Here is a 57671-nt window from a genome sequence, read left to right on the forward strand (position 1 = left end):
AACGGCGCACGTCCTGTGCGCCGCCCTCCGGGTCTCCACTTGACCGGCAAAGCGGATCAAAATCACGGCAACGGCAACGGCAACGGCAACGGCAACGCGGTCGCTTTTGGGTAGGAGCGGCGCAAGCCGCGACCGCGCCGTCTCGACCTCGCGGCGTTACCAGCCGCAGCCCTGTAGGAGCGGCGTAAGCAGCGAGCGATGCTGCATCGGGTTTGCGATCCATCCAACCTCAGTGCATGAACCCCCGGCTGCCCGAACCGCCGAGGCATTCGCGCGACTGCCGAATCCCCAAGGAACGGCCAGCCATTGCCCGGGCGGCTGGACCGCTCCGCCGCCATCCTCGCACCGTGCCGCCGGCCTCGGTCCGGGGCCCGATCGACGCATAATGTGTGCTTACTCCGGAGCCCTCCATGCGTCCATCCGCATCCGTCGCCGCCTTGCTGCTCGCCTTGATCGTTCCCGCCGCGGCGCTGGCCCAGGCGGCGCCCTGCGACGGGGGCAGCGTGTTCGAGGACCGCAACGGCAACGGCCGCCGCGATGCGGGCGAGCCGGGGCTACAAGGGCAGCGTGTCTCCGATGGCGAGCGCATCGTCGTCAGCGATGCGCAGGGCCGCTATCGGCTGCCGTTGCGCGACAACCGCAGTCAGTTCCTGATCAAACCGGCCGGTTACCGGCTGGCGAACCGGGCCAGCGGGTTGCCGGATTATTGGCTCAACGTGCGCCTGCAAGCAGGTCCGGCGCTGAAGTACGGCGGCATGCCGGTCGCGACGAGCTGCCGCGATTACGGCCTGATCCCCGAACGTCGCAAGGCAGCCGGCGATCTCGACGTGCTGGTGTTCGCCGACCCGCAGACCAAGACCGCGACCGACGTCGACTACTACCGCCGCGACATCGTCGAGCCCCTGCTCGCCGACCGCCTCGCCGGCCGCCGCGCCGACGCGCGCGTCGCCGACCTCGGCCTGAGCCTGGGCGACATCACCCACGACGACCTGTCCCTGTATCCGAAGCTCAATGCGGTCACCGCGAGCCTCGAGGTGCCGTGGCTGCACGCGCCGGGCAACCACGACCTGGATTTCGACGCGACCCGCGATGAGGATTCGCTGCTGAGTTTCCGCCACGTCTACGGGCCGGATACTTTCGCCTGGGAGGAAGCGCAGGCGAATTTCGTGGTGCTCGACGACGTCGTCTATCAGCCGAGCAGTAAAACCGACTACATCGGCGGCCTGCGCCCGGACCAGTTCGCCTTTCTGGAAAGTTATCTGGCGGGCGTGTCCAGGCAGCGCCTGTTGGTGCTCGCCATGCACATCCCCTTGTTCGATGCCGCGCCGGGCCGCGAGACCTTCCGCCGCGCCGATCGCGAGCGCTTATTCGGGCTGCTGAAGGATTTTCCGAACCTGCTGGTGCTCAGCGGCCACAGCCACACCCAGCGCCACGTCTTCCACGATGCCGCCAGCGGTTGGCAGGGCGCGAAGCCGCTGCACGAATACAACGTCGGCGCCGCCTGCGGCGCGTTCTGGTCCGGCGTCAAGGATGCGCAGGGCATTCCGGACACGACCATGAGCGACGGCACGCCGAACGGTTATGCGCGCTTGTCGGTGCGCGCCGACGCCGGCTATGGCCTGCGTTGGTTCCCGGCGCGCCAGAGCGACAGCGATAAGGTCGCAAACCCCTACCTGCGCTTGTACCTGCCGAAGGTGCTGCGCCGCGGTTCGTATCCGAGCCGTGGCGTGTTCGCCAACGTCTACATGGGCCGCGAGGACAGCCGGGTCGAGTACCGCCTCGACGACGGCGACTGGAAGCCGATGCGCCGGGTCGAACAGCCGGACCCTGCGGTGTTGGCCGAGAACGCGCGCGACGACGAGGCCGAACGCCTGCGCGGCTACGACCGCGCCGCCACCGCGACGCCCTCGGCGCATCTGTGGAACGCGCCGCTGCCGACCGATGCCGCCGCCGGCGAACACAAGGTCGAAGTACGCGTCTTCGATCCTTGGCAGGGCGAGCAGCGTATGTCCGCCTCCTACCGTTTGCTCGACACCGCACAGGACTGAGGCCATGGCCGCACTCGACGATTCGCCGATCATCGTCTTCGACGACGCTGCCGCCTTCGAGCAGTGGCTGCTCGCCCATCCCGAGGCGACCGGCGTCTGGCTGAAGATCGCCAAGAAAGGGCAGAGCGTGGTCACGGTGAACTACGAACAGGCGCTCGACGTGGCCCTGTGCCACGGCTGGATCGACGGACTCAAGCGCAGCTTCGACGCCTGTTTCTTCCTGCAGCGTTTCAGCCCGCGCCGACCCAAGGGCCTGTGGTCGAAGATCAACATCGGCAAGGTCGAGCGGCTGATCGCCGAGGGCCGCATGGCCGCCGGCGGGTTGCGCGAGGTCGAGGCGGCCAAGGCCGACGGGCGCTGGGACGCGGCCTACGATTCGGCCAGCAAGATCGAAGTACCGGAAGACCTGGCCAAGGCGTTGGCCAAGCAGCCCAAGGCGCGCGCGTTCTTCGAGCAACTCGACAAGACCAACCGCTACGCGGTGCTGTGGCGCGTGCAGACGGCGAAGAAGCCGGAGACGCGCGCGAGCCGGATCGAGAAATTCGTGGCGATGCTGGCGCGCGGGGAGAAGATTCACGGGTGAGGGGGGCGCGGTCGTCTTCGCTGCCGATGCCGCGGAACGATCGCCCTTGCCGATGTTTTCGCCGCGATCTTGCAGCGACGCGGTTGCGGCTCGCGCCGCTCCTACCCCTTTGCTGCGCGGCTCTTGGGTAGGAGCGGCGCAAGCCGCGACATCGAGACGCAGACCGCGACGCAAACAGCGTCGTATCAGCGAACTTTCCGGCGAACCGTACGCCGCGAACCCACCACGAATTGACGCCGGTTTTACGCCGCCGCCCGCGCAGCGAATGGCGCCTTTACGCCCGCCGTTCCTACAGTGCTCCGCAGGCGCGCCATTCCGAGTGCGCCGTGAGTACCGACGTGTCGATCCTGATTCTGCGCGGCCCGCAAGGCGGTGTGTCCGAGGTTGATCCGAGGGCTCCGGCCCTGGCCGGCGCGGTGCGCGCGACTTTGGTCGAGCGCGCCGCCATCGCCGGCAAGGCGCTCGCGCTACGCAGTTGCCGCAGCGAAGACGAGTTGGTCGAATGCCTGCAGGCGATGCGCGCGGCGAATACCGAACTGCTGCTGCTCGACCCCGGCGCCTGCGTGCCGGCCAGTGAGGCCTTGCGCGGCGCACTGGCGCGGTTGCCGATGCCCTACATCGAGGTCCACGACGACGACATGAACGCCCTGGAGCCGTCGATCGCGCCGCGATGCGGCCCGCGTCTGCGCCTGGTCCATGGCTACGCCGCGCAAAGCTATACCCTGGCTTTGTCGATCGCCCTGGAGCACCTGGGCTGCGCCGAAAGCGGCAACGACGTCCACGTCGGCACCTGAGCCGCGTTCATGAGCCCAACGTCCGAGCACCATTTCTATTTCGCCGATTACGAGATCCTGGTCGGCGGCCGTTTCTGCATCCGCGGCGAGACCACTTTGGATTACGCGCCGCCGGATGCGGCAGGCTTCGATCCGGCCGAATTGGTCGAGCGCATCCGCAGCCAGGTCGCCAGCGAACGCGGCGTGGAGCGCGATGAAGTGCGGATCCGGCATCTGAGCCGGTTGTAGCGTCGTCGCGAGGGGCTTGTAGGAGCGGCGTAAGCCGCGCCCCCGCTATCGCGTCGCTGCGTTTTCGGAGCGGGCGCGGCGTCCTGAAGGGACAAGCCGCGACCCGCGATTCAAGCGACGGCGAAACCGTCGCCTGCCGTCAAACCTCGACCTGAGCGAACGACACTGCGCGGGTATGGCCGTGGGTGGCTTGGCCTTCGCGCGGTTGCGGATAGTCGTCGAGGCGGTCGATCAGCACCGTGGCCAGGCCTGCCTCGCGCGCGGCGTCGAGTTCTTCGACCACGTCGGACAGGAACAGGATCTCGCCTGCGGGCAGTCCGATCGATTCGGCGATGCGCGCATAGCTGTCGCGTTCGCGCTTGCCGCCGACTTCGGTATCGAACCAGCCCGAGAACAGCTCGGTCAGGTCGCCGGCATCGCTGTGGCCGAACAGCAATCGCTGCGCCGGCACGCTGCCGGAGGAATAGACGTACAGGCGCTGGCCCTGGTCCTTCCATTGGCGCAGCGCCGGTGCGGCGTCGGGGTACATGTGCGAGGTGAAGTCGGCGCTCCTGTAGCCGTCGGCCCAGATCATGCCCTGCAGGGCCTTGAGCGCGGTGTGCTTGCGGTCCTGGTCGATCCAGCCCTGCAGCACCTCGACCACCACCGAGTCCTGGCACACGCCGCCGTTTTCCAGCGCGACCGCATCCAGCCATTTGCGCACCGCCGGCTCGCGCCCGCGTGCGGCGACGAAGCCCGGCAGGGCGCGGCGCGCGTACGGGAACAGCACGTCCTTGACGAAGGAAATGCTGCTGGTGGTGCCTTCGATATCGGTGAGGATGGCGCGGATGGGCATAAGACTAGTCTTGAGCGGAGAGGAGTGAGGAGTGAGCGTTGGGCGTTATGGCGCGGAGTGAGCGCCAGCGGCGGCCGGCAAACGAGCGAGGCGGATCGGGCCCGAGCGCAACCCGCTCACTCCTCACTCCTCTTCGCTCGTTTCCTGGTTCAGCCCGCCTGGCCCTTCTCGTAGCGCGGAAACTGCTGCGCCAGGTCGGTGCCGGTGAAGTAGCCGACCCAGCCGTCCGGCTCGGTGAAGAAGCGGATCGCGACGAAGCTGGGTTCCGGACCCATGTCGAACCAGTGCAGGGTGCTGTCGGGCACCGAGATCAGGTCGCCCTGTTCGCACTTGATCTCGTAGACCTTCGGCTCGACATGCAGGGTGAACAAGCCCGAGCCGGCGACGAAGAAACGCACTTCGTCTTCCTTGTGGTAATGCTCGTCGAGGAACTTGTTGCGCATGGTGTCGCGCTGCGGGTTGTCCGGGGCGATGCTGACCACGTCGACGGTCTTGAAGCCACGCTCGGCGACGATGCGGTCGATGTCGCCGCGGTAGGCGGCCATGATGGTCTCGGGCGAATCGCCCGGCTTGACCGGCTGCGCGGCCTGCCATTGCTCGAAGCCGACGCCGATCCTGGCGAGCTCGCGCGCGATCTCGCCCTGGTCGGAGGTGCTCAGTTGCGGGGTGTCGGGTTGGTCCTCGACGAAAATGCGCAGGCGACTCATCGCTGCAGTCTCCTCAGTTCCAGTTCGCATCCCAGCAGGAATTCGAACGCCTCCAGATGGCGCCGGGCCTCGGCCATGTCGCGGCCCCAGGCGTACAGGCCGTGGCCGTCGATCAGATAGCCCCACATCGGCTGGCTGTCGAGGGTCGCGTCGACCTGGGCGGCCAGGGTCGGCATGTCCTGGGTGTTCGGATACACCGGCAGGTCCAGGGCGGTTTCGTGGGTGGTGGTGCCGGAGAAGGCCTTGAGCAGCTCGTAGCCTTCCAGGTGGACGTGGCCGATGCCGGCGTACAGGCGCGAGGCCACGGTCTGGGTCTGCGAATGCGTGTGCAGGACGCAGCCGACCTGCGGATAGCGCTTGTACAGCTGGGTGTGCAGCAGGGTCTCGGCCGAGGGGCGGTGGCTGGTCGCGACCGGCTGGCCGTCGAGGTCGACCACCATGATGTCGCCTTCGGTCAGGCGGCCCTTGTCGCGGCCGGAGACGGTGATGGCGACGTGCCCGGCGTCGATGCGGCTGGAGAAGTTGCTGCTCGTGGCCGGGGTCCAGCCGCGCAGCGCCAGTTCGCGCACGTTGACGATGATCTCGCCGGCACAGTGCGACAGGCGTTGGGGGTCGTAGGGCAGAGAACTGTTCATGGTCGCAGTTTACAAACAAACGGCGACCGGATCGCTCCGGTCGCCGCGTCATTGCCGGTCCTGGCGGCAACACAGCGTTGCCGCGGGGCCGCGATGGGCTTGGTCCGGCCGATCAAGGGCCGGCCGGGCCGTTCAGCCGTTCTTGCGCATCCGGCTGTGGCGGAAGCTGTAGGCGAAATAGATGGCGAAACCGATGCCGGTCCAGACCCCCATCAGCATCCAGTTGTGCGCGGTCATGGTCGACAGCAGCACCAGGCAGCTGACGATGCCGGCCAGGCAGATGCCCCAGGCGAACGGGATCCGGAACGGGCGCGGCAGGTCCGGCTGGGTGCGGCGCAGGATCAGCACGCCGGCGCAGACAGCGGCGAAGGCGATCAGGGTGCCCATCGAGGTCATGTCGCCGAGGATGTCGAGCGGGAACAGCGCCGCGAGCAGGGCGATGCCGATGCCGGTGATCACCGTGTTGACGTGCGGGGTGCGGTATTTGGGGTGGATCTTGGTGAAGATCGGCGGCAACAGGCCGTCGCGGGCCATGATCATGAAGATGCGCGGCTGGCCGATGATCATCACCAGCACCACCGAAGACAGGCCGACCAAGGCGCCGATCTCGACCACCAGGCGCAGCCAGTTCAGCTCCGGGTGGCCGGCGATGGCGGTGACCACCGGCTCGTCGGTGCCGAGCAGGTTGTACGGCGCCAGGCCGGTCATGACTGCGGCCATGCCGATGTAGAGCACGGTGCAGATCGCCAGCGAGGCCAGCATGCCGATCGGCATGTCCTTCTGCGGCTTGTGCGATTCCTGCGCCGCCACCGACACCGCCTCGAAGCCGATGTAGGCGAAGAACACCATCGAGGCGCCGCGCAGCACGCCTTCCCAGCCGTACTTGCCGGGCCCCTGCGATTCGGGGATGAACGGCTGCCACAGGGTCGGGTCGACGTATTTCCAGCCGACCACGATCACCAGGATGATCAGGCCGGATTTCAGCAACACCATCGCCATGTTCATGGCCGAAGATTTGCGGATGCCCACGTAGCACAGCCAGGTCAGCAGCAGCACGATCGCCGCCGCCGGCAGGTTGGCGATCGCGCCGGTCGGACGCAGCTTGGCGTCGAGCGGCGCCTGCACCAGCGCCGCGGGCAGGGTGATGTCGAAATGTTCCAATAGACTGAGGAAATAGCCGGTCCAACTGACCGCGACCGCCGACGCGGACACGCCGTATTCCAATATCAACATCCAGCCGATGAACCAGGCCGCGAGTTCGCCGAGGGTGGCGTAGGTGTAGGTGTAGGCGCTGCCCGAGACCGGCACCATCGCCGCGAACTCGGCATAGGCCAGGGCGCAGAAGGTGCAGCAGATCGCGGCGAGCACGAACGACAGCATGATCGCCGGGCCGGCGTGTTCGGCCGCGGCCTTGCCGGTGATGACGAAGATGCCGCCGCCGATCACCGCGCCGATGCCGAGCGCGGTCAGGCCCCAGGGCCCGAGCGTGCGGTGCAGGCTCAGCCCTTCGGCGTCGGTGTGGGCGGCATGCGGATGTTTGGTCGCCCAGAGTTGTCCCAGCATGTGTTTCTTCCTGGTGCTGCTTGCGGCTGTGCAGCGACCTTCCGCTCGTCATTCCCGCGAACGCGGGAATCCAGGGCCTTACCTGCGAGAACCTTTGAACTCGCTCGACCCCCGCCTGCGCGGGGATGGCGGTCAAACGCCGCCGGGCCTGGTGACTCGAATCCGATCGCTGGTGCGATGCGTTACGTGAAAAGGAAAAAGGCCGGCGGAAGTTCCGCCGGCCTTGCTGACTGCGTGCCGGTCAGGCGCCGTTGGCGGCCTTGCGCAGCTTGCTGTTGCGGTAGCCGTAGCCGAAGTAGATCAGCATGCCGATCGCGGTCCAGCCGGTCATCAGGTGCCAATGCTCGGAGAACGGCTTCCAGAACAGGTACAGGCAGGCGGCCGCGCCGAGCGGGCAGATCACCACGGCCAGCGGCACGCGGAACGGGCGCGGCAAGTCCGGACGCGTCTTGCGCAGGATCAGCACGCCGATGCAGACGGTCGCGAAGGCCAGCAGGGTGCCCATCGACACCAGCTCGCCGAGCAGGCCGATCGGCAGGAACCCGGCCAGCAGCGCGGCGAAGATGCCGACGATGATGGTGCCGACGTAGGGCGTCTGGAACTTCGGATGCACCTTGGCGAAGAAACCCGGCAGCAGGCCGTCCTTCGACATCGAGTAGAAAATGCGCGGCTGGCCCATCAGCATGACCAGGATCACCGAGCTCAGGCCGGCGATGGCGCCGATTTCGACGGCGATCTTCAGCCAGCTCAGCGCCGGATAGGCTTCCAGCGCGGTCGCGACCGGCTTGGGCGTGCTCAGCATGTGGTAGGGCAGCAGACCGGTCAGCACGCCGGACACGATGATATAGATGATGGTGCAGATGACCAGCGAGCCGAGGATGCCGATCGGCATGTCGCGCTGCGGGTTCTTGGCCTCGCCGGCCGCGGTCGAGACCGCGTCGAAGCCGATGTAGGCGAAGAACACCACCGAGGCGCCGCGGATGATGCCGTCATAACCGTACTTGCCGGGGCCCTGGCTTTCCGGGATGAACGGCACCCAGTTGTCGGGGTTGATGTACTTGGCGGCGAAGGCCACGAACAGGGTGATCACGATCACCTTGATCGCGACGATGATCGTATTGATGAAGGCCGACTGGGTGATGCCGACATAGCACAGGCCGCTGAGCGCGGCGACGATCGCCACCGCCGGCAGATTGATCAGGCCGCCGGTGTAGACGATGCTGCCGTCGACGACGTTGAGCGGCGCGGCCGCCAGCGAGGCCGGCAGGCCCATGCCCCACGTGCTCAGGAAACTGTTGAGGTAGCCCGACCAGCCGACCGCGACGGTCGAGGCCGCGAACAGGTACTCGAGGACCAGGTTCCAGCCGATGAACCAGGCGACGAATTCGCCCAGGGTGGCGTAGGAATACGAATAAGCGCTGCCGGAGACCGGCATCATCGCCGAGAACTCGGCGTAGCACAGGCCGGCGAAGGCACACGTAATGCCCGCGACGATGAAGCTCAGTACGATGGCCGGGCCGGCGTGTTCGGCCGCGGCGTGACCGGAGAGGACGAAGATGCCGGCGCCGATCACGGCGCCGATGCCTAGCATCACCAGTTGGGTGGCGGTCAACGATCGCTTCAGCGTTGCCTCGCCTTCGAGGCTGCCCTCTACGGGCTCGCCGGCATCCACGTGGCCGGACGGCGCCACCGGTTTGGTGATGAACAGGCCTCTCGACATCGAACTCCCCTCTCTCTCGTAAGAAGTGATCTCTACCCGTCGTTCTGGCGACGACGATGACCGCCTCCCTCAGTGGAGCGGCGGGCCACCTTAACCCAGGGTGGAAATGGGCGGCAAGCGCACACCGTCACGGGCTTTGCCCGCATAATCGCGCCCCCGGTCGCGCGCCAGTGTTCACTCCGCATGCCTGCGAAACATTCCGACGTCGTCGAAGTTCTGCGTTCCAATCTCATCGAATATGGCCGACGTTGGCCGCAGGAAGCCGAACATACGCTGGCGTTTCTAGCCTTGCTCGACGAGGCCCAGGGCCGCGGCACCGCCCCGGACGGCGCCCTGGCGCCCGGCGACCCCTTCCTGCGCGAGCGCCTGGCCGGCCATTTCACCGGCGGTGCGTGGCTGATCGACCGGGCCGGGCGCCGGGTCCTGCTGACCCACCACCGCAAACTGGAGCGCTGGCTGCAGCTTGGCGGCCATGCCGACGGCGACCGCGACCTGGCCCAGGTGGCCCTGCGCGAAGCCGAGGAAGAGTCCGGCCTGACCGGGCTCAGCGTCGAGCCCGAGCTGTTCGACCTCGACCGCCACTGGATCCCGGAACGCCGCGACGTCCCCGGCCATTGGCATTACGACCTGCGTTACGTCGTGCGCGCGAGCGACAACGAGGACTACGTGATCAGCGAGGAATCGCTGGACCTGGCCTGGCGCGAGATCGCCGAATTGCTCGAGGACCCGGGCAGCGACGAGTCGATGCGGCGCATGGCGCGCAAGTGGCTGGATCGTGGCTGAGGCGGCGGCCGTGATGAAACCCGTTACGGCCTCCGGCGATACCGAACTGGGTGGCCGCATCCTGAAGGTCAATCATGCCGGCGAGCATGGCGCGGTCCACATCTATGCCGGGCAAATCGCCATGGCGCGGTTCTTCGCGCCGAGGATGTTGAGCGAACTGGCGCATTTCAAGGCCGATGAAGAACGTCATCGGGCTTTGTTCTGGGCCGAGCTGCAACGCCGCGGCCGCCCGCGCTGCCGCAGCTATTGGTTGTGCGGCATCGGCGGCTATGTCTTGGGCCTGGTGACCGGTTTGTTCGGCGAACGCGCGATCGCCGCGACCACGGTCGCTGTCGAACGCGTGGTGTTGCGTCACCTGGTCCATCAACTGCACAGCCTCGATGCCTCCGATCCCGCGGCGAGCAAGGCGATCTCGACCATCGTCGAGGAAGAGCAGCAGCATCACGACGTCTCGGCCGATCACTTGGTTGCCGATCGCTTCTGGTCTCGCCTGTTGTCGCCGGTGGTGTCGGCCTCGACCGAAACGGTGATCTGGCTGGGCATGCGGCTGTAGAAGCGATTGGCGCTGCGCTCCACAGGGTAGGAGCGACGCAAGTCGCGACCGCGCCGTTTCAATCTCGCGGCGCAGCCGGCCGTAACCTCTGTAGGAGCGGCGTGAGCCGCGACTACGCTGCCTCCCGCTGCGGCGTAAAGCCAACAGCAAAGCTTCCGTCCGCTGACGCGGCCGGGTTACTTTCTTTTGCTGGCCCAAAAGTCCGTCTGGATTCCCTTCGGTCAAAGGTAACCAAAGAAAAGGGCTTTCCTTGCAAGGGCACAGGCCACGAGTGCGATGCCCGCGCCGGGATTTTCCGATAAGACGTCCCTGTCTTATCGGGTCATTCCATTCAGGAGCCGGCCGCACGTCCTGTGCGGCGCCCTCCGGGTCTCCAGGTGTTCTCGCAAGGTCGGTATTGCGCCAAGCTCATCACGGCAACGGCAACGGCAACGGCAACGGCAACGGCAACGGCGTTAGCAACGTTCCCTGCGTTTGCTGATCTCGGCTGCGGCTGTCGCGACTTGCGTCGCTCCTACCCCAAAGCGGCGCTGCTTCATTGGGTAGGAGCGGCGCAAGCCGCGACCGTGATGTTCGGGGACGTCGTAACTGCGAGGTCTCGATCGGCGTCAACGCCGCCCTCTAGCGAGAGCGGCGTCGTAGCATGCGGCGCGGGCTCAGACCCCGATCGCCGGATCGCTGACGCTGGCCGTGCCGTTTTCGGCATGGCCGGCGATGCGCCGCAGCCAACCCGCATCCGAATCGGAGGTGATGCTGAAGTCGTACCAGCGCTTGCTCGTGGCAAGCGGCCAGTGGTCGCGCAGGGTCGCGCCCGGCGCCAGGTCGTAATGGCGCGCCGGTGCGTCGCTGTAGCGGTTCGCACGCAGGCTCAGGCGGCAGGCGGCGCGGCCGCGGTTGACGAATTCGAGCACCAGCATCTCGCCGATCGCGTCGTGGCGGACCGAGACTTCCGGGGCCGCACCCTGGGCCGCGGTCGCCTTGAGCAGGTCGCCGCGGAACACGCGCAGGAAACCGTTCGGGCCATAGGCCGAAAGATCGTAGATGCCCTTGGTGTACTGCTTGGCGCTCCAGTAATCCGACAACTGCGTGCCCGGGTCGAGCGTGTAGTACCAGGGACCGTCGCTGCGGTTGCCGGCATACACGTTGAAACAGGCGCCGGCGATGCCGTCGTTGCCGAAATCCAGCCAATAACGCCCGCTGCTCGCTTCGATGCGGCCGTCGACGCGCAGCTCGTACGGCAGCGCGCGCGCCGGCCGCTGGCCGCGTTCCTGGCGCGGCATCCGCGCTTGCGCGGGCGGCTTGGGGGCCGCCAGTTTGCAGCTGGCGTCGGCGCCGGACATGGCGCCGTCGGTGTCGGGCAGGGCCGGCCACTGCGCATTCGGATTGGCGAAATCGAAGGCCGTGCTGAGGTCGCCGGCAACGGTGCGGCGCCAGGCGCTGATGTTCGGCTCGGCGATGCCGAAGCGCGCTTCCAGGAAGCGCAGCACCGAGGTGTGGTCGAACACCTGCGAATTGACCCAGCCGCCCTTGCTCCACGGCGAGATCACGAACATCGGCACGCGCACGCCGAGCCCGACCGGCACGCCGTTGTAGTTCTCGGTCGCGGTATCGACCGTGCTCTTGCCGAGGCTGGAGGTGATCGCCGGCAGCGGCGGCGGCACGTGATCGAAGAAACCGCCGTTCTCGTCGTAGTTGATGATGAAGACGGTCTTGGACCAGACCTCGGGATTGGCGACCAGGGCTTCGAGCAGGCGCGCGGTCAGCGACTCGCCGTAGGCCGGCGTAGCTTCCGGGTGCTCACTCATGATGTAAGGCGGCACGATCCACGACACCGCGGGCAAGGTGCCTTCGCGCACGTCCTTGGCGAAATCGGCGATCAGGTATTCGCCGCGCGAGGCCTTGGCGTTCTCGGCGGTGGAACCCGGCGCCCAGGCGCGGCCGCGCTTGTAGAGTTCGGACTGACGGTCGAGCTTGCGGAAGTTCGCGAAGTAGGGGAGCGAGTTGTCGCCGTAGTTGTCGTGCTCCTGGTACACCCGCCAGGCGATGCCGGCGTTTTGCAGACGCTCGGCATAAGTCGTCCAGCGATGGCCGACGAAGGTCGGCTTGTCCAGCGCCATGTCCGCGGTCCAGTTGCCGTCGTCGGCGTTGTTGACCGCCTGGGGGCCGAAATCGCCGACGGTCATGCCGCTGGTGCCGGCGAACAGGTGCATGCGGTTCGGATTGGTCGGGCCGTGGTGCGAGCAGTAATAGGCGTCGCACACCGTGAACGCGTCGGCCAGCGCGTAGTAGAACGGCAGGTCCTCGCGGGTGAAATGGCCCATGCACATCGGGCCCTTGGTCGCGACCCAGGCGTTGTAGTCCTTCCAGCGCGTGTGCGAGCCCTTCCAGCTGTGGTCGATATCGGCCATGCAATGCGCGGCGGTGCTGCGGGTGTCGAGATGGAACGGCAGCACGGCCTGCGAGTTGGTCGTCGACTTCGGCTGCTGCCAGACCGTCTTGCCGCCCGGCAGCGGAATCGGGCGCGGATCGTCGAAGCCGCGGACCCCGCGCAGCGCGCCGAGGTAATGATCGAAGGAGCGGTTTTCCTGCATCAGGATCACCACGTGCTGCACGTCCTGGATCGTGCCGCTGACGCGTGCGGCCGGCGTGGCGAGCGCAGCGCGGATCGAAGGAGGCAGCAGGCCCAGAGCGGCGGACGCGCCGGCAAGTTTGAGGAAGTCGCGACGGGTGGATGCGGTCAAGGCCTGGCTCCGGTGCTGGGCGCGGCGGCGTAGCGCCGCAGGAAAAGATAAGCCTGAGCGGTACAGATTGCAGGTTTGTGGCAGCGTCGCGCCAGCGGGGCGGGTCACGTTTTCGCAAGCGCGCATGGGCGATCGACAGGGGAAGTTATGTGAGCGTCATCGCGGCGCGCGGATTCGGCGATGCTTTCGTTGCGCTCATGCCGGGATGCATATGCGCAAAATTGCAGCGTTTTGAGGCGTTTTCTCGGGGTGATGCAAGCGGCCGACGCGCCAGGGATAGCAGCGATGCAAGTCGCGATCACCCGATCGAAAGATTCGTGGAGAGCTTGCTTTCGTTTTCGCGGGTCACACCGCTCCTACGCGGCGCTGGCGGTCTTCTGTAGGAGCGACGTGAGTCGCGACCCACGTTGCGCGGAGGGTTTCGTCGTAGCCCGTGATTTCGAGGTCGCGGCTCACGCCGCTCCTACAAGAGCCGATGCACCAGGGGTAGGAGCGACGCAAGTCGCGACCCACGTTGCGCAGAGGGTTTCGTCGTAGCCGTGGTTTCGCGGTCGCGGCTCGCGCCGCTCCTACCCGGAGCGGGACGGACGCTGCTCAATCTCGCAACCACTTGGTCATCAGCCGGCGCGGATGCGCCGTATAGCCCGCGCGTTCGTAAATGCCGCGCGCATGGGCGTTGTCGTCGTTGACCTCGAGCCGCAAGGCCTCCAGGCCCTCGGCCCGGCATAGCGCTTCAATCTCGGCCAACGCCCGCTTGGCGAGGCCGCCGCCGCGATGCGCGGGCAACACGAACAATTCGTCGAGCAGGCCGTAGCGGCCGCCGAATTCCAGGCTGAAACAGAAACCGAGGACGAAATAGCCGGCGATCTCGCCGTCGCGTTCGATCAAACGCAGGCGGCCGGCAGTGGCGTCGGCCACCAACGTCGCGAGTGCGCGACGCAGGGCGGCCTCGTCCCAGGGCAGGTGCTCGACTTCGTAGAACTCGCGCAGCACCGGCAACAGACGCGGAAAGTCCGCGTCGGTCGCCGCTGCGAAACGATAGTCGGAACCTTGCGCCACGATCAGTCGGCGCGGCCGGCGAATTCGCCTGTGGCCGTGTTGACCAGCACGCGCTCGCCGTTGCCGATGTATTCCGGAACCATGATCTCGATACCGGTCTGCAACTTGGCCGGCTTCGGACGCTTGGTCGCGGTGCCGCCCTTGAGTTCCGGCGGGGTCTCGACCACTTCCAGGGCGACGCTGGCCGGCAGCTGCAGCGCCACCGGCTGGTCGTCGATGATCTGCACGTAGCAGCCGCTGAGATCGTCGACGATGTAGCCGGCGTCGTCGCCGACCACATCGGCATCGAGCGTATACGGCGTGTAGTCCTCGTCGTCGAGGAACACGAACGCGTCGCCGTCCTTGTACGAATAGGTGACCTGGCGGCGGGTCAGTTCGACTTCCTTGAGCTCGTCGTCGCCGCCGACGCTCAGGTCGAACTTGGTGCCGCCCGGAACCGAGTACATGGTGAAGCGGAACTTGACGTTGCCGCCGCGACCCTGCGGCGAGCTGCGTTCGATGTCGCGCACCTGGTACACGGTGTTGTTGTGCTCGATTACGTTACCTTTCTTGACGTCGTAGGCTTTCATGGTTTGGGGCCGGGAATGGGGAATGGGGAATGGGGAATAGAGAATCGTGAGAGCAGAAGCCAGCGAACGGGAACTAGAGAGGGAGCCGCTTTGCGATTCCCGATTCTCCATTCCCGATTCCCGGCTTTACTTCGGCGCCAACCGCGTCGCGCCGTCGAGGCGGATGGTCTCGCCGTTGAGGTAACGGTTGCCGAGGATGTAGGCGACCAGGTCGGCGAACTCCTCCGGCCGGCCGAGGCGCGAGGGGAAGGGGATCGAAGCGCTCAGCGACTGCTGCACCGAGTCCGGCATGCCGTCGACCATCGGGGTCCAGAAGATGCCCGGGGCGACCGTCATCACGCGGATGCCGAAGCGCGAAAATTCGCGCGCCATCGGCAGGGTCATGCCGACCACGCCGGCCTTCGAGGCCGAGTACGCGGCCTGGCCGATCTGGCCCTCGTAGGCGGCCACCGAGGCGGTGTTGACGATCACGCCGCGCTCGCCGTCTTCGCCGGCTTCGTTGTGCTGCATCAGGTTGGCCGCGGCCTTGGCGACGTTGAAGCTGCCGACCAGGTTGACCATGACCGTGGTCTGGAACTGCGACAGCGCCATCGGCGCGTCCTTGCCGAGCACGCGGCCGGCGCCGAGGATGCCGGCGCAGTTGATCGTCGCGTTCAAACCGCCGAGGAACTCCTTGGCGGTGCCGAGGTTGGCGGCCACGCCGGCTTCGTCGGTGACGTCGGTGCGGAAATAGCGGGCCTTGTCGGCGCCCAGTTCGGCGACGGCCAGCGCGCCCTTGTCGTCGTTGACGTCGAACAGGGCGACCTTGCCGCCGCGGGCGACCAGGTGCTGGGCCACGGCCAGGCCGAGGCCGGAAACGCCGCCGGTGATCACGGCGCGGACGTTGTCGAGTTGCATGAGCGGTCCTGAAGGCGGAAAGGGCGCCATTCTAAAGGACCCGCCGGGCCGGCGTCGGGGCAGGGTGCTGCAGTCCCTGTGGCCCGGTCGGGCCCGCCACGCCTTGCAAATCTAAACCGAGCGCAGATACCAGGTGTGGCTGCCGGGCAGTTCCCCGTAGCCCATCGGCGCCTCCAGCAGCTGGAAACTGTTGCCCTGCAGCAAGCGCTGGGCCTCGCTCATCCGGTCCAGCATCTCGGCATAGCACTGGCCGAAGCCGTAGCCGCGCGCCGTCAGCAGGCATTTGTCCAGCAGCGCCTGGCCCAGGCCCAGCCCGCGCACCGACGGCAGCAGGTAGAACTTGCGCAGCTCGCAGGTGCCGTCGTCGCCGCCGAGTAAGGGCGCGATGCCGGCGCCGCCGCCGAGCTTGCCGTCGCGTTCGACCACGAAATACGCGCTGCGCGGCCGGCTGTAGAAGCGCTGCATGGCATCCACTTCCGGGTCGCTGACCGAGCCGGCGCCGAATTCCGCCTGCACCTGCCGGGCGATGGCCGCCAGCGCGGCATCGTCGCGGGGCAGGATCGGACGCACTACGACACCGGGCGGCAAGGTCATGCGGGCGGAACTCTTCGAAGGGATCGGGCTACATCCTCGCTCAGGTCGGGGCGCTTGCGAAGATGTTGAGGCTGGCCGAGGGCGCAGGGAACCGCCTGGCGTGCGCCTCCGAACGCCCCGTGTCCGTATTGCCGCTGCGATTGCGTTTATGCGCGCGGCCGCTGGGCCTTGTCTGCTTGGCGAATCATTCTGGTTCTGTCGCAGATACAGGTTGGGTAGGCCGCGGAAATCCTGGTATGGCAGCATGTCGGCTCCGTCCGCCGTGCCGGCCAGGCCATCCGGCTCCCGCCCACAGCAGAGCAGAGGCCTGTTTCATGCAAGAAGGTTTGAGCGTCCTGGTAGCGCTAAGCGTCGCCCGTGCCCCCTATAACGCGCTGACCCCGGCGGTCGTATCCGAGTTCTGCACGCGGTACGGTCTTCCGCCCGAACAGTTTCAGCACCGGTTCGCGCGCTTCGTCGCCTGCGAGTTCGCCATGGGCGAGCTGTCCTATGCCGACGCCGACTGCGCCATCAACGATCTGGCCGCTTACGTCTGGCAGGACATACAAGGTCTGGTGCTCCGGATTTATCACGCTTTCGATAGCTGCGAGTATCGTCGTTCGCACGATGCTGAAGGTACGATTCCCTGGCAAAAATACACCCTGCCGGAAATCATGGCGTTGCTCGACGAGCAAGGCTGGCTCGTTGAATAGCCGCGACGACAGCGTTCGCCCGTATAGCCGTTGGTAACCGATCGCTCACTGCCTCGGATGCTCTGACATATGAAGATAAGGACAGTCGATGGGCGCTTTGGATCATTCATTCGCGACACTGCGCCTGTTCGGTGACGATCTCGTTCCGGACGCTATCAGCGCATTGCTGGGGGCGCAGCCGAGTGCAGCGGTAAGCAAGGGCGAAACGGTTGGAATAGGCGGCGATGGCGCCACCCGGATCGCTAAGACCGGCAGTTGGAGATTGAGAGCGACGAACCGGGAGCCGGAGGATCTGGAAGCGCAGGTGTTCGAAATTCTCGATCAATTGTCCGCCGACCCGAGCATCTGGCAATCGCTGGCGCGCTACGAACCCGATCTTTTCTGCGGCCTTTTCATGCGCAGCGGCAACGACGGTCTGGGCCTGTCCCCGAAGGCGTTGCTAGCGCTGGGCCAGCGAGGCATCGAGCTGATCCTGGACATCTACGACCCCGTCGACGAGGCCGACTCGGTGCAAGGGCCGCCTTGAGCTGAGGGGAGGCCGCGCCTCAACCCCGCATCCGGCCGAGGCAGTAGTCGCGTAGGTCGTTCGGGGCCAGCCCCGGCGCGAACAGGAAGCCTTGGCCGATGGCGACCCCGAGTTCGCGCAGGAAGGCGCGCTGGCGTTCGGTTTCGATGCCTTCGGCGACCAGGCCGAGGCCGAGGCTGCGGGCGATGCCGGTGACGGCCTGGCAGACGGCGACGTCGGACTGGTTGTCGGGCACGCCCTGGACGAACAACTGGCTCAGTTTGAGGCCGTGGATCGGCAGCCGGCGCAGGTAGTTGAGGGCGCTGTAGCCTTCGCCGAAATCGTCGATCGACAGGCTTACGCCGAGTTCGCGCAGGCGGGCGAAGGTGCGCACGGTGTCGGGGGCGTCCTCGATCAACACGCGCTCGGTGAATTCCAGTTCCAGGGCGCTGCCGGACAGGCCGTACTCGGACAAGGCCTCGGTGACGCTGTTGGCGAGGTCGTCGCCGAGGAACTGGCGATAGGACACGTTGACCGCGACCCGCTCGATGCGCAGGCCCTGGTCGCGCCACTCGCGCAACTGCCGGCAGGCCTCGTGCAGGACCCAGCCGCCGATGCCGACGATGTCGCCGGTGGTTTCGGCGTGGCCGATGAAACGGTCCGGGCGCATCTCGCCGAGCGAGCGGTTGCGCCAGCGGATCAGGGCCTCGACTGCGATCACGCTGCCGTCGCTGAGATCGACCTGCGGTTGATAGACCAGGTGCAGTTCGTCGTTGTGCACCGCGCGCCGCAGATGGGTTTCCAGTTGCAGGCGATGCAGTTGCTGTTCGGCCAGTTCGGGCGTGAACGCCTGCCAGCTGTTGCGGCCGCGGCGCTTGCTGTCGTACATGGCGACGTCGGCGCTCTGGATCAGCTGCTGGGCGGTGCGGCCGTCGAGCGGCGACTGGGCGATGCCGATGCTCGCGGTGATGCTGAACTCCTCGCCGTCGACGCGGAAGCTATCGCCGAAGGTTTCCAGAATGGAATCGGCGATGCGTTCGGCGCGCTGCGGCTCGCCGTCGAGCGAGCAGACCACCAGGAATTCGTCGCCGCCGAAGCGGGCGATCTGCGCGCGTTCGCCTACGGCCTGGCGGATGCGCCGCGCCGCCGATGCCAGCAGGCGGTCGCCGGCGGCATGGCCGAGCACGTCGTTGACGACCTTGAAGCGGTCGAGATCGATGTAGAGCACGGCGATGGGCGATTGCGGGAAAGTATCGAGGCGTTGTTCGAGTTCGGCCTGCACGGCGTCGCGGTTGAGCAGGCCGGTCAGCGGATCGCTGCGCGCCTGTACCCGCAGGTGTTCCTCTTCGAGCTTGCGCTCGGTGATGTCCTGCAGGGTGCCGGTGATGACCTGGCCGATCGGCTCGCCGGTGCCGGCGTCGCCGATGACGCGCACCCAGAAGCTGCTGCCGTCCGGGCGCAGGCCTTGCACTTCCAGGTCCAGGCCGCGGCCGTTGCCGAGGCTGCGTTCGAGCCCGTTGCGCAGGCGGTGGCGATCGAGCGGGCGCAGGCAGTTGAGCAGTTCCTCTATCGAAATCAGCGGCGTGTCGTAACCGAGGATATGAGTGGCTTCGTCGGTCAGGTACAGACGGTCGCGGCCTGAGTCCCATTCCCAGCCGCCGATGTGCGCCAGCGCCTGGGCGCGGTCGAACAGGGCGCTGTCGCGCTTGAGCGCGGTGACGTTGGAGAACAGCGCGAATACCTGGTGCGGGCGGTCGCCGCCGGCCGGGAAGCGCGGCACCGCGGTCACCGACAGCCAGATCAGCTCGCGGCGGTCGCGGTGGTACAGACCGAGCACGGTGCTTTCGACGATGCGGCCGGTCGACAGGGCGACCGTGGACGGATACTGGTCCCGGCTGAGTTCGTGGCCGCGCTCGTCGATCACCATCCACTGCCCGGAACGCAGTTCGTCGGCGATGCTTTCGCCGCTGTGCAACGACAGCAGGCGCATCGCCGCGCTGTTGGCATAGACGATGCGCAGGTTGTCGTCCTGCACGATCACGCCGCGATCGATCAGTTCGACCAACTCGCGGAAACGCAGCTCGGCTTCCTGGCGATTGCTGAGGTCGCGGGCGATGGCGATGATGCGGCGCTGGCCCTGATGGAGGAAGCCGGCCGAATGCACTTCGACCGGAAAGCGCGTGCCGTCGCCGCGCTTGTTGGTGACTTCGATGATGTAGCTCTGGCCGCGGTTCAGCGTTTCCCACACCGGGATCAAATGATCGCGCGGCAGTTCCGGATTGAGGATGTGGATCGGCTGGCCGAGGATCTCGTCGCGGATGCGCCGGTGCTCCTGGGTGCCGTGGCGGTTGATCTCGACCACGGTGCCTTCTTCGTCGAGCACGGTGACCAGGTCGGGAATCGCATCGAAGGCGGCACGATACAGGCAGGCGTGATCGGCTCCGGCGGCTTCGTGTCCGCTGCCGTTGCCGCCACGGCGCAAGGCCTCGGCGGCATCGTTGAGCACGCGGCGCAAGCCCGGATCGAGGGCGGGGTCGTCCAGTGCGCGTTCGAGCGCCGCCAGCGTATCCGCCACCGAGGCTTGCGCCGATGGCAGCGGAGTGTCCGCGGGCGCGCCGGGCTTCACGCGGCGAGGGCCTTGCCGACCTTGCTGCCGGTTTCGCGGCCGAGCAGGCCGGCCAGCCAGCGTCCGGTCTCGGCCAGCGCGTCGAGATCGACGCCGGTCTCGATGCCGAGCCCGTGCAGCATGTAGACCACGTCTTCGCTGGCGACGTTGCCGCTGGCGCCCTTGGCGTAGGGGCAGCCGCCGGTGCCGGAGACCGCCGAGTCGACCACGGCCACGCCTTCTTCCAGGCAGGCCAGGATGTTCGACAGGGCCTGGCCGTAGGTGTCGTGGAAATGCACGGCTAAGGCCGCGGTCGGCACTTCCGAGGCTACCGCCTTGAACATCGCTCGCGCCTTGCCCGGCGTGCCCACGCCGATGGTGTCGCCGAGGGAAACCTCGTAGCAGCCCATCGCATGCAGCGCGCGCGCCACGCGCACCACATCGGCGACCGGCACCGCGCCCTGGTAGGGGCAGCCGAGCACGGTCGAGACATAGCCGCGCACCGCGACGCCGTCGGCCTTGGCGCGCGCCATCACCGGTTCGAAGCGGGCCAGCGACTCGTCGATGCTGGCGTTGATGTTGGTGCGGTTGAACGCTTCCGAGGCCGCGGTGAACACCGCGATCTCTTCCACGCCGACCGCGCGTGCGCGTTCGTAGCCTTGTTCGTTCGGCACCAGCACCGGGTAATGCACGCCGGGCTTGCGATGGATGCCGGCGAAGACCTCGGCGGCGTCGGCGAGCTGCGGCACCCATTTCGGGCTGACGAAACTGGTCGCTTCGATGCTGCGCAGGCCGGTCGCCGACAGGCGATCGATCAGGGCGATCTTGTCGGCGGTGGCGATCTGCGTCTTCTCGTTCTGCAGTCCGTCGCGCGGACCGACTTCGACGATACGTACGGAAGCGGGCTGGGTCATCGTGTGTCCTTGGCGGTGGCGCGTTGCAGCACCATGGCTTTCTTGTCGGTGTCGTAGAGCAGACCGGCGTGCTCTTCGAGGGTGTCGCGCAGTTGTTGCGACGTGCCCTCGACCAGGGCGAAGCGGTCTTCGAGTTTGCGCCCGCGCAGGCTGCCGGCGGCGATCGCCGTAAGCGCGCGTTGCGAGTCGGGCAACCAGGCATTGGCTTGGTCGCCTTCGATGCGGTACAGGACCAGGAATACGGCGCCGGCCGGCGCGGTCTTGCTGAGTTGCTTCTGCTCGGCCCCGATCGCACGCTCGGCATCGGCGGGAGTCAGGACGATGTAGCGGTCGCGTCCGACTTTGAAACCGGTCAGGTCGAGTGCGACCGGTTGCTCGCGCAGGCCGGGCCAGTCTTCGGTATGGCAGCGCGCGTCGATACGGATGCGTTTGGCGATGCCGTCGGCGCGCAGGTTCCACTCGCCGGGCAGCTCCGGGTCGCAGCTGCGTTCTGTCACCGGCGAGCGCTCGAAGGCGACGCAGCCGCCCAGCAGGCCCAGGGATACCGCCAGGGCGCCGAGCAGCGCGCCGCGCCGGCGCGGCATGGCCGCGGACGAGGGCGGGGCGTGATCGGGCGGGGGCGCTTTCATCGAGGGCCGTTGGGTATGGCGGTAGGACCGAATGATCGGGCGTGAGAGCTCCGCTGCGAAAGGCATCATGAGCCCGGAAAGCGGCAAAGCTCAAGCGGGAGCCCGGGTTGCGCTATTGCAACCGCGGTTTTCCGGTTGCGGCCGCGGGCTGCGCCTCTATGCCCGTGCCGTCCCCCCACTACGCGCCTGCTACTCCCGCTATCCCGTGGTATTCCCCCTTTGGAAAAGGGGGTAGGGGGATTTGCTCCGCACGTCCCGACCGAAGTGTCCCGGAGCGCAAAGCAAATCCCCCGCGCGATGGGGTTCACAGCGGCATCGGACTTGCGTTGCGCGCCGCCCCCTTTGCAAAGGGGGCAATTTCCCGTCGATCCGCCATTCTTCGGCTGTCGCGCAGTCCCGTTATGCCGTGCTGCTCCCCCCCTTTGAAAAAGGGGGGCAGGGGGGATTTGCTCTTGCAACTCCAGCCGCAGCGCAAAGTCCCCGCCGCGTAGCCTCAGGCCGTTTCCAGCGTCGCCAGCACGGCGTCGGCTTCGACGAAATCGCCGGCCACTGCGCGCACTTCGGCGAGGATGCCGGCGCGCGGCGCCTTCAGGCTCAGCTCCATCTTCATCGCTTCGATCACCATCACTTCCTGGCCGGCCTCGACCGCATCGCCGGCGGCGAGCTTGACCACGACCACGCGGCCGGGCATCGGCGCGGTGACGTTGTTGCCGGAACCGGACGCGGCGCTGTGTTCGTGGCGGTACATGGGCACCGATTCCAGGCGCAGGCGGCGCTGGCCGTCGTGCATGACCACGCGGCCGCCGTTCTCGGTCAGGCCGTCGCCAAACGCGGTCAGGCGACGGGCGCGGCCGTCGATGCGCAGGCTCAGTTCGGCGCCGTCGAGGCGCGCACCCTGGACCTGGTGTTGAACGTCGGCGAGCGCGGGAATCTCGATGCGGTAATCGCCGCCGCTGCCGTGCGCCTGCAACTCCAGGCGCTCGTCGCGCTGGACGAAGGCCAGGCTGCGGCGGCCGCCGTGGCCGAGGCGCCAGCCATCGGCGATCGCCCACGGCGAATCCGGGCGGCGGCCGCCGTGGCCGAGGCGCCAGCCATCGGCGATCGCCCACGGCGAATCCGGGTCGTTGGAGGCGGCGGCGTTATCGCGGCTGCGGCGTTCCTGCGCCAGCAGCTGGACCACGGTCGCGCCGATCAGCAGGTCGCGGTCGCCGGCGGCGTCGACCTGCGCCGAGGGCATGAATTCCTCGAGATGACGATCCAGATAACCGGTGTCGATACGGCCCTCGACTACCGCGGGATGGCGGACGAGGCGTTCGAGAAATTCGATGTTCGACTTCGGCCCGGCGATCTCGCATTGGGCGAGCGCGCCGCGCAGGCGCGCCAGCGCGCGCGGACGGTCCTGGTCGAACACGATCAGCTTGGCGATCATCGGGTCGTAGAAGATCGTCACCGTGTCGCCTTCGATCACGCCCGAATCCAGGCGCACATGGGCGTCGGCGGACGGCAGGCGCAAGCGCTCCAGCTTGCCCGAGCCCGGCAGGAAGCCGGCTTCGGGGTCTTCGGCATACAAACGCACTTCGATCGCGTGGCCGTGCTGGCCGATGCTGTCCTGCGCGCGCGGCAGGGCTTCGCCGGCGGCGACGCGCAACTGCCACTCGACCAGGTCCAGGCCGGTGACGAGCTCGGTGACCGGATGCTCGACCTGCAGGCGGGTGTTGATTTCCATGAAATAGAAACCGCCGTCCTGTCCGACGATGAACTCGACGGTGCCGGCGTTGACGTAGTCGATCGCTTGCCCGGCCAACACCGCCGCCGCGCCCATCGTCGCGCGCAGTTCGGCGCTGAGGAACGGCGACGGCGATTCTTCCAGCACCTTCTGGTAGCGGCGCTGGGCCGAGCACTCGCGCTCGTTGAGGTGGATCACCTGGCCGTGGCGGTCGCCGAAGATCTGGATCTCGATGTGGCGCGGGCGTTCGACATAGCGTTCGAGCAGCACGCGGTCGCGGCCGAAGGCGTTGCGCGCCTCGCGCTGGCAGCTTTCCAGCAGGGCGAGGAATTCTTCGCTGTCGCGCACGATGCGCATGCCCTTGCCGCCGCCGCCGTGCGCGGCCTTGATCATCAGCGGATAGCCGATGCGGTCGGCTTCGCCGTGCAGCAGCGCCGGGTCCTGGTTCTCGCCGGTATAACCCGGCACCACCGGCACGCCGGCGGCCTGCATCAGTTCCTTGGCGCCGGCCTTGCTGCCCATCTTGCGCATCGAGGCGGCCTTGGGGCCGATGAAGGCGATGCCCGCGGCCTCGACCGCGTCGGCGAAGTCGGCGTTCTCGCTGAGGAAGCCGTAGCCGGGGTGGATCGCCTGGGCGCCGCAGCGCAGCGCCACCTCGATGATCGCGTCGCCGCGCAGATAGCTGTCGGCCGGGCGCGGGCCGCCGATCGGATAGGCCTCGTCGGCCTGGCGCACGTGTTGGGCGTCTGCGTCGGCCTCGGAATACACCGCGACGGTGCGGATGCCGAGGGTGCGGCAAGTGCGGATGACGCGACAGGCGATCTCGCCGCGGTTGGCGATCAGGATTTTTTCAAACATGAAGGAGCACGCCGATCGGGCGCCGCAGCGCAGGGTGGAAGGAGGCCGCGCTGCGAACGGGTCGCGCGCGGTCTGCGTATTTTCGCCTAAGCATCGGCGCGGTGGGGCGGTTGGGATATCTGTGCCACGGCGCCGCTCGCGGCACGCCGTCGCAATACCGCGATGCGGTGCTGCGCGGTCGCCATCAGGCGGCCGGTGCGTGGCACACGGCCTCGACGTTGTTGCCGTCGGGGTCGATCACGTAGGCGCCGTAGTAGTCGGGGTGGTAATGCGGACGCACGCCCGGTGCGCCGTTGTCGGTGGCGCCGGCGGCCAGGGCCTCGGCGTGGAAGGCGTCGACCTGGGCGCGGCTGCCGGCGCTGAAGGCCACGTGGGTATCGCCGGAGGGCTTGCGGCCCTTGCTGATCCAGAACGCGGGACGCTGCGGCGGGCCGAAACCGAAGACCTCGTCGCCGCCGGTGATTTCCTTGCCGATCGTCGTTACCAGGCCGTAGCCCAGCGGAGCCAGCGCGCGCAAATAGAAATCGCGGCTGCGCAGGTGGTCGGCGGCGGACAAACCGAGATGGTCGAGCATGGGACGCTCCTTGGCGCACGGGCCTTTACGGGCACCAGTGGGCTTTGCGCTTGTCGAGGAAGGCCGACAGACCTTCCTGGCCCTCGGACGATACGCGCAGCGCCGCGATGAGCGCGGCATTGTCGGCGTCCAGGCGGGCGCCGTCGCGTTCGCCGGCGACGCGGCGGACCAGGGTCTTGGCCTGGGCGGCGGCGTGCGGGCCGGCCTTGAGCAACAGCGCGATCTGCTGCGCGACCGCGGCGTCGAGGGCGTCCTCGGCGACCACCTCGTGGAGCAGGCCGATGCGCAGGGCGGTGGCGGCGTCGAAGATTTCCGCGGTCGCGAACCAGCGCCGCGACTCGCGCGCGCCGATCGCCTCGATCACGTACGGCGAGATCACCGCCGGCAGCAGGCCCAGCTTGCTTTCGGTCAGGCCGAACTTGGCCGCCGGGGCGGCGAGGGCGATGTCGCAGCAGGCGACCAGGCCGACGCCGCCACCGAAGGCGGCGCCATGGACCCGGGCGATGGTCGGCTTGGGCAATTCGTTGAGGGTGCGCATCAAGCGCGCCAGGGCCAGGGCATCCTCGCGGTTGGCCGCTTCGCTGGCCGCGGCCATGCCGCGCATCCAGTTGAGATCGGCGCCGGCCGAGAACGAAGCGCCTTCGCCCTCGATCACCACCACGCGCACCTCGTCGTCGCCGGCGACGGCTTCCAACGCACCGGTCAGCGCCGCGATCAGGATGGCGTCGAAGGCGTTGTGCAACTCCGGACGATTCAGGCGCAGGCGGGCGACGGGGCCCTCGCGCAGGCTCAGCAGCGGATGCGACATGGGGGATGAGGAGTTTGTAGGAGTTGGCGAATGATACCGTTCAGCTTGCCGCGTCCGCTCCTGTACGGTCGGCGGTGATAGAATGAGAACAATTCCCATTTGGGACGCCACCGTTCGTGGAAGCCACCCTTTGAAGCTGTCCGAACTGCCGCGCCGCACCGCGGCCACGGTCGAGTCCGTCGATGACCAGATTGCCAACGACACCATCGCAAGACGCCTGCGCGAACTCGGTTTCGTCAGCGGCGAGCGGGTCGAAGTAGTGGCCGCCGGTCCGCTCTCGGCCGAGCCCTTGCTGGTCCAGGTCGGCTATACGCGCTTCGCCCTGCGCCGCAGCGAGGCCGCGCGCGTGCAGGTGAAGTTGCTGGACGCGGAGCCGCGCTCATGACCGCCGCCGTCGCCGAACCCCTGCGCGTGGCCCTGGTCGGCAACCCGAACTGCGGCAAGACCGCGCTGTTCAACCTGCTGACCGGCAGCCGCCAGAAAGTCGCCAACTACGCCGGTGTCACCGTCGAGCGCAAGGAAGGCCGGCTGCGTGCGCCTTCGGGCCGCACCTACGCCGTGCTCGATCTGCCTGGTGCCTACAGCCTGCAGGCGGCGAGCCTGGACGAAGCGGTCACCCGCGACCTGGTGCGCGGCTTCTATCCCGGCGAGCGCGCGCCCGACGTGCTGCTGTGCGTGGTCGATGCCACCAACCTGCGCCTGCACCTGCGTTTCGCCCTGGAGCTGCGCGAACTCGGCCGGCCGATGGTGGTGGCGATCAACATGATGGACGCGGCCAAGCGCCGCGGCATCGAGATCGACCTGGCCGCGCTCGAGCGCGAGCTCGGCGTGCCGGTGGTGCCGACGGTCGCGGTCAAGCGCGACGGCGCCCATGCGCTGGTCGCCATGCTCGATCGCATCGCGGTCGAGCCGCGCGAACCGCACGAGCCGCGCGTGCGCCTCGGCGAAGGCGCCGACCTGCATGCCGAAACCCGCCGTCTGCTCGCCTTGACGGTGACCATGCCCACCCGCACCGCCAAGGTCGACGACGTGCTCGACCGCTGGCTGTTGCATCCGGTGCTGGGCTTGCTGACCCTGGCGGTGGTGATGTTCCTGATCTTCCAGGCGGTGTACGCCTGGGCGACGCCGTTGATGGACGGCATCGAGGCGGTCACCGCCTGGGTCGGCGAATGGGTCAAGGCGGCCCTGCCGGAAGGGCCGCTGCGCAGCCTGTTGGTCGAGGGCATCATCGCCGGCCTCGGCGGGGTGATCGTGTTCCTGCCGCAGATCCTGATCCTGTTCGCCTTCATCCTGGCGCTGGAGGAGTCGGGCTATCTGCCGCGCGCGGCGTTCCTGCTCGACCGCATGATGGCCAGCGCCGGTCTGTCCGGGCGCTCGTTCATCCCCTTGTTGTCGAGCTTCGCCTGCGCCATCCCCGGGATCATGGCGACGCGGTCGATCCAGGACCCGCGAGACCGCCTGGCGACGATCCTGGTCGCGCCCTTGATGACCTGTTCGGCGCGCCTGCCGGTGTACGCCTTGCTGATCGGTGCGTTCATTCCGCAGCGCGAGGTCTGGGGCATGTTGAACCTGCAGGGGCTGGTGCTGTTCGGCCTGTACATGGCCGGCATCCTCAGCGCGCTGATGGTGTCGTGGGTGATGAAGAAGTGGCGCCGCGACAAGAGCGAACACGCCTTGTTGCTGGAGCTGCCCTCGTACCGCATACCGCATCCGCGCGATCTGTTGATCGGCCTGTGGGAGCGCGCCTGGATCTTCCTGCGCCGGGTCGGCGGCATCATTCTGTCGCTGACCATCCTGCTGTGGTTCCTGCTGTCGTTCCCGGGCGCGCCCGAGGGCGCGACCATGCCGGCCATCGACTACAGCTTCGCCGGCCGCATCGGCCACGCCATGACCGCGGTGTTCGCGCCGATCGGTTTCAACTGGCAGATCTGCATCGCTCTGATCCCGGGCATGGCCGCGCGCGAAGTCGCGGTGGCCTCGCTGGCGACGGTGTACGCCTTGTCGGCGGCCGACGACGAAGCCGCGGCGCAGGCGCTGAGCCCGATCATCACCGACACCTGGTCGTTGGCGACCGCCTTGTCCTTGCTGGTGTGGTTCATCTACGCACCGCAGTGCCTGTCGACCCTGGCGACGATCCGCCGCGAGACCAATTCGTGGAAGCAGGTGGCGATCAGCGCCGGCTATCTGTTCGCGCTGGCCTACCTGGCCTCGTTGTTGACCTATCAGGTCGCCGTCGCCTTGGGAGCGGGCTGAGCCATGGACGCCGGGCTGTTCGCGCAGTATGTGGTGATCGCGATTGCGGTGCTCGCCAGCGCCGTGGTCGTTGCGCGCAAACAGTTCCCCGGCGGCGTGCGCCGCCTGCGCGTGGCCTGCGCCTTGCCGCTGGTGCGCGACGGCCGGCCGCCGTGGCTGCGCCGGATCGGCAAGGCGATCGCGCCGGCGCCGCGCGCGGCCGGGCCGAATTGCGCCGGTTGCGACAACTGCGGGCCGTCGGACTGAGCCCGCAGTATCCGCTGGCATCAAACGCAACGAAGCCCCGCCATGAGCGGGGCTTCGTTGTTTACGCCGATGGGAACCCCAGGCCGCTCAGCGTTTCGAACGCGGCAACTGCGGCGGTTCCTGTCCGGACGCGGCCTGCTGTTGTTGCTGCTGTTGTCCCTGCGCCTGAGCGACTTCCTGCACCTGCGGCGGGTGCTTGCCGTCGGCGCCGAACTTGTAGGAGACGTTGATCTCCGGCTGTGCCACGTCCTTCATCGACTGGGTGAAATCGATCGCCGGCGTCAGCGAGCACTCGTGCATGACGTCGTTCGGGCTGGAGGCGTGCGGCCATCAATTGCTGCGGCTGCGCAGGTAAGCCTGCACTTCCTGCAGATAGGTCTCGGCTTCCTTGCGGTGGGCCGGGGCGAGTTCGCTGCCGAAGCGGCTCTTGCCCTCGTGCAGTTGCACGTAGGCGGCAACGCTGCCGTCGTCGCGCAGGAAGTCGAAGATCGCGATGAAGTCGTTGGCCGCCGGCTCGTTGAAGGCGCCGGCGGCGCGCAAGGGGCTGAGGATGCGCAGCCGCTCGGTGAGGTTTTCCGACACCCGCAGCATCGCGATGTGCAGGGTGCGGTTGATCTCGTCGTACTCGACCGGCGGCGTGCCGGTCCATTCGTCCTGGCGCCAGGCCTTGATCAGGTCGGCCACCGTCGGCGCATCCAGGTCGGCGAGCATTTCGGCCGCGGCCTTGCCGATCCCGCGGACGGCGTGACGGTCGAACCAGGACTGCCAATCGTCGAACGATACCGGGCGCGCCGGCGTGGAATTCATGAAAGCTTCGTACTGCTCGTGGCTCAGCGTGAATCTCGCGTACAGCGAAGCGGGTTGCGACATCGAAAGGGGTCCTTTCCTGTTACCGACGCGCAGACGCCTCAGCGTCGCAGGCGCCCTTTGTTCGCGGCCTTATAGCCGACCGCTTCGAACGCTTCGACCGCCAGGGTGAAAGTACGTTCCTCGCCGGGGAGCAGGGCGCCGACGCCGACGACCTGGCGAGTGATCTCTTCGCCGCGGTCGTTGCGGATCGACAGCACCATGGAGTACTCCCACGCGCCGTCGCTCGGCGGATGCCGAATCGTGCCCTCGACATGCAGCGGCGAGAATCTCGCCGCTGTCTGTTGCGATGCGTCCGAATCGAAGCGCAAGTGGTGCCGGCACGCCGGACAGACGCTCGCGCTTTCGAGGATCGTCGCCTTGCAATGCGGACAAATGCGCGTCGCCCCGGGCAGGCCCTGGCGGACGGCGCTCATGAGTCGGCGCCGGTCTCCGTCTTGGCGGCGCCGTTCTTGTCGCTCTTGCCGCCTTCGTTGCGCCCGCTTTCGTTGCGCGGGGCGGGCTTGGCGGCGTCCTTGTCGTCCCAGCCGAACTCGACCTGGCCGCGCATGCGCGAACCGGCCGCGACCGTCATCACCGCCGCCTTGACGTCGCCGATCATCGCGCCGCTGTCGAGCAGTTCGACGCGCTGCGCCGATTCGATGTTGCCTTCGAGCTCGCCGGCGATCACGACCTTGCGAGCGCGCACGCCGCCGTTGAGCTTGGCGCCGAGTTCGACGGTCAGGTCGCCGTCGACCTGGACGTCGCCCTTGAAGCGGCCGGCGATGCGGATGTGGCCGGAGCCCTGGATCTTGCCTTCGATCGACAGGTCGGAGGCGATCAGCGATTCCTTGACCGTTTCGCGTTCGACCGCGCGCGGGGCCGGAGCGGGCGCCGGCGTCGGTGCGGCCGCGTAGGGAGCGGGCGTGGGCGAAGCTTGTCCAAACGAGAATTCGGTGGCCGCGTCGGGTTCTTTCTTGAGCGCGGTTTCCGGCTGCAACGGCGGTACCGGATTGTCGCGCTTGGGCGGAGCAGGCTGATTGAAGATGGCCATGACGCGGTGTTCCTCAGGTCGGGGGATCAGGTGATGACACGCGTGAACTTCGGAGCCTAACACGCTGATACGACGCACCCACTGTGATGAATCTCACCAATCGGAGTTGCAGGAAACCGCGACTCGGATTCAGTTTTCGCAAGCGTTCGCGCAAATGCGAAACGACTCGGAAGCGCGCGCATTCAGCGAAACGGGGCGGTATCCCCGATGGCAAAAATAGTTCAGAAATCTTTCAGGCCGATGAACAGGCCAGCGGTGGCGCTCAAGCCGACAATACGCCCCACACGATCAGCAGCAGCGCGGCGACCGCCAGCAAAGGGCGCAGCCAGCTCGCTTGCTCGCGCGCCGTCCGCAGGTCGGTGCGATGCAGGCTCGCGTAGTGCAGGTCCTGCAGGATCGGCGTCGCTACGCCGGCGAGCAGGTACAACGGCAGCCATGCGTCCGGCGGCCTGCGCAGTTGTTCGGCCGGCGTGCCGAACAGGATCGCGAAACAGTCCGGCAGGCATACCGCGACGACGAGCCCGGCGAACACGGCCCAGACCGTGCGATAGATGCGGCCGACGCCGCGCGCGATCATCCAGATCGCGGCCATGCCGACGAGGCACAAAGCGGTCAGGTCGGTCGTGAGCGGCGCCAGGAACATGGCGACGATGCCGAGCGCAGTGACCGACATCAAGGGACGGTCGCGATAGGACAGCACACCGGGATCGCCGTCCTTGGGCAACAGCGGCAGCAACATGCGCAGGCAGGCGAGCAGCAACCAGGCCGCGCCGCCGATGAACCAGACTCTCGGCAGATCCCCGAGCAGGGAATTGCGCGGGCCGAAGGCGGCGAAGAAGCCGAGCAGCAACAGCGGATACAGCACGATGCGCGCCGCCGCGAGCAGCGCGCGCCGTACATCGATGCGTTGACGGTCGGTCGCCCGAACCCAGAAGTCGATGCTGTCCGGGTCGAGCCGCGCCGCCGCCAGTTGCGGGTCGATCTGTTGCAGGCTCGACCACAGGCTCATCAAGCGCGTCGGCAACATCGCGACCAGCGCGATCAATACCCGGCGCCAAGGTACGAAGGGGCCGAGCAGTTCGCGCATCAACATGCGATCCACCGGCCGGACCCGCGGCGACTGCATCAGCGCGACGGTCTGCTCGAACTCGTCGGCGGCCTCGGCGCGGCGCCGCGCTTGGTGCACTCGTTCCTGCAGCCAGTCGTCCTGTGGGCCGACGCTGTCGAGGGCGAAGAAGACGGCGATCGTCCGCACCGATTCGGACGACAGCGGCGGGTCGGTCACGGCCAGCGCATGCGCCACCGGCGCGCGCAGGGCGTGTTTGAGGTCGAGCGAATACAGCGGCTCGAGTTCCGATAGCCAGCGCTCCAATGCGGCCGGACTTTGGCTGCTCGCGCGTTCCAGCAACTCGTCGAGGAAGGCGCGGCCGTCGAAGGCCTCGTGTTCGCGGGCGCCGTCGTCGTCGGGCGACGACGGCGGGCGCTCTTCCAGGGATGAACTTGGCGCGTAGGTTTCCGCGTCGGCCGGGTGGGCTTGCAACGCATCGGCCTGGCCGCTCTCGTCGTGTTCGTGTTCCGGCTCGAACCCGGAGTCGTCTTCGTCCTCGCCGACGCAGCGCCGATGCTCGGCATAGGCCAGGCAGTGCTGGTAGGCATCGTGCAAGTCCTGGAACCCGACCGGGTCCTCGTCCGGACGGGTGCGGCGCAGCTCGCGCGCATAGGCGCGCTTGATCTCGCGCTCGTCGGCGGTGGCGGCGAGGCCGAGGCGCTCGAACGGATTCATGCGCTATTCGCCGCCTTGATCACGCGCGCGATCGCTGCGAGCAGCATCAACAGGAAGAACAACACGCTTGGCGACAGAGCGAGCGGGTGCCGGCCGCGCTTGCCGGGACGAGGGTCGGGGTCGAACTGCAACCCGCGAAAATCCGCGCCGCGCGCCTGCGAATAAGCGCGCAGGTCGGCGACCGCGGGCTGCAGCGAGGCGGTACGCGGATGCACGGTGTCGAGATCGAAGAACGCCAGCACGATGTCGAGCTGGGCGATGTACAGCGAGGGTTCGTCTTGCAGGCGCGCGATCAGGAGCGGAGCGAGCGCCTGTTTGCGTTCGACCGAATACAGGTCCGGGTGCTCGCGCAGCCAGCGCTGGAGTTCCTGCGAAGTGTTCTCGCGCGCGATCCGCAGCAGGCGGTCGAGGAAGGCACCGCTGTCGAAGGTCGCGCTGTCGAAGGGCGTACGGTCGAAGGCCCTGCCGGTAACGGTCGTGCCATCGAAGACGGGCATCGCCGTCGCGGCATCGTCGGCACGCACGCGCAGCGAGGGCAGGGCGTCGTCGCCGAGCAGTTCGTCGAGATCCTCGAACACCGCGGTCGCCGCCTCGGCCCGCGGCCGGCGTGCCCACTCCAGGCACTGCGCATAGGCCTCGTGCAAACGTTGGAACGCGACCGGATCTTCGTCCGGCCGGGTCTTGCGCAGTTCGCGCGCGTACGCGCGCTTGACCTGGCTTTCGTCCGCGTCGTGGCTCAAACCCAGGCGGGCGAACGGCGTCATGCTCAGGACTGGGCTTCGACCGCGTCGAGGTAGCGCGCGAACTCGGCCCGGTGATGGGCGATGAGCTCGGGATCCTGCATGTCGAGCGCACCGCGGAACTGCACCAGCGCATCCTGCAATTGTTCGCGCGCCCACAGCAGTTCTTCGTACAGGCGTTCGGCGCGCGCGATCAGGGCGATGTTCTCCTGTTGCTCGCGCGGGTGCACCTTGATCGCCGCCAACGCCGCCAGGCGCTCGCGGATCTCGTCCTGGCTGAGCACGCCGGGGTTCTTTTCCAGCACCACTTCGCGCTTGAGCCCGGTCGACAGGGCCACCGCCTCGACCTGCAACAGGCCGTTGATGTCGTAGGTGAAGCGCACGTCGATCGGGTTCTCGTCGCGGCGCTTGGGCGGCAGCTCGATCGAGACCATGCCGAGGCGGACGTTGTGCTCGACCCGCGGGCTCTCGCCCTGGTAGATCTCGATCTCGACTGCGCGTTGCTCGTCGTAGGTCGGGAAATAGCGCTCCACCCGGCTCACCGGCACGGTGCTGTTGCGGTGGATGATCGGCGAGAAGATGCCGGTGGTGTAGCGGCCGTGGGTTTCGCGGCTGGTGCTGACGCCGAGCGTATGCGGGCACACGTCGGTGAGGATGATTTCCTCGAGCGATTCGTCGCGCGCCTTCATGCCGGCGGCGACACAGGCACCCAGGCCGATGGCTTCGTCCGGGTTGACGTGGCGCAGCGGCAAGCGGCCGAACATGCGCGAGACCAGGCGCGCGCTCAGCGGCATGCGCGAGGCGCCGCCGACCAGGACGATCTCGTCGAGCTGGCCGGGGCTGAGCTTGGCGTCGCGCATCGCCCGTTCCAGCGGCGCGCGCAGGCGCTGCACCAAGGGCTCGCAGATCCGCGCGAAGGCGGCCTCGTCGACGCGCCAGGCGCGCGGCTGGCCGGCCAGGCTCAGTTCGAATGCGACTTCGCTGCCGCGGGCCAGCTCGTGCTTGAGCGCTTCGATGCGGCGTTCGAGGATCGCCAGCTCGGTCAGCGCCAACTGGCTCGCGGCCAGGCCGTGTTCGCTGAGGAAGGCGTCGAGCAGGGCCTGGGAGAAGTCTTCGCCGCCGAGGAAGTTGTCGCCGGCGCTGGCATGCACTTCCATGATCCCGTCGAACAGCTCCAGGATCGAGACGTCGAAGGTGCCGCCGCCGAGGTCGAACACCAGATAACGACCGCCGCCGTCGCGCTGCTGCAGGCCGTAGGCCAGGGCCGCCGCGGTGGGTTCGTTGATCAGGCGTTCGACCTTGATCCCGGCCAGTTCGCCGGCGATGCGCGTGGCCTTGCGCTGGCTGTCGGAAAAATAGGCCGGGACGCTGATCACCGCCTCTTCCACGCGATGGCCGAGGTCGGCCTCGGCATCGGCGATCAGCGACTTCAGGATCAGCGCCGACAATTCTTCTGGGCGGAAGCGGTGCTTGCCGAGCGCGGTGACGCGGTCGGTGCCCATCCAGCGCTTGAATGCGGCGACGCTGCGCTGCGGGTGCGAGACCAGGCGTTCGCGCGCGGCGCGGCCGACGATGACCTCGTTGTGGTCGCCGACGCTGACCACCGAGGGGGTCAGCAGCGAGCCCAATGCGTTCGCGATCAGACGGGGGCCGTCGGGCCCGTAGACGCCGATCAGCGAATGGGTGGTGCCGAGGTCGATGCCGACGATCATGCCTAGCAGTCCTTTGCAGCGGGATTACATGCGGAACACGCCGAAGCGGGTGCGGTCCTCGATCGGCGCGTTGAGGCTGGCCGACAGCGCCAGTCCCAGCACCCGGCGGGTGTCGGCGGGATCGATGATGCCGTCGTCCCACAGCCGCGCGCTGGCGTAGTAGGGGTTGCCCTGGCTTTCGTACTGGTCGCGGATCGGCGCCTTGAAGGCTTCCTCTTCGTCCGGCGTCCACACCTTGCCGGCGGCTTCGATGCCGTCGCGGCGCACGGTCGCCAACACCGAGGCGGCCTGTTCGCCGCCCATCACGCTGATGCGCGCGTTCGGCCACATCCACAGGAATCTTGCCCCATAAGCCCTGCCGCACATGGCGTAGTTGCCGGCGCCGAAGCTGCCGCCGATGACCACGGTGAACTTGGGCACGTGCGAGCACGCCACCGCGGTGACCATCTTCGCGCCGTCTTTGGCGATGCCGGCGTTTTCGTACTTCTTGCCGACCATGAAGCCGGTGATGTTCTGCAGGAACACCAGCGGGATGCCGCGTTGGTTGCACAGCTCGATGAAATGCGCGCCCTTGAGCGCGCTTTCGGCGAACAGGATGCCGTTGTTGGCGACGATGCCGACCGGATAGCCGTGGACGTGGGCGAAACCGGTGATCAGGGTCTTGGCGTAGCGCGCCTTGAATTCCTGCAGCTCGCTGCCGTCGACGATGCGGGCGATGACCTCGCGGATGTCGAACGGGCGGCGGGTGTCCTTGGGGACGATGCCGTACAGCTCCTGGGCGGCGTACAGCGGCTCGCGCGAGGCTTGCACGGTCACCGGCAGGGTCTTGCGGCGGTTGAGGTTGCCGACGATCTCGCGGGCGATCTGCAGCGCGTGGCGGTCGTCCTCGGCGAAATGATCGGCCACGCCCGACACCGTGGTGTGGACTTCGGCGCCGCCGAGCGCTTCGGCATCGACCACTTCGCCGGTCGCCGCCTTCACCAGCGGCGGGCCGCCGAGGAAGATCGTGCCCTGTTCCTTGACGATGATGCTTTCGTCGCACATCGCCGGCACGTAGGCGCCGCCAGCGGTGCAACTGCCCATGACCACGGCGATCTGCGGGATGTTCTCGGCGCTCAGGCGGGCCTGGTTGTAGAAAATGCGGCCGAAATGCTCGCGGTCGGGGAAGACCTCGTCCTGCAGCGGCAGGAACGCGCCGCCCGAGTCGACCAGGTAGATGCAGGGCAGGCGGTTCTCGCGGGCGATCTCCTGCGCGCGCAGGTGCTTCTTCACCGTCATCGGGAAGTAAGTGCCGCCCTTGACCGTGGCGTCGTTGGCGACGATCACCACCTCCAGCCCCTGCACGCGGCCGATGCCGGCGACCATGCCCGCGGCGGGCGCGGCGTCGTCGTACATGCCTTCGGCGGCGAGCGGGGCGATTTCCAGGAACGGCGAGCCCGGATCGAGCAGGGCGGCGATGCGGTCGCGTGCGAGCAGCTTGCCGCGCTCGGTGTGCTTGGCCCGGGCCTTGTCGCCGCCGCCGTGAGCCGCGCGCGCCAGGCGCGCATCGAGCTCTTCGACCAGCGCCTGGTGGTAGGCGACGTTGTCCCGGAAATCCTGCGAGCGCGGGTCGAGCTGGGAAGTGATCGCGGGCATTGCACGGCGGCCTGGTTCTTGGACGCGGCATGAAAACACAAAGCGTCGTTCGCGGCCAATCACTTTGGGCGATGCGGTGCAGTACTGCGCAATGCGGCAAGCGCCGCGCGCCGGCGTTTCGCGCAGCCTTCGGCGCAAAAAGAAAGGCCCGCTTGCGCGGGCCTCTCGAAGCAGCGTCAGCGCAAGCGGATTAGTGCTTGGCAGCTTCTTCCTTGGCCTTGTCGGCTGCGGCGTCGGCCTTGTCGGAGATCTTGGCAGCGGCGTCGGCGGTGGCGTCGGCAGCCTTGGCGGTCGCGTCGGCGGCGCCAGCAGCGGCGTCGGCAGCGGCATCGGCGGTCGCGGCAGCGGCGTTGTCGACAGCGGCGCCGGCAGCGGCGGCAGCGTCGGTGGTGGCAGCGGCGGCGGCGTCGGCGCCTTCGGCGACGGCGGTGCCGGCGGCGTCAGCAGCCTGGGCGGCGGCGTCGCCGGCCTGGCTGGCGGCGGCCGAGGCTTCGGCGGCTTCGTTCTTGGCTTCTTCGGACTTCGGGGCGCAAGCCGACAGGGCCAGGACGGAAGCGGCGAGGAGGACGTACAGGTGGGTCTTCATGAGTGTCTATCCTGAGGAGTTGTCTGAGAGAAAAAACGTGGAACGGTGATGTCAGGCAACGCCAGTGCGCGCAGCGGTCCGGCAAGCCGGCTCAGATCGTTCACTGACCTTACGGAAAAAGCCGCCGGAAACCGGCGGCTTTCCCGTTCGGCACGATGACTCGTGCCGGAACTAAGCAGTATCGCTTGCGCGATATTACTTCTTGGCTTCTTCCTTGGCAGCTTCTGCCGGAGCAGCAGCGTCCTTGGCAGCGTCAGCAGCGGCGCCGGCAGCGTCGGCAGCGCTCTTGGCGGCGTCGGCAGCGGCGTCGGCAGCGGCCGGGGTCGCAGCGTTGGCAGCGGCGTCGGCCGAGGTAGCAGCAGCGTCGGCAGCCGAAGCGGCGGCGTCAGCGCTGGCAGCAGCGGCGTCGGCGGTGGCAGCGTCGCCAGCAGCGGCGGCGGTGTCAGCAGCGGCCTGAGCTTCGGTCGAAGCGGCAGCGGCGTCGGCGGAAGCTTCTTCGGCCTGCTTCTGGTTCGAGCAAGCGGCCAGGGCCAGGCCCAGAGCCAGGGCGATCAGCGCCTTGTTGAAATTCATGATTCGGATTCCTCGTCGATTAGTTAGGCAACGCGCAGTTGCGCGCCGATAACATGATGACAAGCCGGTGACGTGTGTCAAGCGGGCTTGCCGGTTTTTTTTGTGCAACGCGTTTTTAACTATTTAGAGCAACTCTATCGCAATTGCGGTCGCTTCGCCGCCGCCGATGCACAGCGAAGCGACGCCGCGCTTGCCGCCACGCAGGCGCAAGGCGTTGATCAGCGTGACCACCAGGCGGGCGCCGCTGGCGCCGATCGGGTGTCCCAGGGCGACCGCGCCGCCATGGACGTTGATCTTGTCGTGGGGGATGCCGAGGTCCTTCATCGGCGCCATCGCGACGCAGGAAAAGGCCTCGTTGACCTCGAACAGGTCGACGTCGGCGACCGTCCAGCCGGCCTTTTCGAGCACGTTTGAAATCGCTTTCACCGGTGCCGTGGTGAACCACTCCGGCGCCTGGGCATGGCCGGCGTGGGCGACGATCCGGGCCAGCGGCTTGAGGCCGCGCGCGGCAGCGTCGTCGGCCGACATCAGCAGCGCGGCGGCGGCGCCGTCGGAGATCTTCGAGGAGGACGCGGCGGTCAGCACGCCGTCCTTGCCGAAGGCCGGGCGCAGGCCGGGAATCTTGCTGACGTCGATCTTGGCCGGCTCTTCGTCGCTGTCGACGACGACATCGCCCTTGCGGCCCTTGACGGTCACCGCGACGATCTCGTCCTTGAAGTGGCCGGTGCTCTGCGCAGCCTGCGCGCGCTTCACGCTTTCCTCGGAATACGCGTCGATTGCGGCGCGATCCAGGCCGTATTTCTCGCAGGCGGCGTCGCCGAACACGCCCATGGCCTTGCCGTCGTACGGGTTGGTCAGACCGTCCCAGGCCATGTGATCAAGCATCTCGGTGCTGCCGTAGCGGATGCCGGTGCGCGAGTTGTTGAGCAGGTGCGGGGCATTGGTCATCGACTCCATGCCGCCGGCGATCACGACCTTGGCCGAGCCGGCCTTGATCAGGTCGTGGGCGAGCATGATCGCCTTCATGCCCGAGCCGCAGACCTTGTTGATCGTGGTGCAGCCGGCCGAGGTCGGCAGGCCGGCGTTGAGCGCCGCCTGGCGTGCCGGCGCCTGGCCGAGGCCGGCCGGGAGCACGCAGCCCATGATGACTTCGTCGACCTGGTCGGCGGCGACGCCGGCCTGCTCGAGCGCACCGGTGATCGCGGCGCTGCCCAGGGTCGGGGTCGGGACGCCGGTGAACTGGCCGAGGAAAGAACCGATGGCGGTGCGCTTGGCACCGACGATGACGACATCGCTCATGGCGGAACTCCAAAAACTGTGGCGTAGACGGAGACCGGCGCTTGGGCCGGAACCGCCGGATTATGCGGCGCCATGCTGCACCGCGGCAAATACCGGGGTCTCGGATAACGAAAAACAAACAATTGACCATCTCCTGGTCGCGACGAAGCCGGCAGGCAGCTGAACGCTAATGGGCCGAATCCGGCGGTTTCGGCCGCTCGGGCTGGCCGGGCGACTGCGGATCGGGCGCAGCGGGCTGGGCGAATACATCCGCAGCGGTGAGGCGGCGCAGGCGCGGACAGGTACCGACGCGGGTCGGCGTAGGCCCCGATAGTGCGCGTCATGGCGCGCATCGTTTGGCGAAATCTGCGCGAAAAACCAGCGGTTTCGATTGTCGTTGCGCGCGGCTTGGATTAAAACGAAGGCGACGCGCGGTCGTGTCGCAGGGGTGCGAACGGCGGGCCGTCCCCGACGGGGAGCTGAGCCATGAAACGATTCGGACCGGCAGCGCGATGCTGTTCGCGGCTGGCGCTGTGTGCGCTGAGCCTGGCCATCCTGAGCGCCTGCGGTGGCGGCGGAGGCGGCGGCGACGCGGTTCGCCCGACACCGCCGCCGGCGAACCCGCCGCCGACCACGCCGCCGCCGCCGAGTCCGTCCCAGCCGGCGGTCGACGCCCACCTGGCATTGACCAACACGCGTGCCGCGCATGCGCTCGGTCTGAGCGGGCAGGGCGTGCGCATCGGCGTGGTCGACAGCGGCGTGCGCCGCACTCATCCGGCCCTGGCCGGGCGGGTCGGCCCGCATCTGATCTACACCGATCCGCGCACCAACAACCACGCCATCGACGACGTCCTCGGCCACGGCACCTATGTCGCCCAGATCGCCGCCGGCACCGCGGTGGGCAACTGGCCCGGCGGCATCGCCCCGGGCGCGAGCATCGTCTCCGCGCGCATCCTTTCCGACGTGCGCCCGAACGACGACGGCTCCGGCCAGGGCAACGAAGCGCGCGACGCCGGCGGGCTCGACATCGTCTCGCGCGATCTCATGAACGCCGGCGTGCGCATCATGAACAACTCCTGGGGCGGCCTGTACTGGACCGGCGACAACGTCACCGTCAGTTTCATCAACGCCTACAAGCCCTTCATCGACAACGGCGGCCTGGTCGTGTTCGCGACCGGCAACGAGGCCAAGCCGCAGCCTTCCGACAACGCCTCGCTGCCGAGCCAGGGCGCCGGCGCGAACGTGCTCGAACGCGGCTGGATCGCCGCGGCCGCGCTCGACAGCAACACCCCGACCCAACTGGCGAGCTACTCCAACGCCTGCGGCATCGCCATGAACTACTGCCTGGTCGCACCGGGCAACGTCATCGCGACCGGCGTCAACGATGCGGTCGGCAGCCCGACCTACTGGGTCGTCCAGGGCACCTCGTTCGCCGCGCCGCAGGTGTCTGGCGCCGCGGCGCTGGTCTGGCAGGCATTCCCGTACTTCAACAACGACCTGGTGCGGCAGACCCTGCTCGGCAACGCCAAAGACCTGGGCGCGCCCGGCGTCGACCCGGTGTTCGGCCAGGGCCTGCTCGATGTCGGCGCCTCCGTGCGCGGCCCGCGCCGGCTCGACTGGGGCGATGTGCGGGTGTCGTTCGACGGTACTTCGACCTGGTCCAACCCGCTCAGCGGCAACGGCGGCCTGATCAAGGAAGGCAGCGGCACGCTGCGCCTGGACAGCACCACCGCGCATAGCTACACCGGCACCACCGACGTCGCTGGCGGCGTGTTGCGGCTCGCCGACAACGCCTCGACGGTGTCGCCGACGACGGTGCGCTCGGGCGCCAGCTTGATCGGCGGCAACGGCGCGCGCATCGGCAACCGCCTCGACAACCAGGGGGCGGTGCGGGTGGAAGGCGCCAGCTTGCGCGTCGACAGCTACCAGCAATCCGCGGCCGGGCAGTTGCAGTTCTTCATCGGCTCCAAGCTCGAAGTGACCGGCAGCGCGAGCCTGGCCGGCAACGCCCACGTGCTCGGGCAGTTGCCGGGCTATACCCGTTCCAGCCGCGAAGTCTTCGTCAACGCCGGCAGCATCAGCGGCGCGTTCGCCTCGTTGACGACCGCCTCCAACGTGTTCCTGGTGGCGGTGCCGGGCTATAGCAGCACCCAGGCCTGGCTCGACATCGTCTCGCTCAACATCACCGCCGCCGCGCAATCGATGGGCGTGCAGGGCGCCGCGGCCGCGGCCGCCGAACGCGTCGACGGCGCCTTCGACGAACTCGACCGCAACACGGTCGTCAGCGGCGGCCCCGGCGCGCAGGGCGCCTTCAGCGCCGCGGCCGGCGCCTTGCAGCAGTCGGCCACGCCGGAAATCGCCAAGCGCTCGCTGGCCAGCTTGTCCGGCGAGCTGCACAGCGCCGACGCCGCCTTCGCGATGATGGCGATCGAAGGCAACCGCCGCGCGCTGGAATCGCGCCTGGATGCGCAGTATCTGCATCCGAGCGACGGCGCCTGGGCCGACCGCATCGACGCCCAGCGCGCGACCGCCGGCCGCTTCGACCTCGACGCGACCGGCTGGATCGTCGGCCACGACCGCCGCCAAGGGGAGCTGCGTTACGGCGCCGCGCTCAGCGAAACCGATGGCTACGCACGCCACGAACTGCGTCGCGACCGCGAGCGCAACCGCCAGATCGAGGGCCAGTTCTACGCGGCCTGGAGCCGCGGCGGCCATTATCTGCTGGGCCGCGCCGCGCTCGGGCGCATGGATCGTCATCTCGAACGCGAAGTCATGCTCGGTGCCGCCGACTTCGGCGTCGGTACGAGTTACGCCAATCGCTATTTGCAGCTCGACGCGCAACTTGGGCACCGCTTCGAGAGTGCGAACGGCATGATCACGCCGTATGTGGGCGTGCAATCGGTGCGCCTGGACCGCAGCGGCTTCGACGAACCCGGCGCCGCCGGCTTCGGCCTCAGCGCCGGCGGCTCGACCTTGAGCGCAACGCAGGCGCTGGTGGGCGCGCGGATGCAGCGCGAATGGCGGATCGGTTCGGCCCTGCTGACCCTGGACGGCCGCACCGAATGGCAGCGCACTTTGGCGCAGTCGGGCGATTTCATCGACGCCCGTTTCACCGCCCTGGACGTGTGGTCGCCGATCGCCAGCGAGCCTTTGGCCCGCGACGTCGGCGTGTTCGGCCTGGGCCTGAGCACCCGCTTCGGCCGCGGCAGCGTGCTGCGTTTCGACTTCGATCAACGCCGGGAGCGGGGCGAGGATTATTTGCGCGCGTTCGCGACGTGGTCGGTGCCGTTCTGAGGGAAGGGGGGCTGAGCGGGTTCCCCAAAGCCCCTTTTTGTCGAAGAGAGGGGCTCCTGGTGCGGCGTGATGGATTCCTGGCGCTGCGCGGGGCGGGCAAAGCAAATCTCCCCCAGCCCCTCTTTTTCAAAGAGGGGAGTTGATCGGTGTGATCTGGACGAGGCGTAACTGCGCTGCCGCGCAGGACAACCCGCGCAGCGCTACGAACCATCACATCGCAGCAGAAAAGCTCCCCTCTTTGAAAAAGAGGGGTTGGGGGAGATTTGCTCTTGCTCTTCACGCTCAATCGATAGCGATGCGCCCCCAACACCGCCCCCAAACAAAAACGCCGTCGCAACCGCGACGGCGTTTTGCTTTACCCAAACACCCCGAGATTCAGCTCTTGCCGTCGAACAGCTCGCGGCCGATCAGCATGCGGCGGATCTCGTTGGTGCCGGCGCCGATCGCGTACAGCTTGGCGTCGCGCAGGATGCGGCCGGTCGGGTACTCGTTGATGTAGCCGTTGCCGCCCAGGGTCTGGATCGCTTCCAGCGCCACCTGCACCGCGGCGTCGGAGGCGTGCAGCAGGCACGAGGCCGCATCGACGCGGCTCTTGTAGCCGGCGTCGAAGTCGCGTCCGACCTGATAAGCGAAGGCGCGGCTCGACTGCAGCGCGGTGTACATGTCGGCGATCTTGCCCTGCATCAGGCCGAAGGTGCCGATCGCCACGTCGAACTGCTTGCGCTCGCGCACGTAGGGCAGGGCGATGTCGAGCGCGGCCTGCATCAGGCCCAGCGGGCCGCCGGTCAGGACCAGGCGCTCGGTGTTGAGGCCGCTCATCAGCACCTTGACGCCGTGGTGCACTTCGCCGAGCACGTTCTCGGCCGGGATCTCGCAGTCTTCGAACACCAGCTCGCAGGTGTTGGAGCCGCGCATGCCGAGCTTGTCGAGCTTCTGCGCGGTGCTGAAACCCTTCATGCCCTTCTCGACGATGAAGGCGGTCATGCACTTGCTCCCGGCGTCCTTGCCCGCGGTGCGCATGTACACCACCAGCACGTCGGCCTCCGGGCCGTTGGTGATCCACATCTTGTTGCCGTTGGCGACCCACACGTCGCCCTTGCGCTCGGCGCGGCAGCTCATCGAGCCGACCACGTCGGAACCCGCGCCCGGCTCGCTCATCGCCAGCGCGCCCTTCCACTCGCCGCTGCACAGCTTCGGCAGGTACTTCGCGCGCTGCGCCTCGTTGCCGTTGGCATAGAGGTTGGACACGCACAGGTTGGAGTGCGCGCCGTAGGACAGGCCGACCGAACCGGAGGCGCGGGAGACTTCCTCCATCGCCACCAGATGCGCCAGATAGCCCATCTCGCTGCCGCCGTATTCGCCCGGCACGGTCATGCCCAGCAGGCCCATCTCGCCTAGTTTCGGCCACAGGTCCTGCGGGAACGCGTTGTCATGATCGATCTGCTCCGCGCGCGGTGCGATCTCGGCTTCGGCGAAACGGCGCACGGCATCGCGCAGTGCATCGATCTCTTCACCCAGGGGAAAACTGCGCATATCAGCCCTCGTAACGAATCAGCGGCCGCCCGTTGAGCGGTTGGATGTTGCGGTTGTTGCGGCGGTAATGGGACAGGAACGCCTGGATCTGCGCTTTAGACATCGTCACCGGCGCGGGCAGCACGTACCACTCCACATTTTCCGACAACGGCGGGGTCGTTAGCGAGCCCAGGTAGTGATAGTAGGCATGCGATTTCGGTAACAGCGCCTCGATATCGATCTCGCGCTGCGCCGGTGCGGCTTCGCGCTTGCCCGGCTTGAGGTCGTCGATCACCTGCTGGGCGACCGGATTGGCGGCGCCTTCGGCATACATCACGCCGACCACGGCCAGGCGTCCGTCCTGGGCCTTGAACACGAAGTGGCCTTCGAGCGGGAAGTGTTTGCCGTCGAGGGTGTGCTCGCTCTGGGCGTGGAAGTGGAACTGGCTCAGGGTGAAATGACGGCCGCGGATGGTCGCCTCGGTCAGGTGAGTGTCCACCTGAACTGCGTGGCCGTTGTCCTCGACCGAGTCGATCGCGCTGCGCGTATGGGTGAATTCCAGGCTCCGCGGCTCGTTGTCGGCGGCCGGGATCGCCGAAGCGGTGACGATGTCGATCGGCGACTGCGCCTTGTCGCGCGCGGCCTGCCATTGTTCCTGGCGCTCGTAGTCCAGGGTTTCGCCATGAGCCTGGGCCGGTGGCGCCGCTTCGCCCGCCTGGGCGGCGACGGCGACGGCCATGATCACGGCGGTTGCGATGAAATGTTTGCGCATGGCGAGCATCCCGTTCATTGCACGGATTGTGGTGGAAGCCGCGTTAGTGCTGTGACCTGGCGACGCGCTTGCGCGCATTCAGCAAAACGCAGCAGCGGGGCGAACCCCTACCTCAGATACGACGACGGGGCCGATGGGCCCCGTCGTGGTGTGGCTCAGTGGCCGCTGCGGATGCGTCCGCGGAAGCTCGGCGTCGACCGGCCCATCGGCAGCTTGAGCTTGCCGATCGCGCTGATGCGCTCTTCGGCCAGGCGGTCGGCGGCGGTGTAGGTCGGGATGCTGTCGCGTTCGGCGATCTCGAAGATGCGGCCGAGGTTGTGATAGATCGTGCGCATCATGCGCATGGCGCGCTCGCGGTTGTAGCCGTCGAGTTCCAGCGCGACGTTCATCACGCCGCCGGCGTTCACCGCGTAGTCCGGCGCGTACAGGATGCCGCGCTTGGACACTTCGTCGCCGATGGCGTTGTTGGCCAGCTGGTTGTTGGCCGCGCCGCAGATGATCTTGGCCTTCAGGCGCGGCAAGGTCTGCTCATTGACGGTGCCGCCCAGCGCGCACGGCGAGTACACGTCGGCAGGCACGTCGTAGATCTCGTCCAGGCCCACCGCTTCGGCGCCGTACTCCGACACGGCCTTGTCGACCAGGCCCTTGTTGATGTCGGTGACGAAGATCTTCGCGCCGCGCTCCTTGAGCAGCTTCACGAATTCCATGCCGACGTGGCCGAGGCCCTGCACGGCGTAGCTGTACTTGCCGACTTCCTCGTCGCCGAAGCGCTTGTTCAACGCCGCCATCAGGCCCTGCAGGGTGCCGTAGGCGGTGAACGGCGAGGGATCGCCCGAGCCGCCGTGGACCTGGTGCACGCCGGTGACGTACTCGGTCTCGCGGTACACGTATTCCATGTCGTTGACGTCGATGCCGACGTCTTCGGCGGTGATGTAGCGGCCGCCCAGCGAGTCGACGAACTTGCCGAAGGCGCGGAACAGCGCTTCGGACTTGTCGGCGGCCGGGTCGCCGATGATCACGGCCTTGCCGCCGCCGATGTTGAGGCCGGCGACCGCGTTCTTGTAGGTCATGCCGCGGCTCAGACGCAGTACGTCGTTGAGCGCGTCCTGCTCGGTCTTGTACGGCCACATCCGCAGGCCACCCAGCGCCGGGCCGAGCACGGTGTTGTGGATCGCGATGATGGCCTTCAGGCCGGCGTCCTTGTTATGGCAGAACACGACCTGCTCGTGGCCGAAGGTGTCGAGGGTTTCGAAAATCATCGGGTGCTCCGGACCGGCGCGGCATTGCGCGAAGCGCTAAGGACGCCTGGTGGTGGTAAGTCGTTGAATGGAAATGGATTCGCCTGTACGCCGCAACCGCTGGGGCCCGCCGTAGGGGCCGTAGTCTAAAGCAATCGGGCAATACGGCTAGGTATTGCAGGGGCGGGGCAATCGTGGCTGGAACGGGCCGCGTGAGGGCCTGCGCAGACGGGTTTACGGCGGCTTTCGGCGCGTTCGGCCAGCGCATCGCACAGGCGCCGATCGCCATGGCGGCCGCGGCCGCGGCTGTCATCGGCGCGACCGACTCGCACAGCCACAATCGCTGCGCGTCGGCCGGCCCGGGCCGCGACCGAGCCCGCGGCGCGCGCTTTGCCGTTGTTGTCGTTTCGCCGCCAGTCCGCGTCGGGCGCGACCGAGCCCGCCGCGTTCGCGGCGGACCTTTGTCCGCCGCGGCGCGGCCAGGCCGTTTCCTGCATTGCGAATCGATATTTTCAGGACCCGTCATGACCATTGCCCGCAAAACCGCGCGCCGCGCACACACCGGCACCACGCTTCGCCACGAGGCCTTCGAGGAGTCCGAGCTCGAAGTCACGCCGAAGGCCGGTGCCGGGCGGGTCGAGCGCAGTGCGGCGCGGCGCCGCTTACTCGATGCGCGTCCGGACACCGCCGATTTTCGCGACCGCATGTTCGAGCCGACCCTGATCGACGTGCCGGTGCGCATTCCGCTGTCGGAGCACCTGAAACTGCGTCTGCCGGTGCTCGACCAGGGCGATGAAGGCGCTTGCACCGCGTTCGGCCTGGCCGCCGTCGCCCACGCCCTGCTGCGCAAGCGTGCGCCGCGCGCCAAGCTGGCCGCGGTCAGCACCCGCATGTTCTACGACATGGCGCGCCGTTACGACGAATGGCGCGGCGAAAGCTATTCCGGTTCCAGTTGCCGCGGCGCCATGAAGGGCTGGCACCACCACGGCGTGTGCACGGAAAAGGCCTGGCCCTACCAGTCCGGCACGGCGATGGAGACCTACACCGAAGCGCGCGCCCGCGATGCCGCGCAGCGCCCGCTCGGCGCCTATTTCCGGGTCAACCACAAAGACCTGGTGGCGATGCACGCGGCCTTCGCCGAAGTCGGCGTGCTGTACGCATCGAGCGCGGTGCACGAAGGTTGGGACGACCCGGCGCGCGGCCGCATCGTCTGGGCGCAGCAGGAACTCGCCGGCTATCACGCCTTCGCCATCGTCGGTTACGACGAAGGCGGTTTCTGGATCCAGAACTCCTGGGGCAAGGACTGGGGCCGCGGCGGCTACGGCTATATCGGTTACGACGAATGGCTGGAGCGCGGCACCGACGTGTGGGTCGCGCGGCTGGCGGTGCCGGTGCGGCTGCACAGGGCGCAGTCTAGCGCGATCAATCATTCCAGCGTCGCCCGCCAGTCGACCGGCTATTCGCAGGCCGATCTGCGCCCGCACATCGTCAGCCTCGGCAACGACGGCGCCTTGCGCGACGGCGGCCGTTTCGGCACCACCCTCGACAACGTGCGCAACCTGATCCGCGACGACCTGCCGCGCATCACCGCCGGCTGGAACAAAAAGCGCGTCATGCTGTATGCCCACGGCGGCCTGGTGCCGGAGCAGAGCGCGATCCAGCGCGTCGCCGATTACCGCGAAACCTTGCTCGACCGGCAGGTCTATCCGCTCGCCTTCGTCTGGAAGAGCGACGTTTGGAGCACCCTGGGCAACATCCTGCGCGACGTCGCCCGGCCGCGCAGCGAGGGCATCGTCGACAAGGCCAAGGACCTGCTGCTCGACCGTCTCGACGACACGCTCGAACCGCTGGCGCGCGTCGCCGGCGGCAAGCTGCTGTGGGACGAGATGAAGGAAAACGCCTTGCTTGCCACCACCGCACGCGTGGCGCTGGCCAACGGCGGCGCCCAGGAAGCCGGCGGCGCGGCTTTGGTCGCGCGCCTGCTCGGCGAATGGATCGACCACGATCCCAGTGTGGAGTTGCACCTGACCGCGCACAGCGCCGGCTCGGTGTTGTTCGCGCCGCTGGTGCAGTTGCTGACCTGCGACGGCATCGTGCCGGGCGGCCCCGCGGTCGGCATGCGCGGCCTCGGCCTGAAGATCGAAAGCGTAGCCTTGTGGGCGCCGGCGATCACGGTCGAACTGTTCTTGCAGACCTATGCCCCGGCCTTGCGCAGCGGCGCGATCAAGCGTCTGTCCTTGTTCACCCTGACCGACAAGGCCGAGAACGACGACGACTGCGCCGGCATCTACCACAAGTCCTTGCTGTATCTGGTCGCGCATGCGCTGGAAACCCAGGCGCGCAGTTGGATCAACCGCGCCTACCGCCACGGCACGCCCTTGCTCGGCATGGCGCGGTTCCTGGAAAAAGGCGGCGAGCAGGGCAATGCCGAACTGCGCGAACTGATCGACAGCGGCCGCATCGAATGGATCCAGTCGCCGACCGCGGGCCTGCCGCCGGGCTCGCCCGATGCTTCGACTGCGACCTCGCATGGCGGCTTCGAAGACGACCGCGCGACCCTGGCCGCGACGCTCGCGCGTGCCCTCGGCCATGCCACCACCACCGCCAGTTTCGACCTGCACCGGTCCGATGCCGGCAATGCCGACCGCCGCAACGCCATCGCGCGCGCGGTCAAGTCTTGAAACATCGAAGGCGCTGCGAAGGAATGCGGCGACAGCGGAAGGTGTGACGCGTCCAATATCGCGACGCGTCACACCCGGCGGGCGTCAACGATGGACCCAGTAGCCGTCGCGGAAACGCCAGGTCGGCCCATAGGGATGCCAGCGCGGCGCCACGTAGACATAACCGCGGCGCGCCACGACATAGTGACCGCCGACCCAGCGATAACCGCGGCCGTCCCAGCGCCAATGCCCCGGCGCCCACACATAACCCGGACGCACCCGCACCCGCTCATAGCGCGGCGGAGGCGGCGCCACCCGCACGTTCACATCCACATACGCACGCGCCTGCGCTTGCGGCGCATGCACGCCTGCGAGCGACGCCACCGCGAACACCGCCGCCACCATCAAAGGACGCATAGCCATACCGTTCTCCTCGAACCCGGCGGCCACCCGCCGGTACCGAGGACAACGCGGTTGCCGTGACGCCTGTTGACCTCGCAGCGCAAGACGTTCAGACACGCGTTGGCTTAAGGGTAGGAGCGGCGTCCTACTGTATTTCCTTCGGTCACGAGCGGCGCCCGCGTACCTGCACGATCGCGTCGCCACGGCCTGCAACCGGATGGCGTTTCGCGGCCTCCGCAACGACTGTGCCAGCCTTCATCTTCGCGCCGCTATCGGGCAACCCCGCGGTCGCGGCTCGCGCCGCTCCTACTCCAAAAGCCGGCGGACCGGGGTAGGAGCGGCGCGAGCCGCGACCGCGCACGAACACCCTCGCGCGGTCACCGCCTGCAACCAAATGACCTTTCGCGTCGCCCGCGACGACTGTGCCAGCCTTCATCTTCGCGCCGCTATCGGGCAACCCCGCGGTCGCGGCTTGTGACCGAAGGAAATCCAGTAGGACGCCGCTCCTACCCCAAAGCACCCTGTCCAAACCCGCTCGCGAGCCCACCGTTCGCCCCCGCACGGCCGGCCGCCAGACCGAAACTGCCGCCCGGAGCTACAATACGCACAGCCCGTACTGCGTACCGAGATGCCCATGAGCACGACCGCCGCCAACATTCCTGCCGCACAGCCCGACGCCACGCCGCTGCGTTTCGTCACCGCTGCCAGCCTGTTCGACGGCCACGACGCCGCGATCAACATCATGCGTCGCCTGATCCAGGGGCAGGGCGCCGAAGTCGTCCACCTCGGCCACAACCGCTCGGTCGAGGACGTGGTCCGCGCCGCGCTGCAGGAAGATGCCGACGGCATCGCCCTGTCCAGCTACCAGGGCGGCCACGTCGAGTACTTCAAGTACATGGTCGACATGCTCAAGGAGCGTGGCGCCGGTCACATCCGCGTGTTCGGCGGCGGTGGCGGCACCATCACCCCGGAAGAAATCCGCGAGCTCCAGGCCTACGGCGTCGAGCGCATCTACCACCCCAACGACGGCATGCACATGGGTCTGGTGGCGATGATCGAAGACGTCATCCGCCGCGCCAGCGAAGGCCGCATCGCCGACACCACGCCGGACAAGCCGGCCGCCATCGACGACGAGATCACCATCGGCAAGATGCTCTCGGCGATCGAAGAGGGCCTGCTCGACGAAACCCAGCTCGCCCACCTGCGCAAGCAGTGGCAGCTCGCCGGCGGCAAGACCCCGGTGGTCGGCATCACCGGCACCGGCGGTGCCGGCAAGTCCTCGGTCACCGACGAACTGCTCAACCGCTTCCTGGCGAATTTCCCCGACATGCGCATGGCGGTGATCTCGGTCGACCCGACCCGCCGCCGCACCGGCGGCGCGCTGCTCGGCGACCGCATCCGCATGAACTCGCTGCGCAGCCCGCGCGTGTACATGCGCTCGATGGCCACCCGCCGCCAGCATTCGGCCACCAACACCGTGCTCAAGGACTGCATCGGCTTCCTGCGCGGCCTGGGCTACGACCTGGTCATCGTCGAAACCGCCGGCATCGGCCAGTCCGATTCGGAGATCGTCGATCTGGTCGACTTCCCGATGTACGTCATGACCAGCGACTTCGGCGCACCGAGCCAGCTCGAGAAGATCGACATGCTCGACTTCGCCGAACTGGTCGTGCTGAACAAGTTCGACAAGCGCGGCGCCGAAGACGCGCTGCGCGACGTGCGCAAGCAGTGGAAGCGCAACCGCGTCGCCTTCCAGACCAAGGACGAGGACGTCCCGGTCTACCCGACCATCGCCAGCCAGTTCAACGACCCCGGCATCAGCTGGATGTTCGTCAACCTGTGCCGCCTGCTGCGCGAGAAGCTGTCGCTGCCGGCCGAGAAGTGGACCCCGGACGTCGACACCTCGCTCAAGGAACCGCGCGCCACCGTGCTGATCCCCGGCAGCCGCGTGCGTTATCTCGCCGAGATCGCCGAACAGGGCCGCGGCATCAACCGTCAGATCGAAACCCAGGCCGACGTCGCCGACCGCGCACAGTCGTATTGGCAATCCCTGCACGACCTCGACGACCCGGAGTTGCCGAAGCAGCTCGACCTCTATGCGGCTGAAGCCCTGCTGGCGGCTCCCGGGGTAGGAGCGGCGCAAGCCGCGACCCAAGACGCGACGCCGCCGGCAAAGGCCGTCGACCGCACCCTCGTCACCCTGCGCCAGCGCTACAACGACGCCGTCCAGTCCCTCAGCTCCGAGGCATTGAAGCTGCTGCGCGACTGGCCCGCGCGCCTGAAGTCGATCACCGACGACGTCAACGAGTACAAGGTCCGCGACAAGGTCATCCGGGTCGAGAACTACCGCGACTCGCTGAGCCACCAGAAAATCCCGAAGATCGCCGCGCCGACCTACAAGAGCTGGGGCGAGCTGCTGACCTTCCTGCAGAAGGAAAACCTGCCGGGCTATTACCCCTACACCGGCGGCGTGTATCCGTACCGCCGCACCGGCGAAGACCCGATCCGCATGTTCGCCGGCGAAGGCACGCCCGAGCGCACCAACCGCCGCTTCCATTACCTCAGCGTCGGCCAGCCGGCCGCGCGCCTGTCGACCGCGTTCGACAGCGTCACCCTGTACGGCGAAGACCCGGCGGTGCGTCCGGACATCTTCGGCAAGATCGGCAACTCCGGCGTCAACATCGCGTCCTTGGACGACATGAAGAAGCTGTACTCCGGCTTCGACCTGTGCGCGCCGACCACCTCGGTGTCGATGACCATCAACGGCCCGGCGCCGGTGCTGCTGGCGATGTTCATGAACACCGCCATCGACCAGCAGGTCGAGAAATACCTGCGCGAGGACGGCGCCCGCTGGGACGCCGCCCACGACAAGATCGAAGCGATGTTCGCCGGGCGCAAGCGCCCGCAGTACAGCGGCCTGCTGCCCGAGACCAACGACGGCCTCGGCCTGGGCCTGCTCGGCGTCACCGGCGACCAGGTCGTCGACGCCGAGACCTACGAAGCCATCAAGACCCGCACCCTCGCCAGCGTGCGCGGCACCGTGCAGGCCGACATCCTCAAGGAAGACCAGGCCCAGAACACCTGCATCTTCAGCACCGAGTTCGCCCTGCGCATGATGGGCGACATCCAGCAGTACTTCGTCGACAAGAACGTCCGCAACTTCTACTCGGTGTCGATCAGCGGCTACCACATCGCCGAAGCCGGCGCGAACCCGATCAGCCAGCTCGCCTTCACCCTGAGCAACGGCTTCACCATCGTCGAGTACTACCTCGCGCGCGGTATGAAGATCGACGACTTCGCGCCCAACCTGTCGTTCTTCTTCAGCAACGGCATGGACCCGGAGTACACCGTCATCGGCCGCGTCGCCCGCCGCATCTGGGCGCGCGCCATGCGCGAGCGCTACGGCGCCGACCCGCGCAGCCAGATGATGAAGTACCACATCCAGACCAGCGGCCGCTCCCTGCACGCGCAGGAGATCCAGTTCAACGACATCCGCACCACCTTGCAGGCCCTGTACGCGCTGTTCGACAACTGCAACAGCCTGCACACCAACGCCTACGACGAAGCCATCACCACCCCGACCGAAGAAAGCGTGCGCCGCGCGGTCGCGATCCAGATGATCATCAACAAGGAGCTGGGCCTCAACTTCAACGAGAACCCCTGGCAGGGCAGCTTCGCCGTCGATTACCTCACCGACATCGTCGAAGAGGCCGTGTACAAGGAGTTCGAAGCCATCAGCGAGCGCGGCGGCGTGCTCGGTGCCATGGACACCATGTACCAGCGCGGCAAGATCCAGGAAGAGAGCCTGTACTACGAGCACAAGAAGCACGACGGCAGCCTGCCGCTGGTCGGCGTCAACACCTTCCTGCCGAAGGACCACGGCGGCGACATCGTCACCGAGATCGAACTGATCCGTTCGACCGAAGGCGAGAAGGGCCAACAGATCGACAACGTGTTGTCGTACCAGCAGGGCCGCAACGCCTACGCCAGCGAAGGCCTGCGCAGCCTGCAGGCCGCCGCGCGCGACCGCAAGAACGTGTTTGCCAGCCTGATGGAAGCGGTGAAGACCCACAGCCTCGGCCAGATCAGCCACGCCCTGTACGACGTGGGCGGCGAATACCGTCGCAACATGTAAGCGCGGCGCATCGTCGAACCCGAACAGGCCCGCCGATGCGGGCCTGTTTTTTGGCTGTTCGATTCGATTGCGAGGGGCTGCGTGGAGTGGCTGCTGCGATAGAAGCCAGATCAAATCCCCCGGCGCAGCTGCATCCACCTCAAACACGCCACGCCGGCACCCGCCCCCTTTTTCAAAGGGGGCGATGGTTCTGCCCGGATCTTTTCAAAGGGAATGAGCTTGCCCGGGTCTTCTAAAAGAGGGCGAGTTTGCCCGGGTCTTTTCAAAGGGCACGAGTTTGCCCGGGTCTTTTTAAAGGGGACGAGTTCTGCCGATAGTTGCCGTCGCCCCAAGCTTTCCCCCCTTTGAAAAAGGGGGGTAGGGGGGATTTGCCTTTAGGATTTGCCTTTACCAGAGCATGCAACAACTTCCAACTGCCACCGCCGAAGCCGCTGCCGTAGCCACCCGCCGCAGTTTCTTCCTTTGCGAGCGCCGCTTTTACCCGTCCAGGCAATAGTTAGCTTCAGCAGAAAAACAAAACACCCGCTCGCCGCACTCTCCACCCATCCAAACGCCGCGCATCGCTCCCAATACAGCGTCAGCCCAATCCGCGACGCATATCACGCCAACCCCACAACGCAGGCTGGCAAACAACGGCCCGCACGAAAGCCAAAAGCAGCGCCGCCCGCAAACTATCGCTCAGACCGTGCGGCAGGCCCGTTCACGCATCTAAAACCATGCCGGCTTTCTCATTAGGCCGATAGGCGTTCTGCCAAGATCGCCGCGCGTCAAGGTATCGCCGCGCGTTACGTCGCCGGCCGCCATCACGGCTCGGTCATCTTTCACCCTCATCTTTCAGGAGTGGCCTCATGGCTATCCCCCTGCAGCGGCTGCGCGCGTTCGCTCGGCATGCCTGCGTCATTGCTGTGCTGGCGTTGGCGACGACGACCGGCGCTCATGCACAGACCAAAGCTTCTTCGGCAACCAGCACCTTCGGCGATTTCAGCCTCGGCATCGACCCCGGCAACGTGGCCACCAGCCGCGAAAGCTCGGTCTTCGCCTATGTCGTCGTGACCAGCATCGACCGCTTCAGCCGGCCCGCCACGCTCAGCGCATCGGGCTTGCCCGCGGGCGTCACCGCCAGCTTCTCGCCGGCCACGATCAGCCCGCCGCCGAGCGGCAATGCGCGCTCCAAGCTCACCCTGGCGATCGGCGCCGGCGTGCCGGCCGGCACCTATCCCATCACCGTCAGCGGCAAGTACGACAAGCTCGTGCGCAGCACCACCGCAAACCTCACGGTCACCACCGATGCCGGCTTCAAGCTGAGCATCGCCGGCACCCAGCACATCACCTACCTTGGCCGCAGCAGCCAATTGCCTGTCACCGTCACCGGCAATGCCTTCAACGACCCTGTGACCCTGGGCGTGACCGGCTTGCCCGCGGGCGTGACCGCCAGCTTCGGCCTCAACCCGGTCAGCCCGGGCGCCAAGGCGGCGGTGAACTCGACCCTGACCTTCAAGGCCTCCGCGCAAGCGGTGCAGGGCAAGTACCCGATCGCCGTCACCGGCACCTCGGGCGCGATCACCCGCAGCCTGCCGCTGGACCTCTATGTCAACCCGGCGCCCGATTTCACCATGTGGACGATCGGCCGCAGCCGCGCCCTCGTCGCGGTGACCCAACAGGCCGGCATCAGCGGCTGGCTGGAGATCAACGCGCGCCCGCTGCACGGTTGGAACCAAGCCATCGCCTTCTCGATGGAAGGCCTGCCGCCGGGCGTCAGCGCCAGCTTCAGCCCAGCGGTCGTCAACCCTTACGGCCCCACCAGCATCGCCTTCAACGCCTCCGCCGATGCGCCGGCCGGGACTTACGAAGCGACCGTGGTCGGCACCGCCGCATCGGCGACCCACCGCTTGCCGGTGCAACTGACGGTGCTGCCGTACATCGATCCCAACCGCCTGGCCAACGACCTCACGCGTGTCGGCCTGACCCTGAAAGCGGGCGAGTCGCTGTTGTTCAACATCATGAAGCCCGAAGGCAGCGCGCCCGACTTCTACCTCAACACCCAGTTCGGCCCCGGCACCGGCGCCGGCACGCTGTACGTGCGCGAAGGCGCGCCGCCGACCGATACCGAATACCACTGTCGGACCAGCGGCGTCTGGAGCACCTTCTGCCGAGTCGACCGCGACCCGCACGCCGACTTCCCGCTCACTTACTTCCTGCGCCTGAAAGCCCGCACCGACATGACCGGCGCCAGCGTCATGGCCACCTACGGCGACGGCTACGACGCCCGCCCGCGTGCGCTGTTCGCCAACCCGGCCGACTACCTCATCAACGACAACAGCGTCGTCGACAGCCCGCTCACCGTCGCCGGCTTGAACGGCAACGGCGGCATCGCGCGCATCGTCTACCGCCTCAGCCACCCGCACCGCACCGACCTTAAAGTCGAACTGATCGCGCCCGACGGCCAGGCCTATCTGCTGCGCGACCACAGCAACGGCCCGATCAGCCCCAGCCCGGAACAGACCCTCGACCTCACCGGCAAAGTGGCCAACGGCGTCTGGAAGCTGCGCGTCACCGACGACGTCCCCGGTGGCTCGGGCACCTTGCTGCATTGGACCCTGGACTTCTTCCGCAGGAACTGAAGTCGCCAACCCGCCAAGCCCACGCATCGAACCCCTCTCCCGCTTGGTGGAGAGGGGCAGGGGTGAGGGAAGCCGCCTGCGTGACAACGCGCCTCGACTGCTAGGCGTAGCCCCATCAAGCCCACGCATTGAACCCCTCTCCCGCTCGCGGGAGAGGGGCAGGGGTGAGGGCAGCCGCCTGCGCGACAGTGCACCTCGACCGCTAGGCGTAGCCCCATCAAGCCCACGCTATGAACCCCTCTCCCGCTTGCGGGAGAGGGGCAGGGGTGAGGGCGCAGCAGATCGCCGCGCCAGCACGCCGCACGGCACGGCCGCACCACGCGGCCCGCCATCGCCATGCCCCGAAGCCCCGGCTGCTCGATAATGCGGCCATGACCATCATCCTCACCGACTTCGCCCGCGCCCGCCTGTTCCCGCGCGAGCCGCGCCGCAACACCATCCAGGACATCACCCCCGAACAGTTCGAGCGCCACCTCAACGACGCGCCGCCGCTGCAGGTGCTCGACGGCTACGCCCCGTTCTGCAAACTGCACGTGCACCGCAATTGGACCAGCACCCGCTGCCTCGCGGTGCCGATCACCGAGGCCAACCGCCAGCTGCTGCGTTCGGACTACGACGCCCGCACCAAGGACGAACTGCCGGTGCTGGTGCGCTGGTTCGAAGGCCTCGACCCGCCGGTGGCCGAATACCTCATCGTCATCCTCTACAGCCGCGAACAACTGGCCAAGGAAGGCACCGTCACCGATGCCGACTGGGGTGTGGTCGGCTGCATGTACACCGCCGAACCCGTCGAAACCCCGATGGCCCCGATCACCATGATGCGCAACGCCCTGGGCGTGGAAGAGGGCGGCTCCGGCGTGCCGCTGGACCGCGAGGCTTACCGCCGCAGCGTCGCGTTCTGGAGCACGCACGCCAACTGGCGCGGCTAAGGCACTTCCCGCGGCCAGCGGTTGCAGCGCCGCAGCGTTCGTCGTAAACAAGGCGTCGGTCGACTTCGAACGAGGTGCCCCATGGATCGATACACCGGCGGCTGCTGGTGCGGCAACGTCCGCATCGTGGCCACGGGCCGCCCCTACCGGGTCGGCCTGTGCCACTGCCTCGATTGCCGCAAACACCACGGCGCCCTGTTCCACGCCTCGGCGATCTTTCCCGAAGAAGCAGTGATCGTCGAAGGCGAAACCCGCGATTACAGAGGCCGGCACTTCTGCCCGCACTGCGGCTCGCCCGTGTTCGGCCGCAGCGGCGACGAAGTCGAAGTGAACCTGGGCGCATTGGACGCCCCCGACCAATTCCAACCGACGTATGAGCTGTGGACCGTGCGCCGCGAATCCTGGCTGCCGCCGTTTCCGCTGCTGCGGCATTACGAACGCAATCGCGAAGGCCTGACCCGCTTCGAGGAATAAGTGCGGGAGGTCGGTTGGTACATTAGTCGCGCACGGCGAACGTCGCACACAGACTCGAATCGACATAACCGCAACCCGTGGTTGCGCATAACCTGCATTCGGCAAAAATAATCGAGAAATCTGCGGCGATAACCGCACGCGGGGCTTGCAACCAAGCCCCGGAATAGGGGACTTTTATCCGGCCCCAATGCCCCACTCAGGAAGAGGACGCCGCATGTGGATATTCAAGGCCAAGCTGACGCCCCCGGAAGTCCCGCTCAGGTTGCGCGAATTGCTCAAGGACTACCCGGGGCATGTCGAAAACTTACAAACAGTTTTGAATGAATTCGCAGCGCCGACGCCCCGAGTGCAGCCGTTGGACGAGGCCATCTGGGCACTTCAGAACCGGCTCGACTGTTTCCTTCAAGAGGCCGTTCGACAGCTTGAAGCCGCGCGGGCCGACGGAAACCCCGTGTTGTTCGACGCGGCCGAACGCGCAAGATCGACGATGGGCCGCGCGCTCTTGAGCTTCGACAGCGATCCTGACGGGCTTGGGCGTTACTTCAAGCTGCACAAGAAGGCATTCGAATGACCTCCCAAGAGCGCGCGTTGGACATAAGGATCGGCGAGATGATTTTCTGGGATCGGATCGTTCCCGATAGCGGCATGGAGCAGGCCGCATCCCACTCCCAACCCAAGGCGATCTTCTTGGTGGGCCAGCCGGGCGCAGGGAAAAGCGCCCTGATAGGCATGGCGAAAGCAGACCTGGGCCATGATCCGATCATGATCGACCCGGACAGGCTCCGCAGCTATTGGCCGGATGTGCGTGAACTGCGCAATGCGAGCCCATACACCTGGCCTCTCGATACCGACCATGATGTCGGTCTATGGGCCGCCGCCTTGCAAGAGGTGGCGGTTCGAGGCCGTAAAAACATCATCATCGATACCACGTTGAGCGACGCGGAAAGCCTGCTCGGCCAGATACGGTTCCTGCAGGTCGAGAGCTATGAAGTTCAAGTCCGAGTGGTGGCCGTGCATAGATTGGAGAGCGAACTCGCCGTCGATGCGCGCTTCCTGAGTGGCTTCCTCAGGGACGGTCACGGTCTTTATCACCAAGAAACCTTTCGTAAGCAGTGCTACGAGAACATGCCAAGCAACTTGGACCGTGTGCGCGGTCAATCAGAAATCCCGATCCGCATCTTCAATTGCGATGGCCTGGAGATCTATGACGGCCGCATCAACCCAGCGCCGCCCGGAGCGGTGCTCGAGCAAGCCCGCGAGGCCCGGCTTGCCGATCCAAAAGTCACCAAGGCAGTGCATAGGGGGTTG

The 57671-nt window shown here is 67.3% G+C and carries 50 protein-coding genes (1 of these 50 running past the window's edge); 19 read left to right on the plus strand and 31 right to left on the minus strand.

The features are described from left to right. Positions 1-410 precede the first annotated feature (410 nt). The 4 genes from EX88_RS0117710 to EX88_RS0117725 all read left to right on the plus strand — a co-directional run bounded on the left by EX88_RS0117710 (position 411) and on the right by EX88_RS0117725 (position 3653). A complete protein-coding gene (locus tag EX88_RS0117710) occupies positions 411-2048 on the plus strand; it encodes a calcineurin-like phosphoesterase C-terminal domain-containing protein (protein WP_051885263.1) in 1638 nt (545 codons plus the stop codon). Between the two features lie 4 nt (positions 2049-2052). After that, positions 2053-2631, plus strand: coding sequence for a YdeI/OmpD-associated family protein (locus EX88_RS0117715; protein ID WP_031373326.1), 579 nt, complete (start codon positions 2053-2055; stop codon positions 2629-2631). Between the two features lie 326 nt (positions 2632-2957). Next, positions 2958-3425, plus strand: a complete 468-nt coding sequence (locus EX88_RS0117720) for a type II 3-dehydroquinate dehydratase (RefSeq protein WP_223620670.1) — start codon at positions 2958-2960, stop codon at positions 3423-3425. Positions 3426-3434: 9 nt separating this feature from the next. Continuing rightward, positions 3435-3653 carry a hypothetical protein gene (locus tag EX88_RS0117725; protein WP_031373328.1) on the plus strand — a complete coding sequence of 73 codons (219 nt, stop codon included), beginning with the start codon at positions 3435-3437 and terminating at the stop codon, positions 3651-3653. Positions 3654-3792: 139 nt separating this feature from the next. Here the strand turns inward: EX88_RS0117725 and mtnC are convergent, their stop codons facing one another. The 5 genes from mtnC to EX88_RS0117750 form a co-directional block, all read right to left on the minus strand. Beyond that, a complete protein-coding gene (gene mtnC, locus EX88_RS0117730) occupies positions 3793-4488 on the minus strand; it encodes an acireductone synthase (RefSeq protein WP_031373329.1) in 696 nt (231 codons plus the stop codon). A gap of 149 nt (positions 4489-4637) precedes the next feature. After that, positions 4638-5195 (minus strand): 1,2-dihydroxy-3-keto-5-methylthiopentene dioxygenase, encoded by a 558-nt coding sequence (locus EX88_RS0117735; protein WP_031373330.1) that lies wholly within the window; start codon positions 5193-5195, stop codon positions 4638-4640. Beyond that, the gene (locus EX88_RS0117740) at positions 5192-5830 is read right to left on the minus strand and encodes a methylthioribulose 1-phosphate dehydratase (protein ID WP_031373331.1); all 639 of its coding nucleotides are present in this window, start codon (positions 5828-5830) and stop codon (positions 5192-5194) included. Before EX88_RS0117740 ends, EX88_RS0117735 begins: the two co-directional genes overlap by 4 nt. A 132-nt stretch (positions 5831-5962) precedes the next feature. After that, positions 5963-7393, minus strand: coding sequence for an amino acid permease (locus EX88_RS0117745; protein WP_031373332.1), 1431 nt, complete (start codon positions 7391-7393; stop codon positions 5963-5965). A gap of 241 nt (positions 7394-7634) precedes the next feature. Next, positions 7635-9113, minus strand: a complete 1479-nt coding sequence (locus EX88_RS0117750) for an amino acid permease (RefSeq protein ID WP_031373333.1) — start codon at positions 9111-9113, stop codon at positions 7635-7637. Between the two features lie 183 nt (positions 9114-9296). On the opposite strand from EX88_RS0117750, the gene EX88_RS0117755 reads away from it, so the two are divergent. Further along, positions 9297-9896: an NUDIX hydrolase gene (locus tag EX88_RS0117755; RefSeq protein WP_031373334.1), complete on the plus strand. Its 600-nt coding sequence runs from the start codon at positions 9297-9299 to the stop codon at positions 9894-9896. A 13-nt stretch (positions 9897-9909) separates the two neighbouring features. Next, positions 9910-10449 carry a demethoxyubiquinone hydroxylase family protein gene (locus tag EX88_RS0117760; protein WP_031373335.1) on the plus strand — a complete coding sequence of 180 codons (540 nt, stop codon included), beginning with the start codon at positions 9910-9912 and terminating at the stop codon, positions 10447-10449. 656 nt (positions 10450-11105) lie between these two features. Here the strand turns inward: EX88_RS0117760 and EX88_RS0117765 are convergent. The 5 genes from EX88_RS0117765 to EX88_RS0117785 form a co-directional block, all read right to left on the minus strand. Next, positions 11106-13190, minus strand: a complete 2085-nt coding sequence (locus tag EX88_RS0117765; RefSeq protein ID WP_031373336.1) for a phosphocholine-specific phospholipase C — start codon at positions 13188-13190, stop codon at positions 11106-11108. 594 nt (positions 13191-13784) lie between these two features. Then, a complete protein-coding gene (locus EX88_RS0117770; protein WP_031373337.1) occupies positions 13785-14249 on the minus strand; it encodes a GNAT family N-acetyltransferase in 465 nt (154 codons plus the stop codon). 2 nt (positions 14250-14251) lie between these two features. Continuing rightward, the gene (yeiP, locus tag EX88_RS0117775) at positions 14252-14818 is read right to left on the minus strand and encodes an elongation factor P-like protein YeiP (protein WP_031373338.1); all 567 of its coding nucleotides are present in this window, start codon (positions 14816-14818) and stop codon (positions 14252-14254) included. 126 nt (positions 14819-14944) lie between these two features. Further along, positions 14945-15715, minus strand: coding sequence for an SDR family NAD(P)-dependent oxidoreductase (locus EX88_RS0117780; RefSeq protein WP_031373339.1), 771 nt, complete (start codon positions 15713-15715; stop codon positions 14945-14947). Positions 15716-15826: 111 nt separating this feature from the next. Continuing rightward, positions 15827-16309: a GNAT family N-acetyltransferase gene (locus EX88_RS0117785; protein ID WP_031373340.1), complete on the minus strand. Its 483-nt coding sequence runs from the start codon at positions 16307-16309 to the stop codon at positions 15827-15829. A 314-nt stretch (positions 16310-16623) separates the two neighbouring features. Between EX88_RS0117785 and EX88_RS0117790 the strand changes: the two genes are divergently transcribed. Together EX88_RS0117790 and EX88_RS0117795 are read left to right on the plus strand one after the other, a co-directional pair. Continuing rightward, on the plus strand, positions 16624-17001 hold the full coding sequence (locus EX88_RS0117790) for a hypothetical protein (RefSeq protein WP_031373341.1): 378 nt from the start codon (positions 16624-16626) through the stop codon (positions 16999-17001). 88 nt (positions 17002-17089) lie between these two features. Next, entirely contained in the window at positions 17090-17527 is a 438-nt protein-coding gene (locus EX88_RS0117795) for a DUF4279 domain-containing protein (protein WP_031373342.1), read from the plus strand. A gap of 19 nt (positions 17528-17546) precedes the next feature. Here the strand turns inward: EX88_RS0117795 and EX88_RS23945 are convergent, their stop codons facing one another. The 6 genes from EX88_RS23945 to EX88_RS0117825 all read right to left on the minus strand — a co-directional run bounded on the left by EX88_RS23945 (position 17547) and on the right by EX88_RS0117825 (position 25620). Continuing rightward, on the minus strand, positions 17547-20081 hold the full coding sequence (locus tag EX88_RS23945) for a sensor domain-containing protein (RefSeq protein WP_051885264.1): 2535 nt from the start codon (positions 20079-20081) through the stop codon (positions 17547-17549). 47 nt (positions 20082-20128) lie between these two features. Continuing rightward, positions 20129-21025 (minus strand): hydroxymethylglutaryl-CoA lyase, encoded by an 897-nt coding sequence (locus tag EX88_RS0117805; protein WP_031373344.1) that lies wholly within the window; start codon positions 21023-21025, stop codon positions 20129-20131. Next, complete coding sequence (locus EX88_RS0117810) at positions 21022-21654, minus strand: hypothetical protein (RefSeq protein ID WP_031373345.1); 633 nt, start codon at positions 21652-21654, stop codon at positions 21022-21024. The genes EX88_RS0117805 and EX88_RS0117810 overlap by 4 nt, the downstream gene beginning before the upstream one ends. A gap of 493 nt (positions 21655-22147) precedes the next feature. Continuing rightward, a complete protein-coding gene (locus tag EX88_RS0117815) occupies positions 22148-24238 on the minus strand; it encodes an acetyl/propionyl/methylcrotonyl-CoA carboxylase subunit alpha (RefSeq protein ID WP_031373346.1) in 2091 nt (696 codons plus the stop codon). A gap of 184 nt (positions 24239-24422) precedes the next feature. Continuing rightward, positions 24423-24812 (minus strand): VOC family protein, encoded by a 390-nt coding sequence (locus EX88_RS0117820; RefSeq protein ID WP_031373347.1) that lies wholly within the window; start codon positions 24810-24812, stop codon positions 24423-24425. A 25-nt stretch (positions 24813-24837) separates the two neighbouring features. Continuing rightward, positions 24838-25620, minus strand: a complete 783-nt coding sequence (locus EX88_RS0117825; RefSeq protein WP_031373348.1) for an enoyl-CoA hydratase-related protein — start codon at positions 25618-25620, stop codon at positions 24838-24840. A gap of 130 nt (positions 25621-25750) precedes the next feature. Here EX88_RS0117825 and EX88_RS0117830 point away from each other — a divergent pair, with 130 nt between their 5' ends. From EX88_RS0117830 to EX88_RS0117840, 3 genes are read left to right on the plus strand one after another with little or no spacing between them, the layout of a single operon-like run. Further along, entirely contained in the window at positions 25751-26005 is a 255-nt protein-coding gene (locus EX88_RS0117830; RefSeq protein WP_031373349.1) for a FeoA family protein, read from the plus strand. Further along, complete coding sequence (gene feoB / locus EX88_RS0117835; RefSeq protein ID WP_031373350.1) at positions 26002-27873, plus strand: ferrous iron transporter B; 1872 nt, start codon at positions 26002-26004, stop codon at positions 27871-27873. Before EX88_RS0117830 ends, feoB begins: the two co-directional genes overlap by 4 nt. A gap of 3 nt (positions 27874-27876) precedes the next feature. Further along, complete coding sequence (locus tag EX88_RS0117840; protein ID WP_031373351.1) at positions 27877-28119, plus strand: DUF6587 family protein; 243 nt, start codon at positions 27877-27879, stop codon at positions 28117-28119. 87 nt (positions 28120-28206) lie between these two features. Here the strand turns inward: EX88_RS0117840 and EX88_RS0117845 are convergent, their stop codons facing one another. The 11 genes from EX88_RS0117845 to EX88_RS0117895 form a co-directional block, all read right to left on the minus strand. Further along, complete coding sequence (locus EX88_RS0117845; RefSeq protein ID WP_031373352.1) at positions 28207-28419, minus strand: hypothetical protein; 213 nt, start codon at positions 28417-28419, stop codon at positions 28207-28209. 30 nt (positions 28420-28449) lie between these two features. Further along, on the minus strand, positions 28450-28989 hold the full coding sequence (locus EX88_RS0117850; protein ID WP_031373353.1) for a hypothetical protein: 540 nt from the start codon (positions 28987-28989) through the stop codon (positions 28450-28452). A gap of 38 nt (positions 28990-29027) precedes the next feature. Next, positions 29028-29402 (minus strand): hypothetical protein, encoded by a 375-nt coding sequence (locus tag EX88_RS0117855; protein ID WP_031373354.1) that lies wholly within the window; start codon positions 29400-29402, stop codon positions 29028-29030. Beyond that, entirely contained in the window at positions 29399-30019 is a 621-nt protein-coding gene (locus EX88_RS0117860; RefSeq protein ID WP_051885265.1) for a bactofilin family protein, read from the minus strand. Before EX88_RS0117860 ends, EX88_RS0117855 begins: the two co-directional genes overlap by 4 nt. 262 nt (positions 30020-30281) lie before the next feature. Further along, complete coding sequence (locus EX88_RS0117865) at positions 30282-31802, minus strand: hypothetical protein (RefSeq protein WP_031373356.1); 1521 nt, start codon at positions 31800-31802, stop codon at positions 30282-30284. After that, entirely contained in the window at positions 31799-32566 is a 768-nt protein-coding gene (locus EX88_RS27175) for a J domain-containing protein (RefSeq protein WP_031373357.1), read from the minus strand. Before EX88_RS27175 ends, EX88_RS0117865 begins: the two co-directional genes overlap by 4 nt. 2 nt (positions 32567-32568) lie before the next feature. Beyond that, the gene (locus tag EX88_RS0117875) at positions 32569-34254 is read right to left on the minus strand and encodes a molecular chaperone HscC (protein ID WP_031373358.1); all 1686 of its coding nucleotides are present in this window, start codon (positions 34252-34254) and stop codon (positions 32569-32571) included. Between the two features lie 24 nt (positions 34255-34278). Next, entirely contained in the window at positions 34279-35889 is a 1611-nt protein-coding gene (locus EX88_RS0117880; RefSeq protein WP_031373359.1) for a carboxyl transferase domain-containing protein, read from the minus strand. 190 nt (positions 35890-36079) lie between these two features. Further along, positions 36080-36475 carry a hypothetical protein gene (locus EX88_RS0117885; RefSeq protein ID WP_031373360.1) on the minus strand — a complete coding sequence of 132 codons (396 nt, stop codon included), beginning with the start codon at positions 36473-36475 and terminating at the stop codon, positions 36080-36082. Between the two features lie 195 nt (positions 36476-36670). Continuing rightward, complete coding sequence (locus EX88_RS26590) at positions 36671-37048, minus strand: hypothetical protein (RefSeq protein ID WP_031373361.1); 378 nt, start codon at positions 37046-37048, stop codon at positions 36671-36673. Positions 37049-37171: 123 nt separating this feature from the next. Continuing rightward, complete coding sequence (locus EX88_RS0117895) at positions 37172-38347, minus strand: thiolase family protein (RefSeq protein WP_031373362.1); 1176 nt, start codon at positions 38345-38347, stop codon at positions 37172-37174. A gap of 465 nt (positions 38348-38812) precedes the next feature. Between EX88_RS0117895 and EX88_RS0117900 the strand changes: the two genes are divergently transcribed. Next, positions 38813-41620 (plus strand): autotransporter serine protease, encoded by a 2808-nt coding sequence (locus EX88_RS0117900; protein ID WP_031373363.1) that lies wholly within the window; start codon positions 38813-38815, stop codon positions 41618-41620. 375 nt (positions 41621-41995) lie between these two features. Here EX88_RS0117900 and EX88_RS0117905 read toward each other — a convergent pair whose 3' ends face one another. From EX88_RS0117905 to EX88_RS0117915, 3 genes are all read right to left on the minus strand, one after another. After that, positions 41996-43153: an isovaleryl-CoA dehydrogenase gene (locus EX88_RS0117905; protein ID WP_031373364.1), complete on the minus strand. Its 1158-nt coding sequence runs from the start codon at positions 43151-43153 to the stop codon at positions 41996-41998. Position 43154: 1 nt separating this feature from the next. Further along, complete coding sequence (locus EX88_RS0117910) at positions 43155-43904, minus strand: carbonic anhydrase (protein ID WP_031373365.1); 750 nt, start codon at positions 43902-43904, stop codon at positions 43155-43157. A 155-nt stretch (positions 43905-44059) separates the two neighbouring features. After that, positions 44060-45163, minus strand: coding sequence for a Glu/Leu/Phe/Val dehydrogenase dimerization domain-containing protein (locus tag EX88_RS0117915; RefSeq protein WP_031373366.1), 1104 nt, complete (start codon positions 45161-45163; stop codon positions 44060-44062). A 503-nt stretch (positions 45164-45666) separates the two neighbouring features. Here EX88_RS0117915 and EX88_RS23950 point away from each other — a divergent pair. Then, on the plus strand, positions 45667-47823 hold the full coding sequence (locus tag EX88_RS23950) for a C1 family peptidase (protein ID WP_081931181.1): 2157 nt from the start codon (positions 45667-45669) through the stop codon (positions 47821-47823). 84 nt (positions 47824-47907) lie between these two features. Here EX88_RS23950 and EX88_RS0117925 read toward each other — a convergent pair whose 3' ends face one another. Further along, positions 47908-48225 (minus strand): YXWGXW repeat-containing protein, encoded by a 318-nt coding sequence (locus EX88_RS0117925; protein ID WP_031373368.1) that lies wholly within the window; start codon positions 48223-48225, stop codon positions 47908-47910. A 613-nt stretch (positions 48226-48838) separates the two neighbouring features. Between EX88_RS0117925 and EX88_RS0117930 the strand changes: the two genes are divergently transcribed. The 6 genes from EX88_RS0117930 to EX88_RS0117955 form a co-directional block, all read left to right on the plus strand. After that, a complete protein-coding gene (locus tag EX88_RS0117930; protein ID WP_031373369.1) occupies positions 48839-52339 on the plus strand; it encodes a methylmalonyl-CoA mutase family protein in 3501 nt (1166 codons plus the stop codon). 848 nt (positions 52340-53187) lie between these two features. After that, positions 53188-54960, plus strand: a complete 1773-nt coding sequence (locus EX88_RS0117935; protein WP_081931183.1) for a proprotein convertase P-domain-containing protein — start codon at positions 53188-53190, stop codon at positions 54958-54960. Positions 54961-55331: 371 nt separating this feature from the next. Beyond that, entirely contained in the window at positions 55332-55889 is a 558-nt protein-coding gene (locus tag EX88_RS0117940; RefSeq protein WP_031373371.1) for a DUF3228 family protein, read from the plus strand. Between the two features lie 81 nt (positions 55890-55970). Further along, the gene (locus EX88_RS0117945) at positions 55971-56363 is read left to right on the plus strand and encodes a GFA family protein (RefSeq protein WP_031373372.1); all 393 of its coding nucleotides are present in this window, start codon (positions 55971-55973) and stop codon (positions 56361-56363) included. 214 nt (positions 56364-56577) lie between these two features. Next, positions 56578-56934: a hypothetical protein gene (locus EX88_RS0117950; protein WP_051885268.1), complete on the plus strand. Its 357-nt coding sequence runs from the start codon at positions 56578-56580 to the stop codon at positions 56932-56934. After that, positions 56931-57671: the 5' portion of a zeta toxin family protein gene (locus tag EX88_RS0117955; RefSeq protein WP_031373374.1), read on the plus strand. Its footprint extends 72 nt past the window's final position; 741 of the gene's 813 nt are visible here — the first part of the coding sequence; its start codon is at positions 56931-56933; its stop codon lies off the right edge, out of view. The genes EX88_RS0117950 and EX88_RS0117955 overlap by 4 nt, the downstream gene beginning before the upstream one ends.

This window comes from Lysobacter antibioticus (assembly GCF_000731095.1).
GTDB classification, from domain to species: domain Bacteria; phylum Pseudomonadota; class Gammaproteobacteria; order Xanthomonadales; family Xanthomonadaceae; genus Lysobacter; species Lysobacter antibioticus_B.

Coding starts and splice junctions, on each gene's coding strand:
- EX88_RS0117710 (WP_051885263.1), top strand. CDS start 411: ATGCGTCCATCCGCATCCGTCGCCGCCTTGCTGCTCGCCTTGATCGTT.
- EX88_RS0117715 (WP_031373326.1), top strand. CDS start 2,053: ATGGCCGCACTCGACGATTCGCCGATCATCGTCTTCGACGACGCTGCC.
- EX88_RS0117725 (WP_031373328.1), top strand. CDS start 3,435: ATGAGCCCAACGTCCGAGCACCATTTCTATTTCGCCGATTACGAGATC.
- mtnC (WP_031373329.1), bottom strand. CDS start 4,488: ATGCCCATCCGCGCCATCCTCACCGATATCGAAGGCACCACCAGCAGC.
- EX88_RS0117735 (WP_031373330.1), bottom strand. CDS start 5,195: ATGAGTCGCCTGCGCATTTTCGTCGAGGACCAACCCGACACCCCGCAA.
- EX88_RS0117740 (WP_031373331.1), bottom strand. CDS start 5,830: ATGAACAGTTCTCTGCCCTACGACCCCCAACGCCTGTCGCACTGTGCC.
- EX88_RS0117745 (WP_031373332.1), bottom strand. CDS start 7,393: ATGCTGGGACAACTCTGGGCGACCAAACATCCGCATGCCGCCCACACC.
- EX88_RS0117750 (WP_031373333.1), bottom strand. CDS start 9,113: ATGTCGAGAGGCCTGTTCATCACCAAACCGGTGGCGCCGTCCGGCCAC.
- EX88_RS0117755 (WP_031373334.1), top strand. CDS start 9,297: ATGCCTGCGAAACATTCCGACGTCGTCGAAGTTCTGCGTTCCAATCTC.
- EX88_RS0117760 (WP_031373335.1), top strand. CDS start 9,910: ATGAAACCCGTTACGGCCTCCGGCGATACCGAACTGGGTGGCCGCATC.
- yeiP (WP_031373338.1), bottom strand. CDS start 14,818: ATGAAAGCCTACGACGTCAAGAAAGGTAACGTAATCGAGCACAACAAC.
- EX88_RS0117780 (WP_031373339.1), bottom strand. CDS start 15,715: ATGCAACTCGACAACGTCCGCGCCGTGATCACCGGCGGCGTTTCCGGC.
- EX88_RS0117785 (WP_031373340.1), bottom strand. CDS start 16,309: ATGACCTTGCCGCCCGGTGTCGTAGTGCGTCCGATCCTGCCCCGCGAC.
- EX88_RS0117790 (WP_031373341.1), top strand. CDS start 16,624: ATGCAAGAAGGTTTGAGCGTCCTGGTAGCGCTAAGCGTCGCCCGTGCC.
- EX88_RS0117795 (WP_031373342.1), top strand. CDS start 17,090: ATGGGCGCTTTGGATCATTCATTCGCGACACTGCGCCTGTTCGGTGAC.
- EX88_RS0117805 (WP_031373344.1), bottom strand. CDS start 21,025: ATGACCCAGCCCGCTTCCGTACGTATCGTCGAAGTCGGTCCGCGCGAC.
- EX88_RS0117810 (WP_031373345.1), bottom strand. CDS start 21,654: ATGAAAGCGCCCCCGCCCGATCACGCCCCGCCCTCGTCCGCGGCCATG.
- EX88_RS0117815 (WP_031373346.1), bottom strand. CDS start 24,238: ATGTTTGAAAAAATCCTGATCGCCAACCGCGGCGAGATCGCCTGTCGC.
- EX88_RS0117820 (WP_031373347.1), bottom strand. CDS start 24,812: ATGCTCGACCATCTCGGTTTGTCCGCCGCCGACCACCTGCGCAGCCGC.
- EX88_RS0117825 (WP_031373348.1), bottom strand. CDS start 25,620: ATGTCGCATCCGCTGCTGAGCCTGCGCGAGGGCCCCGTCGCCCGCCTG.
- feoB (WP_031373350.1), top strand. CDS start 26,002: ATGACCGCCGCCGTCGCCGAACCCCTGCGCGTGGCCCTGGTCGGCAAC.
- EX88_RS0117840 (WP_031373351.1), top strand. CDS start 27,877: ATGGACGCCGGGCTGTTCGCGCAGTATGTGGTGATCGCGATTGCGGTG.
- EX88_RS0117845 (WP_031373352.1), bottom strand. CDS start 28,419: ATGCACGAGTGCTCGCTGACGCCGGCGATCGATTTCACCCAGTCGATG.
- EX88_RS0117850 (WP_031373353.1), bottom strand. CDS start 28,989: ATGTCGCAACCCGCTTCGCTGTACGCGAGATTCACGCTGAGCCACGAG.
- EX88_RS0117855 (WP_031373354.1), bottom strand. CDS start 29,402: ATGAGCGCCGTCCGCCAGGGCCTGCCCGGGGCGACGCGCATTTGTCCG.
- EX88_RS0117860 (WP_051885265.1), bottom strand. CDS start 30,019: ATGGCCATCTTCAATCAGCCTGCTCCGCCCAAGCGCGACAATCCGGTA.
- EX88_RS0117865 (WP_031373356.1), bottom strand. CDS start 31,802: ATGAATCCGTTCGAGCGCCTCGGCCTCGCCGCCACCGCCGACGAGCGC.
- EX88_RS27175 (WP_031373357.1), bottom strand. CDS start 32,566: ATGACGCCGTTCGCCCGCCTGGGTTTGAGCCACGACGCGGACGAAAGC.
- EX88_RS0117875 (WP_031373358.1), bottom strand. CDS start 34,254: ATGATCGTCGGCATCGACCTCGGCACCACCCATTCGCTGATCGGCGTC.
- EX88_RS0117880 (WP_031373359.1), bottom strand. CDS start 35,889: ATGCCCGCGATCACTTCCCAGCTCGACCCGCGCTCGCAGGATTTCCGG.
- EX88_RS0117885 (WP_031373360.1), bottom strand. CDS start 36,475: ATGAAGACCCACCTGTACGTCCTCCTCGCCGCTTCCGTCCTGGCCCTG.
- EX88_RS26590 (WP_031373361.1), bottom strand. CDS start 37,048: ATGAATTTCAACAAGGCGCTGATCGCCCTGGCTCTGGGCCTGGCCCTG.
- EX88_RS0117895 (WP_031373362.1), bottom strand. CDS start 38,347: ATGAGCGATGTCGTCATCGTCGGTGCCAAGCGCACCGCCATCGGTTCT.
- EX88_RS0117900 (WP_031373363.1), top strand. CDS start 38,813: ATGAAACGATTCGGACCGGCAGCGCGATGCTGTTCGCGGCTGGCGCTG.
- EX88_RS0117905 (WP_031373364.1), bottom strand. CDS start 43,153: ATGCGCAGTTTTCCCCTGGGTGAAGAGATCGATGCACTGCGCGATGCC.
- EX88_RS0117910 (WP_031373365.1), bottom strand. CDS start 43,904: ATGCGCAAACATTTCATCGCAACCGCCGTGATCATGGCCGTCGCCGTC.
- EX88_RS0117915 (WP_031373366.1), bottom strand. CDS start 45,163: ATGATTTTCGAAACCCTCGACACCTTCGGCCACGAGCAGGTCGTGTTC.
- EX88_RS23950 (WP_081931181.1), top strand. CDS start 45,667: ATGACCATTGCCCGCAAAACCGCGCGCCGCGCACACACCGGCACCACG.
- EX88_RS0117925 (WP_031373368.1), bottom strand. CDS start 48,225: ATGGCTATGCGTCCTTTGATGGTGGCGGCGGTGTTCGCGGTGGCGTCG.
- EX88_RS0117930 (WP_031373369.1), top strand. CDS start 48,839: ATGAGCACGACCGCCGCCAACATTCCTGCCGCACAGCCCGACGCCACG.
- EX88_RS0117935 (WP_081931183.1), top strand. CDS start 53,188: ATGGCTATCCCCCTGCAGCGGCTGCGCGCGTTCGCTCGGCATGCCTGC.
- EX88_RS0117940 (WP_031373371.1), top strand. CDS start 55,332: ATGACCATCATCCTCACCGACTTCGCCCGCGCCCGCCTGTTCCCGCGC.
- EX88_RS0117945 (WP_031373372.1), top strand. CDS start 55,971: ATGGATCGATACACCGGCGGCTGCTGGTGCGGCAACGTCCGCATCGTG.
- EX88_RS0117950 (WP_051885268.1), top strand. CDS start 56,578: ATGTGGATATTCAAGGCCAAGCTGACGCCCCCGGAAGTCCCGCTCAGG.